The organism is Pseudomonas sp. NFACC51 (assembly GCF_900103575.1).
Classification (GTDB): domain Bacteria; phylum Pseudomonadota; class Gammaproteobacteria; order Pseudomonadales; family Pseudomonadaceae; genus Aquipseudomonas; species Aquipseudomonas fluorescens_Q.
Window position 1 is genome coordinate 176,233 of record NZ_FMXH01000001.1, and the last position, 56,861, is coordinate 233,093.

Genomic DNA, 56,861 nt, shown 5'->3' on the forward strand with positions numbered 1-56,861 from the left:
TCGTCGCGGGGTTGAGCATCATCTGCGCCGCCTTCTCGGCAATCATCAACGTTGGCGAGCAAGTGTTGCCCGAGGTGATGCGCGGCATGATCGAGGCGTCGGCAATGCGCAGGCCCTTGATGCCGTGGACACGCAGTTGTGCATCCACCACCGCGTCACGATCCTGGCCCATGCGGCACGTGCCGACCGGGTGGAAAATCGTCGTGCCGATCCGGGCGGCGGCCTGGTGCAGCTCTTCTTCGGTTTGCAGGCTGGGGCCCGGCAGGTATTCCACCGGTTTGAACGTGCTCAGGGCCGGGGCCGCGACGATGCGGCGGGTCAGGCGGATGGCGTCGGCGGCGACTCGCAGGTCTTCGGGATGGCTCAGGTAGTTGGGCTGGATCAGCGGCGCTTCGTGCGGGTCGGCGGAGCGGATGTCCACCCGGCCACGGCTTTGCGGGCGCAGGTCGCAGACCGACGCGGTGAACGCCGGGAAGCTGTGCAACGGTTCGCCGAAGCGTTCCAGGGACAGCGGCTGCACGTGGTATTCGAGGTTGGCCGAGGTCTGTTCCGGCCCCGAGCGGGCAAACGCGCCGAGTTGGCTGGGGGCCATGGACAGCGGGCCGCTGCGGTCGTACAGGTAGCGCAGGCCCATGCCCATCTTGCCCCACAGGGTGCCGGCGATCTGGTTCAGGGTGCGGGCATTTTCCAACTGGTAGATCAGCCGCAGTTGCAGGTGGTCCTGCAAGTTGCCGCCGACACCGGGCAGTTCATGGGTCACGCCGATGCCCAGGCGTTGCAGCAGGCTGCGCGGGCCGATCCCGGAACGTTGCAGGATCCCCGGCGATCCCACGGCCCCGGCGCACAGGACGATTTCCTTGCGGGCCTTGAAGGTCATGCCCTTGCCTTGCCAGCGCGCGCTGAGGGCGTGGGCGCGGTCGTCACGCAGCAACACACGATCGACTTCAACATCGGTCAGCACGGTGAGGTTAGGGCGCTGGCGAACCGGCTTGAGAAACGCCTTGGCCGCGTTCCAGCGTACCCCGGCTTTCTGGTTGACTTGGAAGTAGCCGCAGCCTTCATTGTCGCCGCTGTTGAAATCGTCGACGTTGGGGATGCCGCTCTGTTCGGCGGCGGTGCGGAACGCATCGAGAATCGGCCATGACAGGCGCTGGCGTTCGACCCGCCATTCCCCTGCGGCGCCGTGAAATTCGGACGCGCCGGCAAAATGGTTTTCGCTCTGGCGGAACAGTGGCAGCACGTCGTTCCAGGCCCAGCCAGAATTGCCCTCGGCGGCCCAGCCGTCGTAGTCCGCCGCCTGGCCGCGCATGTAGATCATGCCGTTGATGGAGGAGCAACCGCCCAGGACCTTGCCGCGCGGATAACTTAGGGCACGCCCTTGCAGACCGGGTTGTGCTTCGGTCTTGAAGCACCAGTCGGTGCGTGGGTTGCCGATGCAGAACAGGTAGCCGACCGGGATGTGAATCCACGGATAGTTGTCGCGCCCGCCGGCTTCGAGCAGCAGCACCCGGTGTTGCGGATGGGCCGACAGCCGATTGGCCAACAGGCATCCGGCAGGGCCGGCGCCCACGATCACGTAATCGTATTCATCGACGACAGGTTGCATTCGCGACCTCATTCTTGTTGTTGTGGGACCCATCCTAGTTGTTAGTTTTCGTCAAAAGAATGTTAGTTTTTGCGCAGCGGCTGTGCGTTTATAAACAGTCATGCCTTCAGGCGCGTTCAAGGATCGCCTCATGTTCGACTGGAATGACCTGCGTTATTTCCTGGAGTTGCAACGCAGCGGGCGTCTGCTGACGGCTGCACGGCGCTTGAACACCACCCACGCCACCGTGGCACGGCACATCGAGGCCATCGAGAAAAGCCTCGGCACCGCGCTGTTTGTCCAGCATGCCCAGGGCTATGAACTGACCCCGGCCGGCGAGACGCTGCTCAAGCACGCCGAAGCCATGGAGAACGTGGCGTTGCTGGCCCAGGAGGACATCACCCAGTCCAGTGCGCCCCTGGGCAAGATCCGCCTGGGGGTGACCGAAGGGCTGGGCATCATGTTTCTCGCCAGTCGCATGGAGGGGCTGTTCCAGCGCTATCCGGGGCTGGAAGTGGAACTGGTGGCGGTGCCGCGCTTTGTCAGCATCCTCAACCGTGAGGCGGAAATCAGCATTCACCTCGAACGCCCGGCGGCCGACCTGCTGGTCACCCGCAAACTCACCGACTACAGCTTGGCGCTGTACGCCAGCCAGGCCTACCTGGACCGCTCGCCAGCGCTGCGCAGCCGCGAGGACCTGGCCCGCCATGCCTGGATCGGGTATGTCGATGATCTTTTGTTCAGCCAGGAACTGATGTTCCTCAACAGCTTTTGCCGCAACCCTCGGGTGGTGTTCCACAGCACCAGCGTCATCGCCCAGCAGCAGGCCGCGCGCTCCGGCCTGGGGATTGCCGTGCTGCCTTGCTACATGGCCAGCGGCGACCCGACGCTGGTGCCGTTGCTGCCGGACGAAACCATCCGCCGCAGCTACTGGATCAGCACCCGTCGCGAGCTGCACAAATCCGTACGCCTGCGGGTGTTGTGGGATTACGTGGTGCAGTTGTGCGAGCGCGAGCAGGCGCTGCTGCTGCCCTGACCACGTAGTACCCCTGTGGCGAGGGAGCTTGCTCCCGCTGGGCTGCGCAGCAGCCCCAAACCTCAGTTCGCAATGCCCCTGACCCACCGCAATGAATGGTTCAGGGCTGCTTCGCACCCCAGCGGGAGCAAGCTCCCTCGCCACAGAGGGCTGTGCAAGTGCTGGCCGCCCAAGCCCCCTTTTATGGCCCCCAATGACCTCAAGCCAACGCGGTGGCGTGCCTTAGTGTGGGAACTGCCAGACCCACAACAAGAAAGGCGCAACCCTTGCGCCGCCAAGAGGGGCCTTATGTCGGCAATCACGCCTTCCTTCCTGCTTCGAACCGCTGCCGTCGTATCGTTCGGCGCGTTGCTTGCCGCGTGTGGCGATGAGGCCAAGCCGCCCGCGCCCACGGTATTCACGGCGATGCCCAGCGATGCGGCGTTGGCTCAGGTCTACGACAGTAGCTGCAAGCTCTGCCACGCCAACCCCGGTGCCGGGGCGCCGTTGACCGGCGATACGAACGCCTGGGCGCCACGGGTGGCCCAGGGCGCCGACACCCTGCTGGATCACGCGATCAACGGCTACAACGGCATGCCTCCGATGGGTTTGTGCATGCACTGTTCCGAAGAACAGTTCCTGGCCCTGATCGCCTTCATGTCCGGTCATCACTTCCAATAATAACTACGGGTACTACGGCATGACGATGGATTACTCACGGCGTCGGTTGCTGCAACAAGCCGGCGTTGTCGCGGCCTTTACGGCCCTGGGCAGCCAGGGCGCCCTGGCCGAGTTGATGCGCGCGCCGCGGCTGATCCCCTGGCGCAATTGGTCCGGTGCGCAGAGCTGCTTGCCGGCGGCGCGCCTGGCCCCCAAGGACCTCGATGAACTGGTGAACGTGGTGAGGCGCGCCGAAGGGCGGATTCGTCCGGTGGGTTCCGGCCATTCCTTCAGCGCCCTGGTACCCACTGACGGCACCTTGTTGTCGCTGAGTTTTTTCAGCGGCCTGTTGGCTCATGATGCCGCCAGCCTGCAAGCCGAGTTCGGCGGTGGCACGCTCATGTCCCGCATGGGGCCGGCGCTCAAGGCCATCGGCCAGGCACTGCCGAACATGGCCGACGTGGATTACCAGACCCTGGCCGGTGCCATCGCCACCTCGACCCACGGCACTGGCAAGGCCTTCGGCTCGTACGCGTCCCAAGTGGTCGGCCTGCAACTGGTGACGGCCAGCGGCGCGGTCCTCGATTGCGATGCCCAGCGTCATCCAGAAGTGTTCAAGGCCGGCCGGGTGTCCCTTGGCGCGCTGGGGCTGGTGACTCGCGTGCGCCTGCAGAACCGCGCCGCCTATCGCTTGCGCGAGCACCAGTGGGTGGCGAAAACCGAGGAGTTGCTCGAGGACGTGGGCACCAACACCCGGGACAACCAGCACTGGGAAATGCAGGTCGTCACCCATTCCGACTATGCGTTGTCGATCACCCTGAACGAAACCACGGATCCGGCCACGCCGCCGATCAGCCCCGAGGAGGAGGGCGGCAACGATTTCGTCAGCCTGATCGAAAACCTCGACAAGTACGGCAGCGACTTTCCAACGATCCGGCGAGCGCTGCTCAACAGCCTGCGGCTGGTGGCCGATTTCGACGACCGGGTCGGTGACTCCCATGACATCTACGCCAACGCGCGCACTGTGCGCTTCAACGAGATGGAGTACTCGGTGCCGGCCGAATACGGTCCGGCGTGCCTGCGGGAGATTCTGGCGCTGATCCGCGACAAGGACCTGCGCACCTGGTTTCCCATTGAGTACCGCTACGTGAAGGCCGACGACATTGCCCTGAGCATGTTCGAAGGCCGGGACAGTTGCTCGATCTCGGTGCACCAGCATTATCAGATGGACCATCACAATTTCTTTGCCGCCATCGAGCCGATCTTCTGGAAATACCAGGGCCGTCCGCATTGGGGGAAATTGCATTCCCTGAACGCCAAGGCACTCCAGGCGCTGTACCCGCGCTGGACGGAATTCACCGAGGTGCGCCAGGCGCTGGACCCCAGCGGCAAGTTCCTCAATGGGCATCTTTCATCGATTCTGGGTTTGAGCTGAAGGAAGAACCTGTGGGCGCGAGCTTGCTCGCGATGGCGGTGCATCAGTCATTCCTGTCAGGCACAAAACCTGTGGCGAGGGAGCTTGCTCCCGCTGGGCAGCGCAGCGGCCCCAATCGGATAACACTGCTTTCCAGACAGATCGCGTCAGCCGGTTTACGACGGCTACGCCGCCGAGCGGGAGCAAGCTCCCTCGCCACAGGTGCTGTGAAACACTCTAGAACGCAAACGGAATACTGACCTTGGCCCAGAGCATTTCGCCCTCGGTGCGGTTCTCCACTGCAAACTCCTTGGCCCAGCGGATTTCGGCGCTGGCGTACTTGAGGAAGGTCAGGTGCAGCGCAGGGCCGATGGCAAAGACCTGGCCGCGTACGCCGTCGTCGACGTCCTGCCCGGCAAATTGCACGGTGCGGCCGTACTGTTTGTCGTCGGTGGTCTGTTTGAGGTAGTAGCCGTTGAGCCCCAGCATCACGTTGTCGGTCACGCGGTAGCTGGCGGAATAATCGAAGTGGAAGATCTGCCCCGAGCGGTAGTCGGTGTCCTTGTTCTTGCGGTTGAAGCTGTAGGTGGTTTTCATCGACACCTCGGTGTTTTCCGTGGGTAGCCAGGTGAAGGAAAACAGCGGCTTGTAGGTGTAGAAATTGTTGCTGGTATTGGCCAGTCGATCGGTGCTGTATTCGCCGGTCGGCACGGTGATTTCCACCGCCGCGGCCAGGGTCAGGTTCTTGCCCATGTCCCAGAGCACGATGGGCGAAATCGTGGTGTCGCCCATGCCTTCGCGGGTGTCGTGCAGGCCGAATACCGAGACTTCCTGCTTGATCCAGGGTTGGGCGATGTAGATCCCCGCGCGCCCACCGGCCACCCGCAACGGGCTCAGGTAATCGATGCGCGGGACCACTGCCGTGGATTCGATTTCGACATCCGGCAGTTCGCCGCCCAATGAACTGATGTTGAATTTCCGGGCCTTGTAATGGTTGTAGTAGAGGTTGAACGCGACCATGTGGTCCGGAAGGCTGTCGACCTCCAGCGGCAACACAAAAAAGCCGTCGGTGCCCGGGCCGATGTTGTCCACCCCCGATTCGGTAGCCAGGGCGGGCAGGGCACCGCCGCAGGCCAGGCCGAGGGTCAATTGCAAGGCGAATGTCGTGCGGATCGGGTTCATGTGGGGGCTCATTATTATTGTTGGAGATGCACCGAAAGTCCGAGCCATACAAATAAGCCGTTCGCCGCCAACAGGGCAGGGTATTGGCGGCCATACAGGGGACTTGGGCGGCCAGATTTTTGTGCCCCACGATCCGCCGGGGCATGCTAACTTTGTGAAATAACCGGTTACAAAAACGCGACCTAACGTCCTCCGGAACCCGCCCATGCAGATGAAAGTCATCGACCCGACCTATGAATTGGCGTTGGTATCGCCATTCCTGCTACAGACCCTGGCCGAGGTTGTGGCGGACAAGGGCTTCGATGCCGCCAGCCTGTGTCGCGGTCTGGGGGTCGGCCTTGATGATCTGCAAGATCCCGCCCAGCGCATTTCCCACCGCCAGGCCGTGGTCATGATTCAACGGGCGCTCAAGCTGTTGCCCGAGCAGGGGCTGGGGTTGTGGGTGGGGGACCGCAACGTGCTTGGCACCCTCGGCCTGCTGGGCCACGTCCTATCATTGTGCGAAACCCTGCGCGATGCCTTTGCCCTGGGGGTTCGTTACCAGCACACCACCGGTGGCATCGCGGTGACCAGCGTCGAAGAAGCCACTGGCCGGATCATGGTCGAGGCGACCTGCCGGCTGCCTTTCGCCGAGATCCAGGTGTTTGCCGTGGAAGAGTTCTTCGCCAGCCTGATGGTCTATGGCCGGGCCCTGGCGGGGCCCGATTTCAAGCCCCTGGCCGTGGAGTTCATGCACGCCGCGCCGTCCTATGCCCAGGAATATCAGCGGATCCTGGGACCGGATGTGCACTTCGGTTGCCGACACAATCGCATGCTGATCGACGTGCGCTGGCTGGATATGCGTTTGCCCAATCACCACTCGTTGGCCCTGCGCCAGGCATTGGCCTTGCTGGAACAGGAAGCCATCGAAGTTCACCAGAAGATTGACCTGATCCAGACCGTGGAACGGGCAATTGCCCGAGACCTGACCCGTGGCAGCCACATCGAGAAAATCGCCGGTGATCTCAACATGAGCAGCCGCACCCTGCGTCGGCGCCTGAGCGAGCACAACCTGACCTTCGAGACCTTGCTCGAACAGGTGCGTCGCAGCCGCACCCTGAACCTGTTGGCCAATCCCGAGCTGTCCATCGAGCGCATCACCGAAGAAGTCGGCTACAGCGATGTGCGCAGCTTCCGCCGGGCGTTCCGGCGCTGGACAGGCATGAGCCCGAGCGCGTTTCGCAACGAAGGGCAAACGTTGTAGCCAAGACATTCAGCCTGGGGCTGATTAAACTCCTGCCTTTTTTGAGGGGCTTCATTGCGCAGCCGGTGGCCTTGATTCCATGAGTCAAACGATGAAAACGGTACGCTGGGGCATGATCGGGTGTGGCAGCGTGACGGAACGCAAAAGTGGGCCGGCCTTCTACAAGGCGCCCGGTTCAGCGCTGGTTGCGGTGATGGGGCGACGTCTGGAGGCCGTGTCCGATTATGCTGAACGCCACGGCATCGCCAGGTTCTACACCGACGCGCAGGCACTGATCGATGATCCCGAAGTCGATGCGGTTTACATTGCGACGCCGCCCGACAGTCATTTCAGCTATAGCCTGCTGGTGGCTGCTGCCGGCAAGCATTGCTGTGTCGAGAAACCCATGTCCCTCAATGTCGCGCAGAGCCGGGAAATGCAGCGCGTATTCAACAGCGCCGGGGTGCAGCTGTTTGTGTCGTACTACCGGCGCTCGCTGCCGCGCTTTTGCAAAGTGCGGCAATGGATCGAGCAAGGATGCATCGGTGACATCCGGCATTTGACCTGGACGCTGACTAAGCCCGCGTCATTGGCGGATATCAACGGCGCGACCAACTGGCGTACCGATCCGGCGATTGCAGGCGGAGGTTATTTCACGGACCTGGCCTGCCATGGCCTTGATCTGTTCCAGTTCCTGTTGGGGGACATCGTCGAAGTGGCAGGTCTCGCCGCTCGCCAGAACGGCTTGTATCAGGCAGAAGATGCGGTCGTGGCCAATTGGCGTTTTGCCTGCGGAGCCACAGGCATGGGCTGTTGGAACTTCGTCGCTGACCGACGTGAGGACCGCGTGGAGGTGATTGGCAGCCAGGGGCGGATCAGCTTCTCGGTGTTCGATGAGGCGCCGCTGCAACTGTGCACGGATACCTCCGTCAGCCTCGACATTCCTCATCATCCTGAGCATATCCAGTGGCACCATGTACTCGGCATGAATGCCCATATCCGTGGTGAGTCGAAGCATCCCGCCGTGGCCGAAGAGGCCTTGAAGACCGACTGGGTGATGGACCGCATTCTCCAACGCCGTTGAGGCGAGCCCGCGCGGGCATAACTCATGTCGAACGGCGTCCCTTCACCGGCGCGCTGTTCCCACGGTCGCTGCACAGCCGAGCGGGAGCAGGCTCCCTCGCCACAATGATGGGTACAGGCAAACTGTGAACTGACTGGCGGCGCTTGTCAGAAAAATCCTTAAAGAGTACAAATGTACTCCATGACGACTCTCACTCCTCGCCGCACCGCCATCCTGACCTTCATCCGCGAACGCATCGCCGATCAGGGCCAGCCTCCCAGCCTCGCTGAAATCAGCGAGGCGTTCGGTTTTGCCTCCCGCAGTGTGGCGCGCAAGCATGTGCTGGCGCTGACCGAAGCCGGTTTCATCGAGGTCAATCCGCACCAGGCCCGGGGCATTCGCTTGCTGAACCAGCCACCACGACCCGAGCTGCTGGACGTGCCGGTGCTGGGGCGAGTGGCTGCCGGGCTGCCGATCGGCGCCGATGCCGAGGTCCACAGTCGCCTGATGCTGGACCCGGCGATTTTTACCAAGGCGCCGGATTACCTGCTGCGGGTCCAGGGCGATTCGATGATCGAGGACGGCATTCTCGACGGTGACCTGGTGGGTGTGCAGCGCACGCCGCAGGCCGCCAACGGCCAGATTGTCGTGGCGCGCCTGGATGGCGAAGTCACCATCAAGCGCTTCGAGCGCATTGGCGAGCGGGTGCGTTTGTTGCCGCGCAACCCGGCCTACCAGCCGATCATCGTCGAGGCCGACCAGGACCTGGCGATAGAAGGGGTGTTCTGTGGCTTGGTGAGGCAAGGCTGATGGGCGCTGTCGTTGCGCTGGACACGCTGTTCAACGGCGGCCAGGTCTGGAAGGGCCGGCCTGCGCCGCCAGCCGCCAGCCCGCAACCCACCGGCCATGCGGCACTGGACGCGGCGTTGCCCAGTGGTGGCTGGCCGGAGGCGGCCTTGACGGAACTGCTCATCGCCGCGCCGGGCGTGGGTGAGTTGCAACTGGTGTGGCCGACCCTGGCGCGGCTGTCGGCGGCGGGGGAGCGGATCGTGCTGGTGGCGCCACCGTTCGTGCCCTATCCCCAGGCCTGGCAGAACGCTGGCGTCGACCTGCGTCAGTTGTCGGTAATCCGCGCCGATGAGCGCGATGCCCTGTGGGCCACCGAACAATGCTTGCGTTCTGGCAGTTGTGGCGCGGTGCTGTGTTGGCCCCGCCAGGCGGATGACCGGGCCTTGCGTCGTTTGCAAGTGGCGGCGGAAACCGGCCAGACCCTGGCGTTCGCCTGGCGCTCGATCCAGGAGGCCATCAATCCGTCGCCAGCGGCGCTGCGCATCGCCATCGATACCCGGCCTGCGCAATTGCGCGTGCTCAAATGCCGCGGCGGGTTGGCTCGTTCGGCGCCGATTGCCTTTGCCACGCTCGCCACACAAACCGGGCATTGAGGTTGCGATGCGCTGGGTCTGTATTCTCTTCCCGCAATTGGCGCTGGACGCTGCGCTGCGTCAGCGCCCCGATCCCGATCAGCCCCTGGCATTGCTGACCGGTCCGGCCCAGCGTCGGGTGCTGCAAGCGGTGAATGCGCCGGCACGAGCCCTGGGCTTGCGTCCAGGCCAGACCATGACCGCCGCCCAGGCCTTGAGCAAAGGCTTTGCCACCGTCGAATACGACGCGGCGCAAATCGAACACTGGCAACAGTTCCTGGCGGCTTGGGCCTACCGTTTCAGCGCCCAGGTCAGCGTGCATTATCCGCGTACGCTGCTGTTCGAGATCGAGTCGAGCCTTGGCCTGTTTGGCCCCTGGCCGGTGTTCGAGGCGCGCTTGCGGGCCGAGCTGACCGAGCTGGGCTTTCGTCATCGCATCGTCGCCGCTCCCAATCCGGTGGCGGCACGGGTGTTGGCCAATGCCTATGACGCCCTGGTGGTGCCCGACGCCGAGACCTTGCAACAGTGCCTGGGAGACATGCCTGTGGAGCGTATCGGCCTGGAACCCGACGTCGCCACGGCGCTGTCGCGCATGGGCCTGCGCCGCTTGAGCCAGGTCCAGGCCTTGCCCCGGCAGACCCTGGCGCGGCGCTTCGAGGCCCAAGTGCTCAAGCACCTCGACGCGTTGATGGGCCATCGCACCCTGGCGCTGTCGTTCTACCTGCCGCCGGACCGTTTTGATGTGCGCATCGAGCTCAACTATGACGTGCAATCCCATCAGGCGCTGTTGTTCCCGTTGCGCCGGCTGACCGGTGACTTGTCGGCCTTCCTCTGCGGGCGCGACAGCGGCGTGCAGCGCTTTGACCTGCACCTGGAGCATGCCGGGTTGCCGGATACAGTGATCAAGGTCGGCCTGCTCAGCGCCGAGCGGGCCCCGGCGATGCTCTTCGAACTGGCCCGCGGTCGCTTGGAACAGGTGCAGGTCGAGGCCCCGGTGCGGGGCTTTCGCTTGTGTGCCGAGGACCTGCCGAGTTTCGTGCCCCAGCGCCTGGAGCTGTTCGACGAACGTCCCCAGCAATCATTGCCCTGGGAGCAACTGCGCGAACGCTTGCGGGCCCGGCTGGGGGATGAGGCCGTGCAGGGCCTGGGGTTTCGCGACGACCATCGGCCTGAGTGCGCCTGGCAGATGACCTCCCAGCCCCGCTCCCAGGCTTGTCCGGTGCGCGACGGCGTGCAGCGTCCCGGCTGGCTGCTGGAGGAGCCCCAGGCATTGGCGCAAGGTCAGGCGCACATCCTCATGGGCCCCGAGCGCATCGAGACCGGTTGGTGGGACGGCGCGGATGTGCGTCGTGACTATTACCTGATCGAAACCCGCCGCGGACAACGTGGCTGGGCCTATCGAACGGTGGGCGAGGGCGGGCCGCTGTGGCTGCAGGGCTGGTTCGCATGAACGTTGAGTATGCCGAGCTGCATTGCCTGTCGAACTTCAGCTTCCAGCGCGGCGCCTCCAGTGCCCTGGAGTTGTGCCGTCGCGCCAAGCAGCAGGGCTACCAGGCCCTGGCGATCACCGACGAATGCACCTTGGCCGGAATCGTCCGGGCCTGGCAGGCGGCCAAGGAGCTGGAGCTGCAACTGATCGTCGGCAGCGAAATCCAGGTCGAGAACGGCCCGAAACTGGTGTTGCTGGTGGAAGACCTGGAAGGCTATCAAGCCTTGTGCCGGCTGATCACCCGCGCCCGGCGGCGCAGCGAGAAAGGCCACTATCGCATCGTGCGAGAGGACTTCGACCAGCCCTTGTCGGGGCTGCTGGCGTTATGGATAGCCGAGGGCAAGGACGCCGAGGAACACGGCCGTTGGCTCCAGTCGATCTTTGCCGGGCGCCTGTGGCTGACGGTCCAGTTGCATTGCGCACAGGACGACCGCCGCCGATTGGCAGACTCGTTGGCGCTGGCCGAACGCTTGGGTCTTCCAGTTGTGGCCAGTGGTGATGTGCACATGCACGTGCGCGGCCGTCGTGCCCTGCAGGACACCATGACCGCCATTCGCCACCACGTCACGGTGGCCGAGGCTGGCCAGCGCTTGCACCCCAACGGCGAGCGTCACTTGCGCAGCCGCAAGGATCTGGCCGATCTCTATCCGCGGGCCTTGCTCGACGAAACCCTGAACATCGCCCGGCGTTGCACCTTCGACCTCGGCCAACTGCGTTACCAATACCCCCGTGAGCTGGTGCCCGCGGGGCATGATCCGGCGTCCTGGCTGCGGGAGCTGACCGAGCGCGGCATGCGCGAGCGGTGGAAGGATGGCGTGACAGACAAAGTGCGGGCACAGATCGACAAGGAGCTGAGCCTGATCGCCGAGCTGGGTTATGACAGCTATTTCCTCACCGTACAGGACATCGTCAGCTTCGCCCGCAGCCGTCATATTCTTTGCCAAGGGCGTGGTTCGGCGGCCAACTCGGCGGTGTGCTACGCCTTGGGCATCACCGAAATCGATCCCAGCCTTACCAGCCTGTTGTTCGAACGCTTCCTGTCCCGGGAGCGCAACGAGCCGCCGGACATCGACGTCGACTTCGAACACGATCGTCGCGAGGAAGTGCTGCAGTACGTGTTCCAGCGCTACGGTCGTCATCGTGCGGCATTGACGGCGGTGGTCAGCAGTTACCACGGCGCCGGGGCGGTGCGCGATGTGGCCAAGGCCCTGGGCTTGCCGCCGGACCAGGTCAACGCCCTGGCCGATTGCTGTGGCCGCTGGAGCGACGAGGCGCCGCCAGTGGAGCGTTTGCGTGAAGGTGGCTTCGACCCGGACAGCCCAGTGTTGCGCCGGGTCCTGAGCCTGACCCGGCAATTGATCGGTTTTCCCCGGCATTTGTCCCAGCACCCTGGTGGCTTCGTGATTTCCGAGCAACCCCTGGACACCCTGGTGCCGGTGGAAAACGCCGCCATGGCCGAACGCACCATCATCCAGTGGGACAAGGACGACCTGGACGCGGTCGGGTTACTCAAGGTGGACATCCTGGCCCTGGGCATGCTCAGTGCGATTCGTCGCTGTTTCGACTTGATCGAGCGCTATCGGGGCCAGCGCTACGCCCTGGCGTCGCTGCCCAAGGATGATCGGGCGACCTACGAAATGATCAGTCGCGCCGACACCATCGGTGTGTTCCAGATCGAGTCCCGGGCGCAGATGTCGATGTTGCCTCGGCTGAGGCCCAAGACGTTCTACGATTTGGTCATCGAAGTGGCCATCGTACGCCCCGGGCCGATCCAGGGTGGGATGGTGCATCCGTACCTGCGCCGCAGAAACAAAGAAGAGGCGGTGACTTATCCCTCTGAAGCGTTGAAGCAAGTGCTCAACCGCACCCTGGGTGTTCCCTTGTTCCAGGAGCAGGTCATGCAGATCGCCATCGTCGCGGCCGATTACACCCCGGGTGAGGCAGACCAATTGCGTCGCTCCATGGCGGCCTGGAAACGTCACGGTGGGTTGGAGCCCCATCGGGAACGCCTGGCGCAGGGGATGAAAAAAAACGGCTACACCGCTGAGTTCGCCGCGCAAATCTTCGAACAGATCAAAGGCTTCGGCAATTACGGCTTCCCGGAATCCCACGCCGCCAGTTTCGCCTTGCTGACCTACGCCAGCAGTTGGCTCAAATGCCACGAACCGGCGGCGTTCGCCTGTGCCCTGATCAACAGTTGGCCCATGGGGTTCTACAGCCCGGACCAGATCCTCCAGGATGCCCGCCGGCATCAACTGTCGATCCGCCCGGTGGACGTGCGCGCCAGCGATTGGGATTGCAGCCTCGAGCCCATGGACGGTCGACAACCGGCGATCCGCATGGGGCTGTGCATGATCAAGGGCTTTCGCGAAGAGGATGCCCGCCGTATCGAAGCGGCCCGCCGGCATCGGCCCTTCAGCGACGTGGCTGACTTGGGCGAGCGCGCGCAGCTCGATGCCCGGGCCCAGGCGCAATTGGCCGATGCGGGGGCTTTGCAGGGCCTGGCTGGTGATCGCCATCGTGCCCGCTGGGAAGTGGCCGGGGTGCAGAAACAACTGGGCTTGTTCGCCGGTTTGCCCTGCCAGGAGGAACCGCCCGTGGCCCTGCCAAAACCTACGCTGGGGGAAAACCTGTTTGCCGATTACACCACGCTCGGCACGACACTGGGCCCTCATCCATTGGCCCTGCTGCGCCCCGAACTGCGCGCACGGCGCTGCCGCAGCTCACGGGAGCTGCAAGAGGTGGAGCATGGCCGCAACGTCAGCGTCGCCGGGCTGGTTACCGGTCGCCAACGCCCGGGCACGGCTAGCGGTGTGACCTTTGTCACCCTGGAAGATGAATTCGGCAACCTCAATGTGGTGGTCTGGCGCGACTTGGCCGAACGCCAGCGCAAGACCTTGGTGGGCTCGCAACTGCTCAAGGTCGACGGGCGCTGGGAAAGCGTCGGCGAGGTCCGCCACCTGATCGCCGGGCGCTTGAGCGACCTGACCGAGTTGTTGGCGGGTATCCAGGTGCAAAGCCGTGACTTTCGCTGAGCCTCAGCAACACCGCCGTTTTGGTGGCGAGGGAGCTTGCTCCCGCTGGGCTGCGTAGCAGCCCCCCAAAAAAATGGTTTACGCAATCCATCAGGCACACCGCATCAGCCGGTTTACGACGGCTGCGCCGCCGAGCGGGAGCAAGCTCCCTCGCCACAGGATCGGGCCTGGATCGACCAGCATGAAACCAAACGCCAACCCAGCGCTCGAAGCTCTGATCCCAAGGGGTTTGTGGATGCCGACTCCCTGCAGGCATTTTGAGGTTCAAAATCGATCATGCAGTTTCTATCCCAAAATCACGGGTGCCCTGGATGGGGCGGTGAAATGGCCGGGCGTATCCGGGCGTTCGATTGGAGCCGGACCGAGTTGGGCGCCATCGAGCACTGGTCCGCCAGCCTGCGCAGTGCCGTCCAGTTGTTGCTGGCTTCGCCCCTGCCGATGGTGATGTTGTGGGGCCGCCAGGGCTTCATGATCTACAACGATGCCTATGCCGAGTTCGCCGGTGGCCGCCATCCTTACCTGCTGGGGTGTGCAGTGGAGTTGGGTTGGCCGGAGGTCGCCGAATTCAATCGGCATGTGCTGGACGTCTGCCTGGCCGGCGGCACCTTGTCCTACCGCAGCAAAGAGCTGGTCCTGCTACGCGATGGCAAGCCTGAAGATGTGTGGATGGACCTCTATTACAGCCCGGTGCCCGATGACGACCAGTCCCCGGCGGGCGTGTTGGCGATTGTGGTGGAAACCACCGAGCTCGTGTTGACCGAGCGCGCCCGGCAAGAGGCCGAACGCAGTTACCGAGCCGTCAACGAGCGCATCCAACTGGCCCTCTCGGCCGGACCATTGCTGGGGTCGTTCGTCTGGGACATCCAGGCCGACACACTGTCGGGCGATGAGCGTTTCGCCCGTACCTTCAACTACCCGCCAGACTGTTCGCTGGATGCACTGCCCATCGAAATTGCCCGCCAGCGCATCCACGCCGATGACCTCGAAGAGGTCAACCAGCGGATCGAACTGACCTTGCGCACGGGCATCCCCTACAGCGCTGAATATCGGGTGCGCCGCGTGGGCGGTGATTACCGGTGGGTGCTGGCCAGCGGTCGCTGCGAATTCGATGCCACGGGCAAGCCCTTGCGTTTTCCAGGTGTGCTGATTGACATCAATGAACGCAAGACAGCCGAAGCTTCGCTGCTCAAATTCACCCGCGACCTGGAACAGCGGGTCGCCGACGAGGTGCAGGCGCGGCTGGCGGCAGAAGAGCAGTTGCGTCAGTCTCAAAAGCTCGAGGCCATTGGCGGTCTCACTGGCGGCGTGGCCCATGACTTCAACAACCTGCTGCAAGTGATTGCCGGCAACCTGCACTTGCTGGCCCGCCACGAACGGGACAACGTCAACGTGCAACGGCGGGTCAGTGCCTCCATCGAAGCCGTGGAGCGGGGGGCCAAGTTGTCATCGCAGCTGCTGGCTTTTGCCCGGCGCCAGCCATTGTCACCGGCGGTCTACAACCCACGACGCATCTATGATGGCATGGGTGAACTGTTGCAACGGGCCTTGGGCGAAACCATCCAGATTGACGTGAGCTTGCCCCAGGAGCCCTGGTGCATTCACGTCGATCGCAATCAATTGGAAAACGCCCTGTTGAACCTGGCGATCAATGCTCGCGATGCCATGGGCGGCGAGGGCACCATCCGCCTGATTGGGGAGAACATCGTGCTCGATCAAGCGTTCTGTGCCGGCAAGGGGATCTCGGCCGGCGACTATGTCCGGCTGTCGGTGATCGACTGCGGTGCCGGCATGCCGCCCGAGATCCTGAAGCAGGTGTTCGAACCCTTTTTCACCACCAAGACCGATGGCCAGGGCACGGGGCTTGGACTGAGCATGGTGTTCGGGTTCGTCAAGCAGAGTGGCGGCCATATCGAGATCTCCAGCGACCTGGGCGAGGGCACGCGAGTACGGATGTATTTCCCTCGAAGCCTTGCGCCCGAAGCGGGCGAAGCCGAGCAACACGACGTGCTTCAGTCCGGCAGGCAAGAGACGATCCTGGTGGTGGAGGACAACAACGAGGTGCGCAGCGCGTCGGTGGAACTGCTGGAACAGTCCGGCTATCGGACCCTCACGGCTGCCAACGGTGATGAGGCGATGAAGCTGCTGCTGGAAGGCATCTCGGTCGACCTGATCTTCACCGACGTCGTCATGCCCGGCCTGATCAAGAGTTCCGACCTGGCCGCCTGGGCCAAGGTGCAGAAACCGCCGGTCCCGGTGCTGTTCACCTCGGGGCACACCCGGGACATCATCTCCCGGAATCATCAACTGAGCCCCGATACCCATTTGTTGAGCAAACCCTACGGCCCGGACGCGCTGACCCGGATGGTGAGGCGTGTGCTGGGCGGCTGATCGCGGCGCTGCAAACAAATGGAACCGAAGCCGTCGCGTCACCTTCGAATGTTCAAGACCGGTCATCCATCCGGCCCTGTCATGAACGAGGTGCCTATGAACGACGATCCCGCAAACACCCAGCAACAAGGCCAGACGCAAACCCCGTCCCCGCGCAATGACCCGGCGATCGATCCCAAGCTTGCGGCGGACTCATCGGACACCCAGCCCGTCAGCCCCGCCGGGACTGACCAGGCCCAGAGCGCGGCCCCGGAGGTCGATCAGAAGAATCTTCATCGGGACAACGACAATACCTTCAGCCCTGGCTTCGAGCCGGATCCAGATCGGCCGAAGTCCGGCGAAAGCACGGATGCGGATATCGACACCGACGGTGGTTAACCGCTAACCCGATTTGTCGGAACAGTGGTGCTGATGAGTCGTTTGGCGCTTGGGCTGCCTCAGTGCCTGCCTTTCCAGCGGTCCAAGGCAATCAGCACCAGAGACACCACGACGAATCCCAGCAGTACCATCACCGCATTAAGGAACACCCGGGGGTAACCCAGTGTGTCCACTTCGATAAAGGGATAGGGGTAGGCGCCGACAAAGTAACCACGCACCAAGGCGTAGATGAAATAGACCAGCGGATAGATCAGCCACGGCCAGACATCTTGCCATTGCAAAGTGCCCTTGGGCACGCAGAACCACCAATAGACCACAAACAGCACCGGCATCACGTCATGCAGCAATTCATCGGCCACCCACTGCAAGCCCTGGGGGTTCCAGACATTGCGCAGCAGCAGGTTGTACGCCACCCCCACGAGTATGATGGCAGCGGCTACGCCGCTTTGGACCGTGGGCTTGAGAAAGAATCGCCGCAGCGCCGAATCCCCTGAGGTGGCCGCATAGGTCAGCACCACTGCCACCAGGATATTGGTCAGCACCGTAAAATAACTGAAGAAGATGTCAACTGCGCCCCACAGGCTCTTGCCGCCCTGCCAGCGCGAAGTCAGGATCAGGTAGAGCTGGAGGATCAATGCGAACCATCCCAGCAGTGCGGCGATTTTCACCGCGATACCGCCAGCGCTTTGCGTTAACACCGGTTCATCGCTCATGACTTGGCTCCTGCTTCGCGGCACCTGCGACTGCAAAGCCCCAAGAGGTTGGATGCTTGTATCAGCAGGATGGTCTTGAGCAAGACCCTAGGAGCGTGGGTTGCAATATTCTACTGTCAGAAATGACAGTGCTGACCAGCGGTAGCCATGAACACCGATGGACTTGGGTTGAATAAGGCCATCTTCATGAAGACGGCCCTTATTCTGTGCCTCAGGATTACTTGCTCGGATGGGCAGCCTGCAGTTTCTTGGCTTCTTCCAGGTGATGTTGCAGGTCTGGCAGCATCTTCTGGGCGAACGCCTTGAGTTCGGTATTGCCAGCCTTCTTATCGTCGGTAACGGTTTCGGCTTCTTTCTTGAACAGGACGATGGTTTCTTCGTGGGCCTTGACCTGGTTGTTGGCATAGGCCGCATCAAAAGACTCATCGCGCACGTCGAGAATCTTCGCCTTGGCTTTTTTCATCAACGTGGTGTCGTCGGGTACCTTGATGTCATGTTTTTGCGCCAGGGCTTTCAGCTCTTCGTTGGCCTTGGTGTGGTCAGTGATCATTTTGTTGGCGAATGCCTTGATGTCCGCCGATTGGCTTTTTTCCAAGGCCAGTTTGCTGGTCTCGATTTCTGCAATTCCACCGGCCGCCGCGTTATCGACAAAGTCGTTGGAAGTCGCGGCCCATGCCATGCCCATGCTGGTACTCAGGGCAATTGCCAGGCCGAGTTGACGCAGGGTGAATCTGTCCATAGGTAAGTCTCCACACAGGTTGAAAGAGCGATTCTTTTCGTCTCTGATCAATGGAGAGCGGGGGCCAGACAAAGGTTTGATTGGAGCGCATTGCGTTACGACGAACGGTCACCGCTGGTCGGATTGGCGGTCGACAGAACCCCGTCGACGAGGCCATCCTGATCATCGATGAGCGCTGTAAAGGCGTCTTCCACCGACCCACTGAAGGAGGTGTTCCATGCCGGTGTCCCACGATTTGTGCCAGGACCTGAACTGCACAAAAGACCACATCCAGCAAAAACGCAGCGAGGATCCGAGGCTCGACTCGTTACTTCAGAAATATTCCCAACTTGATGCCGAGGTCGTTGACGCTGAAAAACCATCATCGCCGGGGCTGTCCGACGATGTCCTGGAGACGCTCAAGAAGAAACGCTTGCTGCTCAAGGATAAGATTGCAGACAAATTGAAGGAGCCGTGAGGCTGGCCTGCCTGAGGGGCCCTTTTTGAAGGGCCCTGAACGTGTAGGGCGAAACTCAATGAACCCGTGGCGAGGGAGCTTGCTCCCGCTGGGCTGCGCAGCAGCCCCAAAACCATTCGACACGGGGCAGCAGGAAAAACGCTTTGGCAGGTTTTACACTTTTGTGGCAAGGGGATTTATCAGGTCAGTGGATCCCAACGCTGCGACCAGTCGCTGCCGGTCTTGACGATCTCTCGCAATACCTCGAATGCCTGCTGCAACGCCGCTGAATCCCGATCGCGGGAGTAGACCAGGTAGGTGGGGTAGTTGAATTCCGGTGCCTTGGGCACCCGTTCCAGGATGCCGCTGTCCAGGTAGCTCTGCACGACTCGGGTGCGGAAGTAGCCGCTGCCGCCGTTTTCCAGGATGTACTGCAGGGCCAGGGGGCCGAGGTTGAAGGTCACGGCGGCCTTGGCCTTGTCCGGTAGCGCGGTGTCGTGTTGGCGCCGGAAGTCAGCACTCCAGTCGATGTACACGTAGGGCTCGGGACGGGCGGCCAGGCGTACCAGGATGAGTTTCTCTTCCAACAGCTGTTCTACCTGCAGGCGCGGCCAGTATTCGGGCTGATAGACCACTGCCGCGTCCAGCAGACCCAGCTCCAGCTGTTGGAGCAGTTTCTCGCCGTCGCGGATGTCCATGCGCAGGGCATGGCCGGGAATTTTCTGGCGCAGCTCGCCGGCCCAGGCGAGCATCAAGGGATTGCACAGGCTGACCTCGCCCCCCAGGTGCAAGACGTTGCGATAGCCCTCGGGCAGTGGCAGGTCCCGACGGGCCGCTTCCCAGGTCTGCACGAGCTGGTTGGCATAGACCACAAACGCCTCGCCGTCGCTGGTCAAGCGCGCGCCGGCACGATTGCGTACGAACAGCGCGCAGCCAAGCTGGCTTTCGAGCTTCTGGACCCGGGCGGTGATCGCCGTCTGGGTCACGTGCAGCTTTTCGGCCGCTGCAGCGAGGCTGCCGTGGCGGACGATTTCCAGGAAGGTGCGGGCGAGATCGATGTCCATGTTCAGGCCGATACGGGGGAAGCGGGCATTGTAAGAGCTGCCGCGCCTCGCCGATACCGGACATTATTGGACGGCTTGGACCTGTGCCGTTCGTGCCCAAGGGGCGACCAGGCGTTCTGGCGTGCGGCAGGCCTTGTGCTTGAAGACGAAACCACGGCACTTGTCGGCGAAGCCGTGGCGATTGTCCACCATGTCATGTCGCATCTGCGCGAGCTCACCCTCGCGGCACGCCTGGATCGCTGACAGGCTCCGCTCGGCTTTGCGAACCCGGATGCTTTCATAGTTCGGATCGAGCAGCGCACTGTTGGCTCGTTGCAGCAGCCACAGGCCGAACTCGTCGGGGCAGCGTGGTCCGATCTCCTGGACCATGCCGTAGCGCAACGCCTGGAGGGCGCTGATCGGCAGGCAGTCCCGGGTGAGTTTCCAGGCCATGTCCGGCCCGACCGCGCGGGGTAGGCTGTAGGTCCAGTATTCAGAGCCGTACAGGCCCATGGTCGCGTAGTGCGGGTTGAGCACGATGTCACGGCGCGCCAGCACGATATCGGCCGCCAGAGCCAACATCACACCGCCAGCCCCGGCGTTACCCGTCAGACCGCTGACCACCAGTTGCCGTGCGCTGAACAACTCAAGGCAAACGTCATCGATGGCCTGTATGTTGGCCCAGGCCTCCAGGCCGGGTTCGGAGGCGGCCTGGATAACGTTCAGGTGCACGCCGTTGGAAAAGCTGCCGCGCCCGCCGCGGATCAACAGCACCTGGGTGTCCCGGGACTTGGCCCAGCGCAATGCCGCCACCAGCCGTTGGCATTGCTCAGTGCTCATCGCTCCGTTATAGAACTCGAACGTCAGCTCTCCCACATGGCCGCATTCCCGGTAGCGAATGGGCTGATAAGACTCATCGCTGAACGGCTGGCGGGCCAGGGAACCGTCGAGCACCGGGACGCCTTCGAGGAGGTTCGACAAAACATGGCGCGCCGGACGCTTGAAGGTCCGGTCGCCGGGCTGCGGCTTGCGGCGCAGGGCGCCGATCCACAGGCTTGTATCCCCTGTCGCCACCAACACCGCATCGTCACGCACGGCCAGCAGTTCGCCGGGCAGGCCGTGGCGAACGTCCGGATGGGCGTCGTACAGGTAAAACTGTTCGCCGGCCAGGCTCGCGAGTACGCCGGGTTGACCGTCGGCCGCGTCGATGCAGCGCTTGATGAAAGCGCTGCTGTCGTGCCAGCTGAAGGTGCGATGGGCCTGGGTCATGTTCGGTTGCAGGCGTCCGACCACGTCATGACGGCCATAGTCCAGTGGCACCGGGATGAAACCGTCAAGGTACTTCTCCACGACCTCGCGGATGCAACGAATGGCGGCGTCGCTGACCGGGCCGTTATACAGCTCGGATTTGCGCAGGCCTTGGGGCAGGTCGAATTCGCACGTGGCCCAGACTGGCCCGGCGTCCATTTCCTCTACCGCCTGCAATGCCGTGACGCCCCAGCGCTCGGGCTGCCGAGTGATCGCCCAGTCCAGGGCGCTGGCGCCGCGGTCGCCGACAATTCCGGGATGAATGATCACCACCGGGCGCCGCGGATTGCGCCATAACTGCTCGGGTACACGGTCCTTGAGAAACGGGCAGATCACCAGGTGGGCGCGGCTTTCTTCGATTTGCCGGCAGACCGAGGCCGGATCGGTGAACAGCACGACGCTGGGGTGATAGCCGGCCTCGCGCAGGTCCAGCCAGGCGCGTTGGGTCAAGCCGTTGAAGGCACTCGACAGCAAAATGATCTTCAGTGTGGGCATGAGTCTCTCTTCCGTGAGATGAGCAGGCGCCGGCTCCCGATGAGCCGTCCCTGGCTTGATGGAAGCGCTACATTAGCGGCTGGGGGAGGAGCGACAACTGACAGGGATCAAGGTTGTGAGTGCAAGGCAGAATCAGCGCAGGGCAGAAACACGAATCCCGCCACGGGGGCGGGATTCGTTTGCAATCAGAGGCCCGCGAAGAACGCGAGCGCAGTCTCAGCCAGGGAACAGCTCGGACAGTTTCATGGCCAGCATCATGTCGCCTTCGGTACGCAGCTTGCCGCTCATGAACGCTTGCATGCCGTCGGTGCTGCCGTCGACGATGCCTTGCAGGGTTTCGCCGTCCATCACCAGGGTCACCTGGGCGTCCGGGTTTTCGCCTTCCTGCAGTTCGCAGGTGTTGTCCTTGACGACCAGCGAGAAATTCTTGGTATCGTCGATGCGGAAACCGAATACCAGATCCAGGCCGGCAGCGGCGGCTGGGTTGAACTTGGCTTTCATGGCTTGTACGGCGTCGGCTACGGAGGTCATGGTTTCGATCCTTATTTGGGTGGTACAGCAAGGGTCTACAGTAATCCGGACTCAGCGAAAGGTGATGAGGTCCGGGGCCTTCAGCAGTTGCAGGTGGGCATGGCTGTTGAAGGAAGCCAGGGCCACCTCGCGGCCCCTGAATTTCAGGTGGTTGAGCGAGGTGTTGACGATTTGCCAGTTCAGTTCGAAGGCCTGTCGGGCCGGTATCTGGGTGATCAGGTGGAGCAGGGCGGTGATGGTGCCGCCGGAGGTGAACACGGCTATTTTGTGGGTGTTGTCGGCTTGCTCCAGGATGCGCTGCAGGCCCGCGTGGACCCGCTCGACAAAACCCAGCCAGCTTTCCAGGCCCGGCGGGTCATACTGGCCGCTGAGCCAGCGTTCGACGATCAGCGCGAAGATGCGCTGGAATTCGGCGCGGTTCTGCGCAGCGTTGCGCAGGATATGCAGCGCCTCGGGCTCCTGGGGAAGCATGTCCGGCAGCAGGGCGCGAATGACCGCGTCGGCATCGAACTCGTTGAACGCGGTGTCGGTTTCCAGCCCGGGAACCGGTAACCCGGCGGCGGACATCTGTTCCAGCGCGCCGATGGCGGTATCCTGTTGGCGACGCAGGTCACCCGAGAGGCAGCGATCGAACACGACACCGAGCTCCGCCAGGTGGCCGCCGAGCACTTGCGCCTGGCGCACGCCATTGGGTGAAAGGACATCGTAGTCGTCCGCACCAAAGGAGGCCTGGCCATGTCGAATCAGATAGATACTGCCCACGTCCGCGTCATCCCGGTACGTTGAAGGTTTGGCGAGGTTATGGGGATGGCGGTGAGCTGTCAATGAAAAAACATACGCTTGTTTGAAATGCCCGTTGCAGCCTTGTCCTGCCTCGCTCGCGTTAACGTAACCACCGGTTTCATGACTGGTCGCGACGCAGCCGCATGGGTATGCTGGGACCGTTACGCGCCTGTGTTCAGTGGCACATTGCATTTAAGGAGTTGCTGTGGAGTTTTTCATCGAGTACGCCGGTTTCCTGGCCAAGACCGTGACGCTGGTGATCGCCATTCTGGTGGTGCTGGTCAGTTTTGCTGCGTTGCGCAGCAAGGGGCGGCGCAAGTCGACCGGTCAGTTGCAGGTGAGCAAACTCAACGATTTCTACAAGGAGCTACGTGAGCGCCTGGAACAGACGCTGCTGGACAAGGATCAGCTCAAGGCGCTGCGCAAGGCCGAAGGCAAGGCTGAAAAGGCCGGGAAGAAAAACAAGGACAAACCGGCGGCCAAGCCCCGGGTGTTCGTGCTGGATTTCGACGGTGACATCAAGGCCTCGGCCACCGAGAGCCTGCGTCATGAAATCACTGCGCTGCTGACCCTGGCGACGCCGAAGGATGAAGTAGTGCTGCGCCTGGAAAGTGGCGGCGGCATGGTCCACAGCTATGGCCTGGCCTCGTCGCAACTGGCGCGGATCCGTCAGGCCGGCGTGCCGTTGACGGTCTGCATCGACAAGGTCGCGGCCAGCGGTGGCTACATGATGGCGTGCATCGGCGAGAAGATCATCAGCGCTCCTTTCGCGATCCTGGGTTCCATCGGCGTCGTCGCGCAATTGCCCAACGTCAACCGGCTGCTGAAGAAACACGACATCGATTTCGAAGTGTTGACGGCCGGGGAATACAAACGCACGTTGACGGTGTTCGGCGAAAATACCGAGAAGGGCCGGGAGAAATTCCAGGAAGACCTGGACATTACCCATGAGCTGTTCAAGAACTTCGTGTCCAACTACCGCCCGCAACTGGCCATCGATGAAGTGGCGACCGGTGAGGTCTGGTTGGGTGTCGCGGCGCAGGGCAAGGGCTTGGTGGACGAGCTGAAAACCAGCGATGAATACCTGGCCGAACGCGCCAAGGGTGCCGAGCTGTACCACCTGCACTACGCCGAACGCAAAAGCCTGCAGGAACGCATCGGCATGGCGGCCAGCGGTTCGGTGGATCGTGTGCTGCTCAGTTGGTGGAGCCGCCTGACCCAGCAGCGGTTCTGGTAATCCGCGTAGCCCGCCCTCGCACTGCCCCTGTGGGAGCGGGCTGGGCCGCCACGGTGGTAGGACCATCAAATGAAAAAGCCCTGAACCGGTACACCCGGCTCAGGGCTTTTTCATAGGGCTGTCTCAGCGACGACGGAACAGCGGCAGCGGTTCGTCAGTGGCAGCCTGGTAGGTCACCGAGAAGTCCTTGAGGCTTTCGAGGGCCTCAAAGGGGTCTTTGTCGGCACGCAAGGCAAAGGCGTCGAAGCCGCAGCGGCGCATGTAGAACAACTGGTCGCGCAGTACGTCGCCAATCGCCCGCAATTCACCCTTGAAACCATAGCGTTCACGTAGCAGGCGGGCGTTGGAGTAGCTGCGCCCGTCGGTGAAGGCCGGGAAGTTCAGGGCGATGACCTGCAACTGGTTGGCGTCCTCGCCGATTTCCTCGGCTTCCTCGTCGGCGTCCAGCCACACGCCCAGGCCGCCGTCGCGGGCCTTGAGGGCGTGGGCATGATCGCGCCACAAGGCCAGGGGCACGATCAGGTCGTCACAGTTGGAGATGCCATCGAGGGTCGCGTCCTTGGGCAGCAGGTGCCAGGTTTCGTCGATGACCTCGTTGTTCTTAATGATTCGCTGCATAGACGCGTTCCTTGAAGAGGTCGATGCCAATACGTTGGTAAGTGTCGATGAAACGCTCGTCTTCGGTACGTTGTTCGATGTACACGTCGATCAGCTTCTCGATCACGTCAGGCATGTCGTCCTGGGCAAACGACGGGCCGAGGATCTTGCCCAGGCTGGCGTCGCGGCTACCGCTGCCGCCCAGGGAGACCTGGTAGAACTCTTCGCCTTTCTTGTCCACGCCCAGGATGCCGATGTGGCCGACGTGGTGGTGACCACAGGCGTTCATGCAGCCGGAAATGTTCAGGTCCAGCTCGCCGATGTCGAACAGGTAGTCCAGGTCGTCGAAGCGACGCTGGATCGATTCGGCGATAGGGATCGACTTGGCGTTGGCCAGGGAGCAGAAGTCGCCGCCCGGGCAGCAGATCATGTCGGTCAGCAGGCCGATGTTCGGGGTGGCGAAACCTTGCTCGCGCAACTCGCCCCAGAGGGTGAACAACTGGCTCTGTTCAACGTCCGCCAGGATGATGTTCTGCTCATGGGAGGTGCGCAGTTGGCCGAAGCTGTAGCGCTCGGCCAGGTCGGCCACGGCGTCCAGTTGCTTGTCGGTGATGTCGCCCGGCGCGACGCCGGTTGGCTTCAGGGACAGGGTCACCGCGACATAACCCGGCTTCTTGTGGGCCAGGGTATTGCGGGTGCGCCAGCGGGCGAAGCCAGGGTGTTCCTTGTCGAGGGCAGCCAGCTCGGCGTTCTGGTTGCTCAGGACTTTGTAGTCTGGATCGACGAAATGCTTGGCCACACGGTGGACTTCTGCTTCGGTCAGGGTGGTCTGGCCGCCACGCAGGTGAGCCATCTCGGCTTCGACCTTCTCGGCGAACACTTCAGGCGTGAGGGCCTTGACCAGGATCTTGATCCGCGCCTTGTATTTGTTGTCGCGACGGCCGTAGCGGTTGTATACCCGCAGGATGGCGTCGAGATAGCTCAGCAGGTCCTGCCACGGCAGGAACTCGTTGATGAACGCGCCGACCACCGGCGTACGCCCCAGGCCACCGCCCACCAGTACACGGAAGCCCAACTCGCCGGCCGCGTTGTAGACCGTCTCCAGGCCAATGTCGTGGACTTCGATGGCCGCACGGTCAGAGGTCGAGCCGTTGATGGCGATCTTGAACTTGCGTGGCAGGTAGGCGAATTCCGGGTGGAACGTCGTCCACTGGCGGACAATCTCGCACCACGGGCGCGGGTCGATCAACTCGTCGGCTGCGACACCGGCGAACTGGTCGGTGGTGACGTTGCGCAGGCAGTTGCCGCTGGTCTGGATCGCGTGCATCTGCACGGTGGCCAGTTCGGCGAGGATCTCGGGCACATCTTCCAGGGCTGGCCAGTTGTACTGGACGTTCTGCCGGGTACTGATGTGGGCGTAGCCCTTGTCGTAGTCGCGGGCGATTTGCGCCAGCTTGCGCACCTGGCGCGAAGTCAGCTGGCCATAAGGCACAGCCACCCGCAGCATCGGGGCGAAGCGCTGGATATACAGGCCATTCTGCAAGCGCAGAGGGCGGAATTCTTCTTCGCTCAGCTCGCCTGCCAGATAGCGTCGGGTCTGATCACGGAACTGCTTGACGCGGTCCTCGATGATCCGCTGATCGTACTCGTCATATACGTACATATAAGTCTCGGTCTCAGGCTTGGGCCGATCAGAAACAGCTGCATGTTGGCTCGCTGGAATCGGGTTCTGCCTCGGCAATTCTGCGCGCACGGCCGCGCACTCCTAGAGGAGCCGGTGCAAGATACCTGTTTTGAGTTATGCGCAAAAGTGATGTTTGAGTATATGTAAAGAACCAAATCGACTAATGAGATTGATTATTGCCTAACCCACATTTGTCGTGCGGGCAATCATCGTCTTAACTGTGGTCGAGTCCCTATGCAATCACCTACAAAACCGACAAGAGGCGATGCAATGAGCAATCCGACCAAAGCAAGGAAAAGCGACAGTACCGTTGATGCCTGGGCCATTTTGTTCCTGATTATCCTGGTGGTGGGCACCGCAGTGTTCTGGGTCAGTCATCAATAGGTTCGAGCCGTTGCCAGCTACATGAAGGTCTCGCGTTCATGTGCCCGTTCGCCACCCGGGTCGTTATACTGGGTGGCGTATTATTCAGGGCGGGCGGGATGTTTAAGTTTATCTGCAGGCTGGTAGCGTTGTTATGCCTGTCATTCTGGTTACCGGTGCACGCCGCCGGCGCTGTTTCTCCTTCAGCCCAGGTGAGGGCTGCGACTTCGGTGGTGTTCCTCAATCCGGGGCGTTCGACCGAGACGTTCTGGGTCAGCTATAGCGAGTTCATGCAGGCCGCGGCTAATGGCTTGGGGTTGCGCCTGCGCGTGGAGTACGCCGAGCGCGATCCCGAGCGCATGATCCGCCAGGCTCAAGACGTCATCACGTCGGTTGACCGTCCGGACTACCTTGTGCTGGTGAACGAACAGTATGTTGCCCCGCGCATCCTGCAATTGGCCCAGGGTAGCGGGATCAAGCTGTTCCTGGTGAACAACACGCTGACCAGCGACCAGACCCGCCTGCTGGCACAGCAAGGCGCGCCGCCTCCCGAACTGCTTGGCAGCCTGGTGCCCGACGACGAGCGCAGTGGCTACCTGATGCTCACCGAGCTGTTGCGCCAGCATGGGCCGCTGGCGCCTGGGCAAACCCTCGACCTGTTGGCATTTTCCGGAAAGAAGTCCACGCCTTCGGCGCAACTGCGTGAGAAAGGTCTGTACCGGGCGCTGGCCGAGCATCCACAGGTACACCTGCGCCAGTTGGTCTATGGCGAGTGGAATCGCGAGCGCTCCTACGAGCAGGCCAGCCAACTGGCCAAGCGGTATCCGCAGACCGCGCTGGTGTGGTCCGCCAACGATGAGATGGCCCTGGGCGCCATGCAGGCGTTCGAGGAGGCGGGGCGCCAGCCAGGCAAGGATGTGTTGTTCAGCGCCATGAACAGTTCCAGGGCGGCGCTCCAGGCCCGCATCGACGGGCGCTTGAGCGTGCTGTTCACCGGACACTTCAGCTTGGGAGGGTGGGCCATGGTGCTACTCCATGATCACGCCCGGGGCACTGACCTCGCGCGTCATGGCGGCTACAACCAGCAGATCGACCTGATGCAATCGCTCGATCCGGCCCGCGCTCGAGCGTGGCTGAACATGGATCCTGCCAAGGACTATCGCCTGGATTTCAAGCGCTTCAGCCTGGTGTCTCGCCCGGATGGCGAGCGCTATGCCTTTTCGCTCGATGGGCTGGGGCGTCGCTAGCCTCGGCCCGGATTGCAGGCAAGCTGTCCATAATGATCTGTGGATACTAAGTGTTCACACACCCGCAAAGTACAACACCAAATTAACGATCCCATACAACGTCAACCCGAAAATGACCGTAAACAGGATGCCGAGGATCACGAAGTGACTCGGCTTTCCATGGGTAAAGTCCCGGGCGCGGTTTTTCCCGCTTTGCACGCCAAAGGCCGCCGCCCCCACGCTGTGCAGCATTTGCAACAGAGTGGGTGGCTTATTATCGGTTGGATCGTCCATAAATCCCTCGTCTGTCATGTGTGTGGGACAAGCATAGACAAAAGATCTCGATCCGCGGTGGCCTCAGTCATGGATCTCTGGCGCCCGGTTTTCCCCCAACGCCTTGGCAGACAGAAAATCAGTCAACCTAAGCCTTCCTGACCCGTGTCGCTACTGGTACTTCTGTCAGTATCCGTCCCGGTGGGATTGGATCACGCTGATGACTCCTGTCACCCACGGAGATATTAGCCATGAACGTCCGAAGCTCGTTCACGGCCACGGTTTTTTACCGTTGTGCTACGGCTACGCTGGTTTTCCTCTTGGGGTTGCCGGTAAGCAATGCGGCAACCGAAAGCCAAGAGAACACACCTCAACCGACGTCGGCGAGTGTTTATGCCAATGCGATTGGCGATGCCCGCTTTGAACGTTCGGCGATACACGTTGAGCAGGGCTATACGATTGAAAGTGGCAATTTGTATGCCCGTGATGGGAAGGCAGGCTCGCTGGTGGTGGTTCGGTCTCCGGAGGGGGCGGTCGTTGGGATTGTCAACGAGCCCGATAAGCATGGCTTGTTAAAAGTTGACCCCCAGGGGCGCCTTACATTCATTGCCGAGCCAGCTGAAGACTTGTTGGAAAACGATATGGTCGAACCACAGGAAGATATTGGTCGCCCGGAGACGGCCAGTGACGGGCACTCTTATATTGATATGCTCTTCGCTTATTCTGCCAATGCGCTGAATCAGCTGGAGGTCGATCCCATTGCTCACGCGCTTGCACAGGTTGAAATGGTCAATCTCAGCTTACGAAACTCGCGCGTCGGGGAAGTTTCATTGCGACTCGGTGCCGTCAGCGTTTTTGATGTGCCTTACAATACCAGCAACGAGGGATTGACCAACTGGCAAGATCTTCTCAGCCCCTATCGGGACCGGTACAAAACCGATGTGAACGCAGCCATTGCGACGGGTACCAACCAAGAGCAGGGAAGAGCCTATTTTCGTGGATATTCAAGCGTCAGCGCCTGGTATGCACCCACCACTTTTACCCATGAGATAGGGCATAACGTCGGAGGGGACCATTGCGAAGAGGCAAACGGTTCGGACTACAACTATGGCTACAATAACGGCAAAACCAAAACCAATATGTGTACCGGCAGTCGATCCCTCTACTATTCGACACCTGCCGTCAATGATACTTACGGCTTGCCGATAGGGAATGCAAGGACGGCCGACATGGCACGCGTCTGGCGTGAGAGTGCGGCGCGATTGACGGGTTACAAGCCGGAACTGCCAGGTCTGCGTATGCTGGTCGTCAGCGGTCTCCATAATCAGGCGTCTACTTACATCCGGATTCCTGGAATAGAGCGACTTTACATGGGCGGGATCGTTGCTCTGTCAGCCGATGTGGGTCCTACAGAGCTGGAGCCAGGAACAGATGAAAAGTTCACGATGCTGAGGGTGAAGTTGTTCAATGCGGCAGGTAATGAAGTGGTCGTTAAGTTACGGGGGATTCGCGTTCAAGAGGAAAATGGTTGGCGGGAACATATGAACAGTAAGCGTTTTCTCGGAGCACTCGGCCCCATGGTTGGGCTTGAAATACAATACGATGTTCGGGATAACGTAGCGCTTCCGGCGGGATACTATAATGGATTGTTGCAGTTGGAGGCTCGAAGGGCTAATTCCGATTGGAAGGAACCGATAAATATAATTGTCTCGGTGAAGAAGTAAATAAAGCGGTGGCGTCAGTATTTTATCGCGGTGTTTTGCGTTGGAAGCGCTGCTGGGCTTTCGAAAGACGACAGTTGAGTCCTGAAAATCGCAGCCTTCGGCAACGACAGGATTATGTATCCATGCAGTTGACGAAGGCTGCGGTCTGTTTGGGCCAAGATCTTATATCAGCTGTCATACCCCAAATTAGGCGATAACCAACGCTCCGTCACACTCAACTCCTGACCCTTGCGCGCGGTATAACTCTGCACCTGATCCTTATCGATCTTGCCCACCGCAAAGTACTGCGCCTGGGGATGGGCGAAGTACCAGCCGCTGACCGCCGCTGCCGGGAACATGGCGTAGTGTTCGGTGAGGAACACGCCGCTGCGTCCGGCCTTCAGTTCGCTGGCCTCGGGATCGAGCAGGCGGAACAGGGTGGCTTTCTCGGTGTGGTCCGGGCAGGCCGGGTAACCGGGGGCAGGGCGGATGCCGGTGTATTGCTCCTTGATCAGGGCGTCGTTGTCCAGGCTCTCGTCCTGGGCGTAGCCCCAATAATTTTTGCGCACTTGCTGGTGCAACCATTCGGCGCAGGCCTCGGCCAGACGGTCGGCGAGGGCCTTGACCATGATCGAGTTGTAGTCGTCGCCGGCCTCCTGATAGGCCTTGGCGACTTCTTCGGCGCCGATGCCGGCGGTGGTGATGAAACCGCCGACGTAATCGGTCACGCCGCTGTCCTTGGGCGCGACGAAGTCGGCCAGGGAGAAGTTGGGCTTGCCGTCGGTCTTGATGATCTGTTGGCGCAGGTGGTGCAGGCGCGCCAAGGGCTTGCCGTCGTCACCGTAGACTTCCAGGTCGTCGTCATGCACCTGGTTGGCCGGCCAGAAGCCGAACACCGCGCGAGCGCTGATGAGTTTCTCGTCGATCAGCTTGCGCAGCATGGCCCGGGCATCGGCGTACAGTGCGGTGGCGGCTTCGCCGACCACTTCGTCGGTGAGGATGCGTGGGTACTTGCCGGCCAGGTCCCAGGAAATGAAGAACGGCGTCCAGTCGATGTATTCGGCCAGGACGTTCAGGTCGATGTTATCCAGCACCTTGGCGCCGGTGAAGGTCGGCTTGACCGGCTGGTAGCTGCTCCAGTCGAACTGCGGCTTCTTGGCGATGGCCGCTGCATAGCTCAGGCGTTCGGTCCGAGCGCTGCGGTTGGATGTGCGCTCGCGCACGTCCATGTAGTCCAGGCGGGTTTTCTCGACGAAAGCCGGCTTGAGTTCCTTGGACAGCAACTGGGTCGCCACGCCCACGGCACGGGAGGCATCGGTGACGTAGATCACCGCGTCGTTGCTGTACTTGGGCTCGATCTTTACCGCCGTGTGGGCCTTGGAGGTGGTGGCCCCGCCAATCATCAGCGGCAGGTGGAAATCCTGGCGTTGCATCTCCCGCGCCACATGCACCATTTCATCCAGGGACGGGGTGATCAGGCCGGACAGGCCGATGATGTCGCACTTCTGTTCCTTGGCTACCTGCAGGATCTTCTCCGCCGGCACCATCACGCCCAGGTCGACGATGTCATAGCCGTTGCAACCGAGCACCACGCCGACGATGTTCTTGCCGATGTCATGCACGTCGCCCTTGACCGTGGCCATCAGGATCTTGCCCTTGGCTTCCGGCTTGTCGCCTTTTTCCGCCTCGATGAACGGAATCAGGTGGGCCACCGCCTGCTTCATCACCCGGGCGGATTTCACCACCTGGGGCAGGAACATCTTACCGGCGCCAAACAGGTCGCCGACGATGTTCATGCCGGCCATCAGTGGGCCTTCAATGACCTCGATCGGTCGGGCGAACGACAGTCGCGATTCTTCGGTGTCTTCGACGATGTGGGTGGTGATGCCCTTGACCAGGGCATGTTCCAGGCGCTTGTTCACTTCCCAGCCGCGCCATTCCTCGGTTTCCGCTTCCTTGACGCTGCCGTCGCCCTTGTACTTGTCGGCGATGGCGAGGAGGGCGTCGGTGCCTTCGGGGGTACGGTTGAGGATCACGTCTTCCACGGCGTCGCGCAGTTCCACCGGGATCTGGTCGTAGATCTCCAGTTGGCCGGCGTTGACGATGCCCATGGTCAGGCCCGCGCGGATCGCATACAGCAGGAACACCGAGTGGATCGCCTCGCGCACCGGGTTGTTGCCTCGGAACGAGAAGGACACGTTGGACACGCCGCCGGAGGTCAGCGCGTAGGGCAGTTCGTCGCGGATGTAGGCGCAGGCGTTGATGAAATCCACGGCATAGTTGTTGTGCTCTTCGATACCGGTGGCGACGGCGAAGATGTTCGGGTCGAAAATGATGTCTTCCGGCGGGAAGCCGACTTCATTGACCAGGATGTCATAGGAGCGCTTGCAGATTTCCTTCTTGCGCGCCTCGGTGTCGGCCTGGCCGGCTTCGTCGAACGCCATCACCACCACGGCGGCGCCGTAGCGCTTGCACAGCTTGGCGTGATGGATGAACTGCTCGACGCCTTCCTTCATGCTGATGGAGTTGACGATGCCCTTGCCCTGGATGCACTTGAGGCCGGCCTCGATCACTTCCCACTTGGAGGAGTCGATCATGATCGGCACGCGGGAGATGTCCGGTTCGCCGGCAATCAGATTGAGGAAGGTCACCATGGCCTTCTTCGAATCGAGCATGCCCTCGTCCATGTTGATGTCGATCACCTGGGCGCCGGCCTCGACCTGCTGCAGTGCCACTTCCAGCGCTTCGGTGTAGTTGTCCTCGCGGATCAACCGGGCGAACTTGGCGGAACCGGTAATGTTGGTCCGCTCGCCGACGTTGACGAACAGCGAGCTGCGATCGATGGTGAACGGTTCCAGGCCCGACAGGCGGCAGGCCCGGGGAATCTCTGGAATCGGTCGCGGGGCATAGCCGGCCACGGCCTTGGCGATGGCTTCGATGTGCGCCGGGGTGGTGCCGCAGCAACCGCCGACGATGTTCAGGAAGCCGCTCTGGGCGAATTCCTCGATGACTTTGGCGGTCTCGGCCGGCAATTCGTCGTATTCACCGAATTCGTTGGGCAGGCCGGCGTTCGGGTGCGCCGAGACATGGGTGTTGGCCTTGTTCGACAGCTCTTCCAGGTACGGGCGCAGCTCGCTAGCGCCGAGGGCGCAGTTCAAGCCCACGGAAATCGGCTTGGCGTGGGCCACGGAGTTCCAGAAGGCTTCGGTGGTCTGGCCGGACAGGGTACGACCGGACGCATCGGTGATGGTGCCGGAGATCATGATCGGCAGTTCGACGCCCAACGCTTCATAAACACCCTGCACGGCGAAAATCGCTGCCTTGGCATTGAGCGTGTCGAAAATGGTTTCGATCAGGATCAGGTCGGCACCGCCTTCGATCAGGCCCTTGGTGGCCTCGGTGTAGTTCTCCACCAGTTCGTCGAAGGTCACGTTGCGGTAGCCGGGGTTGTTCACGTCCGGCGACAGCGAGCAGGTGCGGCTGGTCGGGCCGAGTACGCCGGCAACGAAACGTGGCTTGTCCGGGGTTTCCAGGGTCTTGGCGTCAGCCACTTTACGGGCCAGGCGCGCGCCTTCCAGGTTCAGCTCGTAGGCCAGGCCTTGCATGCCGTAGTCGGCCTGGGACACCTGGGTGGCGTTGAAGGTGTTGGTTTCCAGGATGTCGGCGCCAGCATCCAGGTAGGCTTTTTCGATGGCGCCGATCACGTCCGGGCGGCTCAGCACCAGCAGGTCGTTGTTGCCCTTGACGTCGCTCGGCCAGTCGGCGAAACGCTTGCCACGGTAGTCCTGCTCTTCGAGCTTGTAGCTCTGGATCATCGTGCCCATGCCGCCGTCGAGGATCAGGATGCGCTCCTTGAGGGCTTGCTGGAGAAGATAAAGGCGAGCGCTGCGATCGGACATAGGACTACCTGGAAAAAAAGACCATTACGAAGGCCAGGATGATAGCAAACCTGTGCAGGATTTGATCATGATGGGCTTTTGCATGAATATCGCTCATGTTTGCAAGGCGATGCTGGCCCGGTAGAATCGCCGGACTATCTCTTAGGGACCCGAGACATGCCGTACCGCGTCTTATTCGGCAGTCTGTTGCTGCTGTTGTGTTTTACCGCAGCCGCCGGGAGCCGCGCTCCAGCGATCTCCTACACCCGCGACATCCAGCCGATCTTCACGGAAAAATGCGTGGCCTGCCATGCCTGCTACGACTCCGCTTGCCAGTTGAACCTGGGCAGCGGCGAAGGCGCGGCGCGGGGCGCGAGCAAGCTGTCGGTGTACGACGGCGAGCGGCGCCAGGCGGCCGAGCCGACCCGCTTGTTCTATGACGCCTCCGGCCAGCGCGCCTGGCAGCGCAAGGGCTTCTATTCGGTGCTCGATGCCCAAGGCAGCCAGGCTGCCCTGATGGCGCGCATGCTGGAGTTGGGCCATCGCACGCCGTTGCAGCCCAACGCCAAGCTGCCGGAAGAGATCGTGCTGGGCCTCAATCGCGAAAACAGCTGCGCGATGCCGGATCAATTCAACGAATACGCCGGCGCCCATCCCAAGGAAGGCATGCCCCTGGCCGTCACCGGCCTGACCGACCAGCAATACCAGACCCTGCAACGCTGGCTGGCCGCAGGCGCCCCCATCGATCAGCAGGCCCTGGCCCCGAGTGCCGCCGAAGCCTTGCAGGTGGTGCAATGGGAAAACCTGCTCAACGCCCCTGGCGCCCGGGAAAGCCTGGTGGGCCGCTGGTTGTTCGAGCACTGGTTCCTGGCGCACATCTATTTCAAGGACGGCGAGCCGGGGCATTTCTTCCAGTGGGTCCGTTCGCGCACGCCCACCGGGCAGCCGATCGACCTGATCAATACCCGCCGTCCGAATGATGACCCTGGCACCCGCGTCTATTACCGGCTCTGGCCGGTGCAAGGGGTGATCGTGCACAAGACCCACATCACCTACGGCTTGAGCGCGGCGAAGATGGGGCGCATCAAGAGCCTGTTCTACAGCGGCAAATGGCAGGTGACCGCGTTGCCGGGCTACGGTCCGGAGCGCCGGGCCAATCCATTTTCCACCTTCGAAGCGATCCCGGCCCAGGCTCGCTACCAGTTCATGCTCGATAACGCCGAGTATTTTGTGCGCACCTTCATTCGCGGGCCGGTGTGCCGGGGCCAGATTGCCACGGACGTGATCCGCGACAATTTCTGGGCGCTGTTCCAGGCCCCCGAACATGACCTGTATATTACAGATCCGAACTACCGCGGCCAGGCCACGCCGCTGCTGGCAATGCCGGGGCAGAACGACGACGTGGGCAGCGTCCTCAGCCTGTGGCTCGACTACCGGGACAAGCGCAACGAGTACGAAGCCTTGCGCCGCGACGTCTATGCCGATGCGCCGGCGCCGAGTTGGTCGACGCTGTGGGCCGGGAATGACAATGCATTGCTGAGCATTTTCCGGCACTTCGACAGTGCCTCGGTCAACAAGGGCTTGATCGGCGAAGTGCCGCAGACGATGTGGCTGTTCGACTTCCCGTTGCTGGAGCGCACCTATTACCAATTGGCGGTGAACTTCGATGTATTCGGCAACGTGTCCCACCAGGCCCAGACCCGGCTGTATTTCGATCTGATCCGCAACGGTGCGGAGCAGAACTTCCTGCGCCTGATGCCGGCCGACTCCCGGGAAGGCTATCTTGACGACTGGTACCAGGCCGGCGGCAAATTCAAGATGTGGCTCGATTACGAGGCCATCGACGATGACAAACCGACCGCCCTCAAGCTTGATGAGCGCGACCCCAAGGGCGATTTCACCCAGCAACTGCTGGCCCGGTACGGCGAGCTGAATGCCCGCCCCGATCCGATCAACCGCTGCGACGGCGCCTACTGCTCGCGCCCGAACATCGACCCGGCGCTGCAAAACGCCGAACAGGCCCTCAGTCGGCTGGTGTCGCGCCCTGCGGCGGGGCTCAAGGTGATCGACCAACTGCCGGAAGCGACTCTGCTGCGCGTCGAAACCGCCAGTGGTCATCGTGAAATCTACAGCCTGCTGCGCAACCGAGCCCACAGCAACGTGGCGTTCCTGCTGGGCGAGGAGGCGCGATACCAGCCGGGGCTGGACACACTCACGGTCTACCCGGGCGTGCTCAGCAGCTATCCGAACTTCATGTTCAACATTCCGGCCGGGCAAGTGCCGGCATTCGTCGAGGCCATGCAAGGCGCCCAGGATGCACCGGCGTTCGAGCGGATTGTCGAGCGCTGGGGCATTCGTCGCAGCCACCCGCAGTTCTGGTACTACTTCCACGACCTGAGCCAGTACATCCAGGAGACGGAGCCCCTGGAAAGCGGCGTGTTGGACATGAATCGCTACCAGAACCTCTGATCGACAGCTCCGGCGGCAAACTCCGTGCCGCCGGACGCTTTCCTGACAAAAATACTGGGACTTTGTCCGGCGCGATGATTGGCGTAAACTGCCGGCAAGCCTGCGAGGAGTTTCCATGACCGCCATTACCATTACCGATGCCGCCCACGATTACCTGGCCGACCTGCTGTCCAAGCAGAACACCCCAGGTATCGGGATCCGCATCTTTATCACCCAGCCCGGCACCCAGTACGCTGAGACGTGCATTGCCTACTGCAAGCCGGGGGAAGAAAAACCCGAAGACACCGCGCTGGGGCTCAAGAGCTTCACCGCGTACATCGACTCGTTCAGCGAAGCCTTCCTGGACGATGCGGTGGTCGACTACGCCACTGACCGCATGGGTGGCCAACTGACCATCAAGGCGCCAAACGCCAAGGTGCCGATGGTCAATGCCGACAGCCCGGTCAACGAGCGCATCAATTACTATCTGCAAACCGAAATCAACCCGGGGCTGGCCAGCCACGGCGGCCAGGTTTCGCTGATCGACGTGGTGGAAGACGGCATCGCCGTGCTCCAGTTCGGCGGCGGCTGCCAGGGCTGCGGCCAGGCTGACGTCACCTTGAAGGAAGGCATCGAGCGCACCTTGCTCGAGCGCATTCCGGAGCTCAAGGGCGTACGCGACGTGACCGACCATACCCAGAAAGAAAACGCCTACTACTGATAGGTGTTCGCTGTGGCGAGGGAGCTTGCTCCCGCTCGATTGCGAAGCAATCGCAAGGCAACCGATGTGCTCTTCGTGATGGGCATATGAGTTGCAGGGGGACCGCTTCGCGGTCCAGCGGGAGCAAGCTCCCTCGCCACAATAGTTTCAGTCGTCAGCCTGGACCCACAGGGGACTCGGGTTGGCTCCAGCCGGTTGCGTCAAGGGCGGTAGAGATGCGCATGCCCGGCACGGTACAGCGATGATTCGCTGAACACGTCATTGCCCAGCACACGCCCCACCAGGATCAGCGCCGTTCGGCGGAAACCCTTGGCCTGCACCTTCTCGGCGATATCTGCCAGTGTACCCAGCACCCAATCCTGATCCGGCCATGTTGCCCGGTGGATCACCGCAATCGGGCAGTCGGCGCCGTAGTGGGGCCGCAGTTCGTCGATGATCTTTTCCAGGTGATTGACCCCCAGGTGAATCGCCATGGTCGCCCCGTGCTGTGCCAGGTTGCCCAGTTCTTCCCCTGCTGGCATCGGGGATTTATCGGCGTAACGGGTGAGGATCAGGCTCTGGGAGATGTCCGGCAAGGTCAGTTCTGCACCCAGCAAAGCAGCACAGGCTGAGGTCGCGGTCACGCCCGGGATGATTTCGAAAGGGATGCCCAGTTCCCGCAGGCAACGAATCTGCTCGCCAATGGCGCCGTACAGGCTTGGGTCGCCGGAATGCACCCGGGCCACGTCCTGCCCCTTGAGATGGGCGCTCTTGATCAATTCGATGATCTGTTCCAGATGCAGCTCGGCGCTGTTGATCACCTGTTCGGCACAATGGCCTTCAAGGACGGCGGTTGGTACCAAGGAACCGGCGTAGATGATCACCGCGCAGTGGCGGATCAGTCGCTGGCCTTTGACGGTAATGAGATCCGGGTCGCCGGGGCCGGCGCCGATGAAGTAAACGGTCATGACCGGCTCCTGTGAAAGGTGGGTGAGCGTCGCCCAGATGAAGATCGCTCATGATCCTGAGGGCGAATTATCGGGATTTACGACACGAGCGCCAATGCCAACGTGACGCTGGGGGCCTTTTGGCGGGAAATCAGCAGGGTTGCGGGCTTCGTGCCTAGCTGGTCGGCCAGGGCCAGGGCCGCGCTTTCGGCGACGCCGTAGCAGCCGGTGCGTTCGAAGGCAATTTCGGAGCGGTGACTGAGTCGATCCTGATAACCGGCCAACTGCTGGGCACTGAAGCAGGTCAGCGGCAGCGCCAGTTGCCTGGCCAATTCCAGCAAGCCCGACTCGTCACGCTTGAGATCGATGCTGGCCAGGGCCCGCACGTGATCAAGCGCAATGCCGTGGGCCAACAGCGTCTGGTCGAGCAATGCCCGTAACGTGCTGGCCGGGCAACCGCGTTGGCAGCCAAGGCCGACCACCAGTATCGGCCCGTTGCTCATGCGTCGTGGCGGGCTTGGCCGTCACGGCGAAACAGCCATGTGCTGATCAGGCCCAGGGCCAGCCAGAACGCGACGTTGGTCACTTGCGAGGCGATCTTGAATTGCGTTTCAAGCGCTTCGGGCGCCAGCATCGAGTGGACTTCAGGCTGCGGTGCACCGATGACATGGGGCACCAGCAACGTCGCCACGCCCAGCAACTTGAGCAGCCAATGCTTGCCGAAGGCGATCAGGGCGATGCCCACCGCCGTGGACGCCGCGGTGCCGATCCACCACATCTGCCGTTGGGCCAGGTCGGCCGCTGCGGTACCAGGCAGTTCCGGCGGCAGGCCAAGCGTCGGCGCCAAGACGAAAGTGGCATAACCGGCCAGGCCCCAGAGCAGGCCTTGGGACGTGCGAGTCGGTGCGCGCAAGGTGTACAGGCCCGCCAGCATCAGGGCAAAACCCACGGCGACCACCAGGTTGCCGCCAGTGGTGGACAGTACGCGCTGCCAACCGTCTTCCGGCTCCCAGGCCTCGGCATCATGGGTATGAGCCGCCCCGTCGGCGTGTTCATGGGCCTCGGTCGCCGGGGCCTTCTCGAAGGTTTCCGCCTGGAGAATCAGCGGCGATACCCAGAAACTTTGCAGCAGGGTCAGCAGCAGGGCGGCCAGCAAGCCGCTGAAACCAGCGGTCTGCGCGATACGCTTGATCATGGCGTCAGGTCTCAATGGCAAGGGAATGCGGCGCTGTGACGGGTATCGTGGGCGGCGTTGTGGACCGCTTCGATGTGAGAGAACCCGGCAAAATAGACCAGGCTCGCACCCAGGATCGAAGCGAAGATCGCGGCGCTCAGGCGTTGGCTCAGGGTGGTGGTGCTACTGGCGGTGCGGGCGGTGCTGCTGATGGTCGACATGGCGCTTCCCTCTGTTCTTGTTCAGTGGGTGATTCGAGCGCAATGAAACCCCAGGCGAAGGCCCGCCAGGATTCGAACAGCGCCCGCCCACCGCGGGTTGTTGGTGCATGAGTCATGGGCCGGTCTCCGGGCTCGCGAGGGGCGGGGCTTGCGCCTGGCCTGCAAGCGTCACCTTCCCATGTCCTGGGACACAGTGGTTCAGACGCTTCGCTCGCTTACCGTTGCGGGGGCAGCACCGGACTGACGTGGCCTTGGAGTAAAGCGCACGATTCACCGGTTTCCCGTTTCACCCTGTGAAGGGCACCCGTAACTAGGCGCACAGGAGAGCATGGGGAGGGGCGGGGCGTCAATGTACAAGGGCCGACGAGCGGGCTGTTGTGGCGAGGGAGCTTGCTCCCGCTGGGCAGCGCAGCGGCCCCCGGCTCTTTACGGTCGCTGCGCAACCGAGCGGGAGCAAGCTCCCTCGCCACAACAGCATCCTGCATCTTACTTGCGGAGATTGACCCGCCCCCACACCCTGCGTAGCCTTGCGCCTTCGAGGTTCTTCGGCACGTGCCGGAGCTAAGAAGGGAACGCGGTCCAAGCCGCGGCTGCCCCCGCAACTGTGAACGGTGCTGTTTCTGCAAGGCCACTGTGCATGCCCTTATTTAAACGGGCGCACGGGAAGGCGCAGCAATTGCCAGTCGAAAGATTGGCCCGCCGTCAGCCAGGAGACCTGCCTCGACACAGATTCTCACTACAACCGGGCGGGGTGATCCGGTGGCGAAATCTTCCGCGCGCGCCTGTGCCAGCGGTTGTCGTCCCGTTTGCCCGCCACCTTGCCAAAGGGCATCCGATGAAAACACTGGCCAAACTCCCCGTCACCATCGTCACCGGCTTCCTCGGCTCGGGTAAGACCACCTTGCTGCGGCACATGCTCGACAACGCCCAGGGCCGGCGTATCGCCGTGATCGTCAACGAGTTCGGCGAACTGGGCATCGACGGTGAGATCCTCAAGCAGTGCTCCATCGGTTGCACCGAAGAAGAAGCCAACGGCCGCGTCTACGAACTGGCCAACGGCTGCCTGTGCTGCACGGTGCAGGAAGAATTCTTCCCGGTGATGCGCGAACTGGTGGCCCGGCGTGGCGACCTCGACCATATCCTCATCGAAACCTCCGGCCTGGCCCTGCCCAAGCCGCTGGTCCAGGCCTTCCAATGGCCGGAAATCCGCAGTGCCTGCACCGTCGACGCAGTGATCACCGTGGTCGACAGTCCGGCCGTGGCCGCGGGCACCTTTGCCGCGTTCCCCGACCAGGTCGATGCCATGCGCAAACTCGATCCGAACCTGGACCACGAATCGCCGCTGCACGAACTGTTCGCCGACCAGTTGGCGAGCGCCGACCTGGTGATCCTCAACAAGGCTGACCTGATCAGCCCTGAAGACCTGGCCAAGGTTCGCCTGGAAGTCGCCGAAGAGCTACCGCCGGCGGTCAAGGTCATCGAGGCCAGCAGCGGTCGCCTGCCGCTGGACGTACTGATTGGCCTGGGCGCCGGTTCCGAAGAACACATCGACGGCCGCCACAGCCATCACGATCACCACCATGACGGCGACGATGACGACCACGATCATGACGCCTTCGATTCTATCTCCATCGAGCTGCCCCAGGCCGACGAAAGCCTGTTGCTCGACGCGCTGACGCAACTGGTGGTCCAGCACGGCGTACTGCGGGTCAAGGGTTTCGCGGCGATTCCGAACAAGCCGATGCGCCTTTTGATCCAGGGCGTCGGGACGCGTTTCGACAAGCATTTCGACCGCCAATGGGGCGCTGAGGAAGCGCGGGTCACCCGCCTGGTGCTGATCGGCCAAGCGCTCGACGCCGCGCTGCTCGAAGCGCAGTTGCGCGCCGCCCTCGGCGCCTAAGCCATGCACCTGCTCAGGACCCAGCCCGGCGGTTTCGTGTCGGATGACAACATTGCCGACCTGGGGCAAACCCCCGCCGAGCTGGTGATCCTGTGCAGCGGCGATTCCAGCCTGGCGCTGCTGGCCGAAGCGGCAAAGCAGTTGCCGGGCGATTATCCGCAGTTTCGCCTCGCCAACCCGATGCAGGTGCAGAACCATGCCTCGGTGGATCTGTATTTCGAAGACGTGCTGCGCCACGCCAAGGTCATCCTGTTGTCGCTGCACGGCGGCATCGGCTATTGGCGCTACGGCATCGAGCGCCTGATGGAACTGGCCGGGCGCGGGGTGAAGCTGATCCTGGTGCCGGGGGATGATCGTCCGGACCCGGAACTCAGCGACCTGAGCAACGTGCCCTTCGAGGACCGCGATCGGCTCTGGCAGTTCTTGCGCCAGGGCGGGCTGGGCAATGCCCTGGACCTGTTTCACAACCTGGGTAGCCAATGGTTCGGCCGCGATTATCCGTGGGCCGAACCGCAAGTCCTGCCACGCACGGCCATCTATCACCCGGGAAAGACCAACGCCAGCCTCGACGATTGGCAAGCCGACTGGCAGGCCGGACAACCGGTGGCGGCGGTGCTGTTTTATCGCTCTCACTTGCAAGCGGCGAACACCGCGTTCATCGACGTGTTTTGTCAGCGCCTGCAAGCGGCGGGGCTCAATCCGTTGCCGATTGCCGTGGCGAGCCTCAAGGAGCCCGGTTGCCTGGCGCTGGTCGAAGACTGGCTGGACGCGGTGGAGGCCGGGGTGATCCTCAATACCACCGGCTTCGCCCAATCCAGCCCGGAAGCGCCGCACCTGCGACCGTTCCGTCGCAACATTGCGGTGATCCAGGCGATCTGCGCCCAGGACAACGAACCGGGCTGGCGTGCAAGCGAGCAGGGCCTGGGCCCGCGAGACCTGGCGATGCACATTGCCTTGCCGGAGCTGGACGGGCGGATCATCAGCCGCCCGATCAGCTTCAAGGACCTGGCCTGGCGCAGCGAGCGCAGCCAGAGCGACGTGGTCTGTTATCGGGCTGTGCCTGAACGCATGGATTTTGTCGCCGAGCTGGCGCGGCGCTGGACAACATTGGCGCGTTTGCCCAACGCAGAAAAACGTGTGGCGTTGATCCTCGCCAACTACCCGACCCGGGATGGGCGCATCGGCAATGGCGTCGGCCTGGACACCCCGGCAGCGGCGTTGAATATCCTGCGGGCCATGCAGGCCGAGGGGTATCCGCTGCCGCCTGATTTGCCTGGGAGCGGTACCGCGTTGATCCAGCAGTTGCTCGGTGGTGTCAGCAACGACCTGGACAGCCTCGACCTGCGGCCATGTCACCAGAGCCTGGCCCTCGATGCCTATCAGGCCATGTTCGACGCGCTGCCCGAGGCCAATCGCCAAGCGGTGCTGGAGAGCTGGGGCGCGCCCGAGAACGATCCGATGTTCCGTGACGGCCGCCTGATGGTCGCCGGCCTGCGCCTGGGCCTGACGTTCGTCGGTATCCAGCCGGCCCGGGGTTATCAGGTCGATCCGAGTGCGGTGTACCACGACCCGGACCTGGTGCCGCCCCACGGTTACCTGGCGTTTTATTTCTGGTTGCGCAACACCTACGGCGTGCACGGGGTGATTCACGTTGGCAAGCACGGCAACCTTGAGTGGCTGCCGGGCAAGGGCGTCGGGCTCTCGGAGAGCTGCTGGCCGGACGCGCTGCTGGGGCCGCTACCGAACATCTATCCGTTCATCGTCAACGACCCGGGTGAGGGCGCCCAGGCCAAGCGTCGCACCCAGGCGGTAATCATCGACCACTTGATGCCGCCCCTGACCCGGGCCGAAACCTACGGACCGCTGCGCAACCTCGAGTTGTTGGCCGACGAATACTACGAGGCGCAATTGCTCGATCCGCGCCGTGCCCGGGAGCTGCAACGGGACATCCTCAACCTGGTGCGCGAGACGCATATCGACCGCGAACTGCAACTCGATGCCGGGCTCGACAGCGACGCCGATGCGGCGATCTGGCTGCCGCGCCTGGACACTTACCTGTGCGACTTGAAGGAGTCGCAGATCCGCGACGGCCTGCATATTTTTGGCGAGTCGCCCAGCGGACGGCTGCGCATCGACACCTTGCTGGCGTTGCTGCGCATTCCCCGGGGCGACGGCAAGGGCGCGCAGTCGAGTCTGTTGCGGGCGCTGGCCACGGCGTTCGGGCTGGGTTTCGATCCGCTGGATTGTGCCTTGGCCGAGCCCTGGACCGGCGAGTGTCCCGAGGCGTTGCGCCGGGTCAGCGCCGAGCCTTGGCGCACCGCCGGCGATACGCGCGAGCGCCTGGAATTGTTCGCCGCGCAGTTGATCGAGCAAGCACTGGACGGTGGGGTCGAGCAGCTCAATGCGCCGGGCTGGGAGACGGTGGCCGGCATCATCGAAAACCTGCGCTCCGTCGTGGCCCCGCGCCTGGACGCCTGCGGTCCGGCGGAAATCCGCGGCCTGCTCGATGCCTTGAACGGGCGCTTCGTGCCGGCCGGCCCCAGCGGCGCGCCGAGTCGCGGACGCCTGGATGTGTTGCCCACCGGACGCAATTTCTTCTCGGTGGACGTGCGCAACCTGCCGACCACCACGGCGTGGCGCATCGGTTTCCAATCAGCGAACCTGATCCTTGAACGGCACCTGCAGGACCACGGCGATCACCTGCGCCAGCTCGGCCTGTCGGTGTGGGGCACCGCCACCATGCGCACCGGTGGCGATGATATTGCCCAGGCCATGGCGCTGATGGGCGTGCGTCCGGTGTGGGCCACGGGCAGCCAGCGGGTCGATGATTTCGAGATCCTGCCGTTGAGCTTGCTGGACCGGCCTCGGGTCGATGTCACGCTGCGGGTGTCCGGGTTCTTCCGGGACGCCTTTGCCAACCTGATCCGCTTGTTCGATGCCGCCGTGCAGGCCGTCGCCGCCCTTGATGAGCCGGACGACCTGAACCCCTTGGCGGCCAAGGTCCGCGGCGAATGCGAGGCCTTGTTGGCGTCGGGCCTGGAGCCGGAAGCGGCGGCGCGCCAGGCCGGCTGGCGGATCTTCGGCGCCAAGCCCGGGGCCTATGGCGCGGGCGTGCAGGGCGCGATTGATGGGCGCTTGTGGCAGAGCCGCGAGGATCTGGCCGAGGTATACCTGAACTGGGGCGGTTACGCCTACGGCGCCAGCGATGAAGGCACTGCCGCCCGGGGGCAGTTCTCCCGACGTCTGAGCCAGGTGCAAGCGGTGCTGCAGAACCAGGACAACCGCGAGCATGACCTGCTCGATTCCAATGATTACTACCAGTTCCAGGGCGGCATGCTGGCGGCGGTCGAGACTCTCGGTGGAGTCGCGGCGGCCAGTTACCATGGCGACCACAGCCAGCCAGACTTGCCCAAGATCCGCACCCTGAAAGAAGAGCTCAACCGCGTCATCCGTTCCCGCGCAGCGAATCCGAAGTGGATCGACGGCGTGAAGCGTCACGGCTATAAAGGCGCGTTCGAACTGGCGGCGACGGTGGACAACCTGTTCGCCTTCGACGCCACCACCCGGTTGATCGACGATCACCAGTACGCCTTGCTGGCCGATGCCTACCTGCTCGACCCGGACACCCGGGATTTCGTCCGCCAGCACAACCCCGACGCCCTGCGGGACATGACCGAGCGCATGCTCGAAGCGCAGCAGCGGGGGATGTGGCAGGCGCCGGGGGAGTACCGCGAGGCGTTGGAGAATTTGTTGTTGGACATTGAAGAGGATGGTTGAAATGAGGACAACAGGCGCGCACTTGTGGCGAGGGAGCTTGCTCCCGCTCGGCTGCGCAGCAGTCGTCGTTCTGGAAGGGCACTGGGACCCCAGGTTCTGGGGGCCGCTTCGCGCCCCAGCGGGAGCAAGCTCCCTCGCCACAGGGGAACCTCGCACATTCATGAGACCTTCAGCATGACTCACACTCCCCATTTCCCGCTCTCCGCCGTGGTCGGCGCCGATGACCTGAAACTGGCCCTGTGCCTGGCCGCGATCGATCCGAAAATCGGCGGTGTGCTGATTGAAGGCCCGCGGGGCATGGCCAAGTCCACCTTGGCCCGGGGCCTGGCGGACTTGCTGGCCAGCGGTCAGTTCGTCACCTTGCCCCTCGGTGCTACCGAAGAGCGGCTGGTGGGCACCCTGGACCTGGACGCAGCGCTGGGGGAGGGTCGCGCGCAGTTTTCTCCCGGCGTGTTGGCCAAGGCCGACGGTGGCGTGTTGTACGTCGATGAAGTGAACCTGCTGCCCGATCATCTGGTGGACCTGCTGTTGGACGTGGCCGCCAGCGGCACCAACCTGATCGAGCGTGACGGCATTTCCCATCGGCATCCGGCGCGCTTTGTGCTGATCGGCACCATGAATCCGGAAGAAGGCGAACTGCGCCCGCAGTTGCTCGATCGGTTCGGTTTGAACGTGGCCCTCGACGGTCACACCGCGCCGACTGAGCGTGGGCAGATCATTCGCCGGCGGTTGGATTTCGACAGTGATCCGGCGGCGTTCTGTGCGCAGTGGGAGAGCGCTCAACAGCAGTTGCGTGACCGTTGCCAACAGGCGCGCAACCGGTTGGCCGGGATTGCCCTGGATGATGCCGCGCTGGCGCAGATCACCGAGCGCTGCTTTGCCGCCGGTGTCGATGGCTTGCGCGCCGACCTGGTCTGGCTGCGGGCGGCCCGGGCCCATGCCGCGTGGCGCGGGGCCGATGCCATCGCGGATGAAGACATCGATGCGGTCGCCGAGTTTGCCTTGCGGCACCGGCGGCGCGGGCATTCGGCACCGGCACCGTCCCAGGCGCCGACCGGCGCGGAAAAAACTGCTGAACCCAACGAAGGCCAAGGCCAGTGGGGTGATCTGCCGGCCCGGGCATTGCCGACCGGTGCCCGGCGTGACGTGCCGAGCTGGCCAAAAAAGCCCTAGGCATTCGCCCTCGTTCAACGGCGGGGGCGAATGCCAGACCCCGTGCAGGACAGTTGGAGCAAGGACGCCAGGGCCGCAGCAAAGCCGCGGCCAGCGGTGCGGTGAACTGGCCCGGGACGTTGCTCCATGGCCGACCGCGCCTGCGTGAGGACCTGCGCTGGCACGGTCGTCATCGGTCGCCCCATGAGCTGTGGCTGGTCATCGTCGATGCGTCGGCTTCGACCCGGCGTCATCGCGCCTTGAGTGACGGCAAGGGCCTGCTGGCGCAGTTGTTCGACGACGCCTACCGACAACGCGCGCGCTTGGCGCTGTTGACGGCCAGCGGCACGCTCCCCAATTGGCAGGTGCAAGGGCTCAAGGCCTCGGCGGGCCTGCGCGCCTGGCTCGATGGGTTGGGTGCCGGTGGCGGAACGCCGTTGCTGGCGGCGCTGAACGAGGCCGGGCGCTGGCTGGTGGCGCGCCGCAAGCGCTACCCGGCGGAGCAGCAACGGGTGTTGGTGATGACCGACGGACGAGTCAAGGAGGGGCTTTCACCGCCGCTTCTCGATTGCCCATGCCTGTTGATCGACATCGAGAGAGGCCCGATCCGCCTGGGCCGGGCCCGGCAGTTGGCGGGGCAGTTGCAGGCTGAGTATTGGCATATTGACGAAGAGTCACCTGGCTGAGGTAAGCATTGATTGCTGCACTATGCTCAGGCAGCCCCTCACAGGAGTGAACCATGCGCGTACTCGTCACCAACGCCCAGGACGATTTTCGGGTCAAGGCCTATGCCGGCACCAACGGCGTACTGCTCGCCATGGATCTGGCCGAACCCCGGCGCAAGGGCTTGCTGGGCTTTGCCATCGAGAAGCAGCAGGGCGACAAACCCTGGCTGTTCCTGTTCAACAGCCTGACCTTCCCCGACAAGGCCCACACGTTTCCCCAGTTCCACGCCACCCCCAGCGACAAGGCGCCGTTGCAGAAATTTCGCTGGGCCGACTACGCCGTCAACCCCGGTGTGACGATCCACTACCGCGTGCACCTGGCTTATGGCAGTCCCGACGCGCCACAGCTGGGGGAATCCCTGGCCGTCACGGTCACCAGCGACGACGGTCAGCCAATCAACCAGCGAGTGATCTTCAATCGGGCCGTGGCCGCCAGCCAGGCGTTCCAGCGCAAGTTTCCCGACGTGGACGCTTTGATTAGCGCCAACAAAAACCTGTCCATCGATGACTGGCCCGATGCCCCGCGCCGTTGGTTGGAAAATGGCTTGCTGGGGCGCTTGACCGGTTTCATCGACCGGGCGCTGGATGCCCACTGGGCCCTGGACGTCGCCATCTATGAATACGAATTGCCGGTGATCGTCGACGCGGTCAACGCCGCTCACGTGCGCGGCGCACAAGTTCGCGTGCTTTACCACGCCGAGCCAGGCGACGACACCACGCTGCGCAACGAAGCCAACCTGGAAAAATTGCCGGCGGCCAACAAGCGTGGGCGGGTCACCCATAACATTTTCCACGACAAGTTCATTGTGTTGAGCAAGGTCGATGGCGGCGGTGCGTTACAACCGGAGGCGGTGTTGTGCGGCAGTACCAACTTCACCGCCAACGGCGTCTACCGCCAGGCCAATGTGGTCCATGTGCTGGACGATCCGCGGGTGAGCGACAGCTATCGCCAGGTGTTCGAGCAGATCTGGGCCGTACCGCAGGACGTCGGGACCACCCGTGAGTGGATCAATCAGAACAATCCCATGGTCCCGGAGGAACAGTTGTTCATCGGTTTTTCGCCACGCACAGGAGAGGGCGACCTGGACCGCTTCGTCGACATCATCAACGCGGCCCGAAAGGACCTGTTGTTCGTCACCGCATTCGTCTTGCCCGACCGGATTCTTGACGCCGTGCTCGGCCAACCCAATGACGACGTGCTGCGCTACGGCCTGCAAAACACCAAGAGCCGCATCACCGGCTTCCATGCCGACCGCACCGCTGAATTCGCCGCCACCGCACTGCTCAACACCGGCCTGGAAGGCTGGCTCAAGGAAAACATGAAAGGCCAGAAGGGCAACCTGCTGGTGCACACCAAGGCCATCGTCACCGACTTCACCAGCGACACGCCGACCATCATCAGCGGCAGCCACAACCTCAGCGCTGCCGCCAGCAGCGGCAACGACGAGAACTACCTGATCATCCAGGGCGACACCGACCTGGCCGACCGCTACGGATTGGAATTGCTGCGTTTCTATGAGCATTACCGCTTTCGCTACTTTGCGAAAAAACTCGCCCTCAAGCAGGTCAAGCCACTGGCGGTGGATGACAGCTGGAGTGATGACTATTACCGCGAGGGGGATTTGCGGATGTTGTCCAGGGTGAGGTTTTGCGGGCGCTGAGCAGTGGCAAGGGGTGTTTTAGAGTGCTATTTTTAGCGCTATTAAGAGTACTCAAGGACTCGTTTCATGACACATATCGTGCTTTCCCAAGTAGTCGCCAGCATTTCTGAACTCAAGAAAAACCCAATGGGCACCGTTGCTGCCGGTGGAGGATTATCTGTAGCGATCCTCAATCGTAATGAGCCCGCGTTCTATTGCGTCCCTGCCAGGGAATATGAAGCCATGATGGACCGGCTTGAGGACATGGAGTTGGCTGCTCTTTGCCGCGAGCGTGAAAACGATCCAACGATCAAGGTTTCTCTCGATGACCTATGAGTTGGAATTTTCCGATAAGGCATGGAAGGAATGGCAGAAATTGGGGGCAACACTCAGGGAGCAATTCAAAAAAAAGCTTGAAGAGCGACTGGTGAATCCACATGTCCAAGCGGACCGTCTCACCGGGTTGGGCAACGCTTATAAAATAAAGCTGCGCAGTGCGGGTTATCGATTGGTTTACCGCGTGGTAGATGATGTGTTGGTCGTCACGGTGATTGCAGTGGGTAAGCGTGAGCGCGGCCAGGTTTATGACGAGGCAGCCAGGCGGTGATGGCCAAATTTTCCCGATAGCGTTTGTGGAATTCTTTCCAGTGCTAGCATAGAGCCATCTATCAGCCAGGAAGCTGCCATGAACTGCTGTCACGGAACGTCCGCTTTACTTCGCACCTGTGTCGCGATCCTGTTGTTGGTCCTGGGCACTTCGGCCCTTGCCGCCAATCAACCTTGTTCCGGGCGCAAGGGCGGGATCGCCGGGTGTGATGGCGATACCTTCCTCTGCAACGACGGCTCGATCAGTGCTTCGAAGAAGTCCTGTTCCGCTGTGCTGGGGCTTCGCAACGAGGCCCGGCCGCAGTCGTTGCTCAAGTCCGCCGACGGTTGCCAGTGCGGCAGTGGCAATTACTGTGTCGGCCCCCGGGGCGGGGTCTATTGCCTCACACCTGGCGGCAGCAAGAGCTACAAGCGCAAATAGCCCAGGTACACCGCCGAACAATGGTGGGAGCAAGCTCGCTCCCACAGGGTATCCATTTACAACTCCAGCGTGGCTCCGTTTCGGTGCGCCGGGTACCCGGTTTGGGGCCTTGTTACCCGTGCCTCGTAGCCAACGGTAGCAACACCCTTCGAATGCGGACGCTGCTGCCCGCAGGTCTGTTTTTCCCATCTCCCTGATTTCCCTGACTTTCCATTTTTCTCACCCATGCGCTCCAAGCCTGTGGCACACTTTCTGCTGTCTATTCCGTTGTTACATACCATATTCCGGTATAGCGGAATAAACTCAATCTGGAGTGCTTGCCATGCAACGCCGACCTTCCTTGTTCAAAGCGTGTGTTTTTCTCTTCGCGGCCACGACGGCTGCACTGGGTGTCGCCCAGGCGGCCGACAGCAAGCTGGATAGCGTGCTGCAGCGGGGGAAATTGATCGTGGGCACGGGCAGTACCAATGCGCCGTGGCACTTCCAGGGAGCGGATGGCAAGTTGCAGGGCTTTGATATCGATATCGCGCGGATGGTCGCCAAAGGCCTGTTCAACGACCCGGAGAAGGTCGAGTTCGTGGTGCAGTCTTCCGATGCGCGCATCCCCAACCTGTTGACCGACAAAGTCGACATGAGCTGCCAGTTCATCACCGTCACCGCCAGCCGCGCCCAGCAAGTGGCGTTCACCTTGCCGTACTACCGCGAAGGCGTGGGCCTGCTGCTGCCGGCCAACAGCAAGTACAAGGAAATCGAAGACCTCAAGGCAGCGGGCGATGACGTCACCGTGGCGGTGCTGCAGAACGTCTACGCCGAGGAGCTGGTGCATCAGGCATTGCCCAAGGCCAAGGTCGACCAGTACGACAGCGTTGACCTGATGTACCAAGCGGTGAACTCCGGCCGCGCCGATGCCGCCGCCACCGACCAGTCCTCGGTCAAATACCTGATGGTGCAGAACCCCGGCCGTTATCGCAGCCCGGCCTACGCCTGGAGCCCACAAACCTACGCCTGTGCGGTCAAGCGCGGCGACCAGGACTGGCTGAACTTCGTCAACACGACCTTGCATGAAGCCATGACCGGCGTGGAATTCCCCACCTACGCCGCATCGTTCAAGCAGTGGTTCGGTGTGGACCTGCCGTCGCCAGCGATTGGTTTCCCTGTTGAATTCAAATGACCCTGTGAGCCCGGGGCGCCCCTTGCGGGCGCTTCGTCGAAGGTACTGCCGACCATGAATTATCAGTTGAACTTTGCCGCCGTCTGGCGCGATTTCGACACGCTGCTGGCGGGGCTTGGCCTGGGGCTTTCCCTGGCGCTGGTGTCGATCGCCATCGGTTGCGTGATCGGCCTGGCGATGGCGTTTGCGCTGCTGAGCAAGCATCGGGTCCTGCGGGTGCTGGCGTCGGTGTATGTCACGGTGATCCGCAATACACCGATCCTGGTGTTGATCCTGCTGATCTACTTTGCCTTGCCGAGCCTGGGCATCCGCCTGGACAAGCTGCCGTCGTTCGTCATCACCCTCTCGCTGTACGCCGGGGCCTACCTGACCGAAGTGTTTCGCGGCGGACTGTTGAGCATTCACAAGGGACAGCGTGAAGCGGGGCTGGCCATCGGTCTTGGCGAGTGGCAGGTGAAGGCCTACGTCACCGTGCCGGTGATGCTGCGCAACGTGTTGCCGGCCTTGTCGAACAACTTCATTTCGCTGTTCAAGGACACCTCCCTGGCGGCGGCGATTGCCGTGCCGGAGCTGACCTATTACGCCCGCAAGATCAACGTGGAGAGCTACCGGGTGATCGAAACCTGGCTGGTGACCACGGCCCTGTATGTCGCGGCCTGTTACCTCATTGCCATGGTGCTGCGGTATTTCGAGCAACGCCTGGCGATTCGCCGTTAGGAGTCTCCCATGTACGAATCACCCAGTTGGTTGCATGAGTTATGGGTCGCCCGGGACACCCTGTGGGCCGGTTTCCTGACCAGTGTGCAGTGTTCGCTGTTGGCGATTGTGTTGGGCACGCTGATCGGTCTGGTGGCCGGCCTGGTGCTGACCTATGGCCGGACCTGGATGCGCGCGCCGTTTCGCTTCTACGTCGACCTGATCCGCGGCACGCCGGTGTTCGTGCTGGTGCTGGCCTGCTTCTACATGGCCCCGGCCCTGGGCTGGCAGATCGGCGCGTTCCAGGCCGGCGTGCTGGGCTTGACGCTGTTCTGCGGCTCCCACGTGGCCGAGATCGTGCGCGGGGCCTTGCAGGCCTTGCCCCGTGGGCAGATGGAGGCGAGCCAGGCCATCGGCCTGACGTTTTACCAGTCGCTGGGCTATGTGCTGTTGCCCCAGGCCTTGCGGCAAATCTTGCCGACCTGGGTCAATTCCTCCACCGAGATCGTCAAGGCCTCGACCCTGCTGTCGGTGATCGGCGTCGCCGAATTGCTGCTCAGCACCCAGCAGATCATCGCCCGGACCTTCATGACCCTGGAGTTTTACCTGTTCGCCGGGTTTCTCTTTTTCATCATCAATTACGCCATCGAATTGCTCGGACGGCACATTGAAAAGCGGGTGGCCTTGCCATGACTGATATTTCGACTCCTTCCAACACCCAACCGCTGTTGGACATTCGCGGCCTGCGCAAACAATACGGCCCGCTGGAAGTGCTCAAGGGCGTGGACCTGAGCATGCAGCGCGGCAACGTGGTCACGCTGATCGGCTCCAGCGGTTCGGGCAAGACCACGCTGCTGCGCTGCGTGAACATGCTCGAGGAATTCCAGGGCGGGCAGATCATGCTCGACGGCGAGTCCATCGGTTACGACGACATCGACGGCAAGCGTGTGCGCCACGCCGAAAAAGTCATCGCCCGGCACCGTGCGATGACCGGCATGGCCTTCCAGCAATTCAACCTGTTCCCGCATTTGACCGCGTTGCAGAACGTCACCCTGGGCCTGCTCAAGGTGAAAAAACTGCCCAAGGATGAAGCGGTGGCCCTGGCCGAGAAATGGCTGGAGCGGGTGGGCTTGTTGGAGCGGCGCGATCACTTTCCCGGCCAGTTGTCTGGCGGTCAGCAGCAGCGCGTGGCGATTGCCCGGGCGATTGCGATGAACCCCAGCCTGATGCTGTTCGACGAAGTGACTTCGGCCCTGGACCCGGAGCTGGTCGGCGAGGTGCTGAACGTGATCAAGGGCCTGGCCGAAGACGGCATGACCATGCTGCTGGTGACCCACGAAATGCGCTTTGCCTTCGAGGTCTCCGACAAGATCGTGTTCATGAATCAGGGCCGCATCGAAGAGCAAGGGCCACCGAAGGAATTGTTCGAACGGCCACAGTCGCCACGCCTGGCGGAATTCCTCAAGAACACCCGTTTTTAATTTTATTCAGTAAGGAGAAACACCCATGAGCATTACGCGCTACGGCACCGGCAGCTCCGCAGGCGGCGGTCAGCCACGGCCATTCGCCCGCGCCGTGGAAGCCGATGGCTGGCTGCACGTGTCCGGCCAGGTGCCGGCGGTGAACGGCGAGATCATTGTCGGCGGGATCGTCGAGCAGACCCACCAGACCATGAAGAACCTGATCGCGATTCTCCAAGAGGCCGGTTACGACCTCAAGGACGTGGTGCGCTGCGGCGTGTGGTTGGATGACCCGCGGGATTTCTGGAGTTTCAACAAAGTATTCAGCGAGTACTTCAGCCCGGAACACGCCCCGGCCCGGGCCTGTGTGCAGGCGAGCATGATGGTCGATTGCAAGGTCGAGATCGATTGTGTGGCCTACAAGAAAAAAGGGTGAACAGGATATTCTGGCGAATTCGCTTTTGTGGCGAGGGAGCTTGCTCCCGCTCGGCTGCGCAGCAGTCGCAAGAAATTGGGCCTGCTGCGCAGGCCAGCGGGAGCAAGCTCCCTCGCCACAATAAAGATACATGCGACTATGAGTGAAACTTCAGGAACCGAAGACATGACCGAAGACACCATCAAACGCCGGGCCCGAGGATTGGATAGGGCGTTCGATATCCTCGACTTCCTCAAGGAAATCGGCCAGCCGCTGCGCCCGAACGATATTGCCAGCGGCATCGGCAGCCCCAAGTCCACGGTCTATGAACTGGTGGCGTCGCTGCTGGAGCGGCACATCCTCGAGCCGGTGGGCAAGGACGGTCACGTCTACCTGGGCCGCCAGCTGTATTTTCTCGGGCAGGCACACCTGCGGCATTTCGACCTGAGCCGCGAGGCTGACCAGGCCTTGCAGGAGATCGTGCGCCAGACCCGGGAAACGGCGCAGATGTGCCTGCTCAACGGGCGCAAATACACCGTCGCGCTGATGAAGGAAGGCGAGCGGCATTTTCGCATTTCATCGGACATCGGGGAAAATGCGCCAATCCCGTGGACGGCGTCCGGGCGTCTGCTGCTGGCGCATTTGAGTGACCAGCAGATCGTCGACCTGATCGACCCTGACGACTTCATTTTGCCGGACGGCGATCGCCTGCCCCTGGAGCAATTCCTCAAGGAAATCCGCCAGGCCGGCATCGATGGTTTTTTCTCCTTCGACAGTGTCGCCGACACCTTCACCCACTGCTTTGCCGCACCGGTCAAAAACCCCGACGGCGTGGCCATCGCCACCCTGTGCATCGTCGCCCCACGGGCCGACGCCAAGAACAATTACGCCGACTACCGCCGGGTGCTGATCGAAAGCGCCAACAACCTGGCCCGGCGCATCAATGAATAGATAACCGCGGCTGCGAGCGGTCGCGTGCGAGGAGTACCAACATGTCTTCTGTCATTCCCAATGCTGGCGTAGAGAAGGGTGCGGCCACCGTCGGCGCTCATTTGCTCAAGGACGTCAGCCTGCCGGCACTGGTGTTGCACCGCGCGGCGCTGGAGCACAACATTCGCTGGATGCAAGCGTTCGTCACCGACAGCGGCGCCGAACTGGCCCCCCACGGCAAGACCAGCATGACCCCGGCGCTGTTTCGACGCCAGCTCGATGCCGGTGCCTGGGGCCTGACCCTCGCCAGCGCCGTGCAGACCCGTGCCGCTTATGCCCATGGTGTGCGCCGAGTGTTGATGGCCAACCAATTGGTGGGCACGCCAAACATGGCGCTGATCGCCGATCTGCTGGCTGACCCGGCGTTCGAATTCCATTGCATGGTTGATCATCCGGACAACGTCGCGGACCTGGGGGCGTTCTTCGCCTCGCGCGGTATGAAGCTGAACGTGATGATCGAGTACGGCGTGGTCGGCGGTCGTTGTGGCTGCCGGACCGAAGCCGAGGTGTTGGCCCTGGCCGAGGCGATCCAGGCGCAACCGGCGTTGGCGTTGACCGGTATCGAAGGCTACGAAGGGGTGATCCACGGTGACCACGCCATCAGTGGCATTCGTGCGTTCGCAGCGTCCCTGGTGCGGTTGGCGGTGCAGTTGCAGGACAACGGCGCGTTCGCCATCGACAAACCGATCATCACCGCCTCGGGGTCGGCCTGGTATGACCTGATCGCCGAATCCTTCGAAGCCCAGAATGCCCATGGGCGTTTCCTCAGCGTGCTGCGTCCCGGCAGTTACGTGGCCCATGACCACGGCATCTACAAAGAAGCCCAGTGCTGCGTGCTGGAGCGGCGCAGCGATTTGCACGAAGGCCTGCGCCCGGCGCTGGAAGTCTGGGCCCATGTGCAATCGCTGCCGGAGCCGGGCTTCGCGGTGATCGCCCTGGGCAAGCGCGACGTGGCCTACGACGCCGGATTGCCGGTCCCCCTCAAGCGCTACCAGCCCGGATCGGACACGGTAGCGGCTGACGATGTGAGTGGCTGCAAGGTGACGGCGGTGATGGACCAGCATGCGTTCATGAATGTGGCGGCAGGGGTTGAGCTGCGTGTGGGCGACATCATTTCGTTTGGCACTTCACACCCGTGCCTGACGTTCGACAAGTGGCGGGTGGGATGCCTGGTGGATGAGCAATTGCGGGTGGTCGAGAGCATGGAGACTTGTTTCTAAGGCTTGAGATCGAGTCGCGGCTATCGCGAGCAAGCCCGCTCCCACACTGGATTGTTGTGAATACAGAATCTGTGATCTCCCTGTGGGGGGGTGCTTGCTCGCGATAGCGGCCTGCCAGACACCGCTGAATTATCAGGATCATCCATGAGCAACCCCAAACCCCGCATCGCCCTGATCGGCGAATGCATGATCGAACTGCAACAACGCGCCGATGGCAGCCTGCTGCAAAGCTTCGGCGGCGATACCCTGAACACCGCGGTGTACCTGGCCCGCGCCTTGGGCGACAGGGGCACGGTGGATTACGTCACGGCCCTGGGCGATGACAGTTTCAGCGATGCCATGTGTGAAAACTGGGCCGCCGAGAACATCGGGCTGCAACGGGTCCAGCGCTTGCCTGGACGCCTGCCGGGTTTGTATTGCATCCAGACTGACGCGGCGGGGGAGCGGCGATTCCTGTACTGGCGCAACGAGGCGGCGGTGCGCGATTGTTTTACCACCCCGGCCGCCGCACCGATCCTGGCCGCATTGCCGGATTACGAGGTGCTGTACTTCAGCGGCGTCACCCTGGCGGTGCTCGGCGAGCAGGGGCGTGGCAAACTCATCGAAACCCTGGTCGAAGCACGTCGGCGCGGGGCGCTGGTGGTGTTCGACAATAACTTCCGGCCCCGGCTCTGGGCCTCGATCGAAGCGGCGCGGGTGGCGTATCGCAGCGTCTTGCCCTATGTGGAACTGGCGCTGCTGACCGTAGAGGACGAGCAGGCATTGTTCGGTCATGCCGACAGCGAAGCGGTGTTCGCCGCCTATGCGCAGCTTGGCACCCCCGAGGTGGTACTCAAGCGCGGTGCCGAGGCCTGCCTGATTCGTTGCGACGGCCAGTCCTATGAAGTCCCTGCCTTGCGGGTCGAGCGCGTTGTGGACACCACGGCGGCGGGAGACTCCTTCAGTGCTGCGTACCTGGCGAGTCGTTTGCTGGGCGGCAGCCCGGCGGAGGCGGCCGAGGCAGGGCACCTGTTGGCGAGCCGGGTGATCCAGGTACCGGGGGCGTTGATGCCCAAGGACTGACGGCACAAAAGTTGCTTTCCCTGTGGCGAGGGAGCTTGCTCCCGCTGGCCTGCGAAGCAGGCCCAATAAGCGATTGGCGGCTACTGCGCAGCCGAGCGGGAGCAAGCTCCCTCACCACAGGGACGGTGTTCGCAACACACCATCGTTTCAATCCCGGTAGAACACCTGCACCAGGTGATACCCGAACTTGCTCTTGATCGGCCCGTGCACCACCCGCAGCGGTTTCTTGAAAATCACCGCATCGATCACGCCGACCATCTGCCCCGGCCTTACCT

At 62.4% G+C, this 56,861-nt stretch carries 50 protein-coding genes and 2 riboswitches (2 of these 52 only partly in view); of the genes, 33 read left to right on the forward strand and 17 right to left on the reverse strand.

Features of this window, described 5'->3' with window-relative positions:
* Positions 1–1,606, reverse strand: the 5' portion of a protein-coding gene (locus tag BLT00_RS00855) for a GMC family oxidoreductase (protein ID WP_092145561.1). It extends 38 nt beyond the left edge of the window; only the first 1,606 of its 1,644 coding nucleotides appear in the window; it begins with the start codon at positions 1,604–1,606; the stop codon falls past the left edge of the window.
* A gap of 130 nt (positions 1,607–1,736) precedes the next feature.
* Between BLT00_RS00855 and BLT00_RS00860 the strand changes: the two genes are divergently transcribed.
* The 3 genes from BLT00_RS00860 to BLT00_RS00870 all read left to right on the forward strand — a co-directional run bounded on the left by BLT00_RS00860 (position 1,737) and on the right by BLT00_RS00870 (position 4,695).
* A complete protein-coding gene (locus BLT00_RS00860) occupies positions 1,737–2,621 on the forward strand; it encodes a LysR family transcriptional regulator (RefSeq protein ID WP_092145563.1) in 885 nt (294 codons plus the stop codon).
* A gap of 288 nt (positions 2,622–2,909) precedes the next feature.
* Positions 2,910–3,281, forward strand: coding sequence for a c-type cytochrome (locus BLT00_RS00865; RefSeq protein ID WP_072347652.1), 372 nt, complete (start codon positions 2,910–2,912; stop codon positions 3,279–3,281).
* A gap of 115 nt (positions 3,282–3,396) precedes the next feature.
* On the forward strand, positions 3,397–4,695 hold the full coding sequence (locus BLT00_RS00870; RefSeq protein ID WP_175456228.1) for a D-arabinono-1,4-lactone oxidase: 1,299 nt from the start codon (positions 3,397–3,399) through the stop codon (positions 4,693–4,695).
* Between the two features lie 216 nt (positions 4,696–4,911).
* On the opposite strand, the gene BLT00_RS00875 is transcribed toward BLT00_RS00870, so the two are convergent.
* Positions 4,912–5,856, reverse strand: coding sequence for a SphA family protein (locus tag BLT00_RS00875; protein WP_072347648.1), 945 nt, complete (start codon positions 5,854–5,856; stop codon positions 4,912–4,914).
* A gap of 205 nt (positions 5,857–6,061) precedes the next feature.
* Here BLT00_RS00875 and BLT00_RS00880 point away from each other — a divergent pair, with 205 nt between their 5' ends.
* The 8 genes from BLT00_RS00880 (at position 6,062) to BLT00_RS00915 (ending at position 16,852) form a co-directional block, all read left to right on the forward strand.
* The gene (locus BLT00_RS00880; RefSeq protein ID WP_092145567.1) at positions 6,062–7,099 is read left to right on the forward strand and encodes an AraC family transcriptional regulator; all 1,038 of its coding nucleotides are present in this window, start codon (positions 6,062–6,064) and stop codon (positions 7,097–7,099) included.
* A gap of 91 nt (positions 7,100–7,190) precedes the next feature.
* Positions 7,191–8,162 (forward strand): Gfo/Idh/MocA family protein, encoded by a 972-nt coding sequence (locus tag BLT00_RS00885; protein ID WP_092145569.1) that lies wholly within the window; start codon positions 7,191–7,193, stop codon positions 8,160–8,162.
* Between the two features lie 171 nt (positions 8,163–8,333).
* A complete protein-coding gene (lexA, locus tag BLT00_RS00890; protein ID WP_013692700.1) occupies positions 8,334–8,951 on the forward strand; it encodes a transcriptional repressor LexA in 618 nt (205 codons plus the stop codon).
* Positions 8,951–9,583: a translesion DNA synthesis-associated protein ImuA gene (gene imuA, locus BLT00_RS00895; protein WP_063322020.1), complete on the forward strand. Its 633-nt coding sequence runs from the start codon at positions 8,951–8,953 to the stop codon at positions 9,581–9,583. The genes lexA and imuA overlap by 1 nt, the downstream gene beginning before the upstream one ends.
* Positions 9,584–9,590: 7 nt before the next feature.
* A complete protein-coding gene (locus BLT00_RS00900; RefSeq protein WP_092145571.1) occupies positions 9,591–11,012 on the forward strand; it encodes a Y-family DNA polymerase in 1,422 nt (473 codons plus the stop codon).
* Positions 10,988–14,086 (forward strand): error-prone DNA polymerase, encoded by a 3,099-nt coding sequence (locus tag BLT00_RS00905; RefSeq protein ID WP_218189600.1) that lies wholly within the window; start codon positions 10,988–10,990, stop codon positions 14,084–14,086. The genes BLT00_RS00900 and BLT00_RS00905 overlap by 25 nt, the downstream gene beginning before the upstream one ends.
* A 276-nt stretch (positions 14,087–14,362) precedes the next feature.
* Positions 14,363–16,474 (forward strand): PAS domain-containing hybrid sensor histidine kinase/response regulator, encoded by a 2,112-nt coding sequence (locus BLT00_RS00910; protein WP_092145575.1) that lies wholly within the window; start codon positions 14,363–14,365, stop codon positions 16,472–16,474.
* A 96-nt stretch (positions 16,475–16,570) separates the two neighbouring features.
* Positions 16,571–16,852, forward strand: coding sequence for a hypothetical protein (locus BLT00_RS00915; protein WP_063322016.1), 282 nt, complete (start codon positions 16,571–16,573; stop codon positions 16,850–16,852).
* A 59-nt stretch (positions 16,853–16,911) separates the two neighbouring features.
* Here the strand turns inward: BLT00_RS00915 and BLT00_RS00920 are convergent, their stop codons facing one another.
* Positions 16,912–17,565: a Pr6Pr family membrane protein gene (locus tag BLT00_RS00920; RefSeq protein WP_092145579.1), complete on the reverse strand. Its 654-nt coding sequence runs from the start codon at positions 17,563–17,565 to the stop codon at positions 16,912–16,914.
* Positions 17,566–17,782: 217 nt separating this feature from the next.
* Entirely contained in the window at positions 17,783–18,304 is a 522-nt protein-coding gene (locus tag BLT00_RS00925; protein ID WP_092145581.1) for a DUF4142 domain-containing protein, read from the reverse strand.
* 217 nt (positions 18,305–18,521) lie between these two features.
* Between BLT00_RS00925 and BLT00_RS00930 the strand changes: the two genes are divergently transcribed.
* Entirely contained in the window at positions 18,522–18,761 is a 240-nt protein-coding gene (locus BLT00_RS00930; protein ID WP_072347631.1) for a DUF465 domain-containing protein, read from the forward strand.
* A 179-nt stretch (positions 18,762–18,940) separates the two neighbouring features.
* On the opposite strand, the gene BLT00_RS00935 is transcribed toward BLT00_RS00930, so the two are convergent.
* The 4 genes from BLT00_RS00935 to BLT00_RS00950 form a co-directional block, all read right to left on the reverse strand.
* Positions 18,941–19,804 (reverse strand): LysR family transcriptional regulator, encoded by an 864-nt coding sequence (locus BLT00_RS00935; protein WP_003200177.1) that lies wholly within the window; start codon positions 19,802–19,804, stop codon positions 18,941–18,943.
* A 63-nt stretch (positions 19,805–19,867) separates the two neighbouring features.
* A complete protein-coding gene (locus BLT00_RS00940; RefSeq protein ID WP_092145583.1) occupies positions 19,868–21,586 on the reverse strand; it encodes a hydrogenase maturation protein in 1,719 nt (572 codons plus the stop codon).
* A gap of 216 nt (positions 21,587–21,802) precedes the next feature.
* Positions 21,803–22,117 (reverse strand): SCP2 sterol-binding domain-containing protein, encoded by a 315-nt coding sequence (locus BLT00_RS00945; RefSeq protein ID WP_063322011.1) that lies wholly within the window; start codon positions 22,115–22,117, stop codon positions 21,803–21,805.
* Between the two features lie 51 nt (positions 22,118–22,168).
* Positions 22,169–22,879, reverse strand: coding sequence for a histidine phosphatase family protein (locus BLT00_RS00950; protein ID WP_092145585.1), 711 nt, complete (start codon positions 22,877–22,879; stop codon positions 22,169–22,171).
* 226 nt (positions 22,880–23,105) lie between these two features.
* Between BLT00_RS00950 and sohB the strand changes: the two genes are divergently transcribed.
* Positions 23,106–24,137, forward strand: a complete 1,032-nt coding sequence (gene sohB / locus BLT00_RS00955) for a protease SohB (protein ID WP_092145587.1) — start codon at positions 23,106–23,108, stop codon at positions 24,135–24,137.
* 123 nt (positions 24,138–24,260) lie between these two features.
* On the opposite strand, the gene BLT00_RS00960 is transcribed toward sohB, so the two are convergent.
* Positions 24,261–24,755 (reverse strand): DUF934 domain-containing protein, encoded by a 495-nt coding sequence (locus BLT00_RS00960; protein ID WP_092145589.1) that lies wholly within the window; start codon positions 24,753–24,755, stop codon positions 24,261–24,263.
* The gene (locus BLT00_RS00965) at positions 24,739–26,397 is read right to left on the reverse strand and encodes a nitrite/sulfite reductase (protein WP_092145591.1); all 1,659 of its coding nucleotides are present in this window, start codon (positions 26,395–26,397) and stop codon (positions 24,739–24,741) included. The genes BLT00_RS00960 and BLT00_RS00965 overlap by 17 nt, the downstream gene beginning before the upstream one ends.
* 503 nt (positions 26,398–26,900) lie before the next feature.
* On the opposite strand from BLT00_RS00965, the gene BLT00_RS00970 reads away from it, so the two are divergent.
* Entirely contained in the window at positions 26,901–28,028 is a 1,128-nt protein-coding gene (locus tag BLT00_RS00970; RefSeq protein ID WP_072347617.1) for an ABC transporter substrate-binding protein, read from the forward strand.
* A gap of 54 nt (positions 28,029–28,082) precedes the next feature.
* On the opposite strand, the gene BLT00_RS00975 is transcribed toward BLT00_RS00970, so the two are convergent.
* Entirely contained in the window at positions 28,083–28,301 is a 219-nt protein-coding gene (locus tag BLT00_RS00975; RefSeq protein ID WP_072347696.1) for a DUF2970 domain-containing protein, read from the reverse strand.
* Between the two features lie 230 nt (positions 28,302–28,531).
* On the opposite strand from BLT00_RS00975, the gene BLT00_RS00980 reads away from it, so the two are divergent.
* Entirely contained in the window at positions 28,532–30,004 is a 1,473-nt protein-coding gene (locus BLT00_RS00980) for a reprolysin-like metallopeptidase (RefSeq protein WP_092145593.1), read from the forward strand.
* A gap of 167 nt (positions 30,005–30,171) precedes the next feature.
* Here the strand turns inward: BLT00_RS00980 and metH are convergent, their stop codons facing one another.
* Positions 30,172–33,882: a methionine synthase gene (gene metH / locus BLT00_RS00985; RefSeq protein ID WP_092145595.1), complete on the reverse strand. Its 3,711-nt coding sequence runs from the start codon at positions 33,880–33,882 to the stop codon at positions 30,172–30,174.
* 156 nt (positions 33,883–34,038) lie between these two features.
* Between metH and BLT00_RS00990 the strand changes: the two genes are divergently transcribed.
* Complete coding sequence (locus BLT00_RS00990; RefSeq protein ID WP_092145597.1) at positions 34,039–36,330, forward strand: fatty acid cis/trans isomerase; 2,292 nt, start codon at positions 34,039–34,041, stop codon at positions 36,328–36,330.
* A gap of 115 nt (positions 36,331–36,445) precedes the next feature.
* Positions 36,446–37,030: a Fe-S biogenesis protein NfuA gene (gene nfuA, locus BLT00_RS00995; RefSeq protein ID WP_003182850.1), complete on the forward strand. Its 585-nt coding sequence runs from the start codon at positions 36,446–36,448 to the stop codon at positions 37,028–37,030.
* A 200-nt stretch (positions 37,031–37,230) separates the two neighbouring features.
* On the opposite strand, the gene cobM is transcribed toward nfuA, so the two are convergent.
* The 4 genes from cobM to BLT00_RS01015 form a co-directional block, all read right to left on the reverse strand.
* Positions 37,231–37,977, reverse strand: a complete 747-nt coding sequence (gene cobM / locus BLT00_RS01000; protein WP_092145599.1) for a precorrin-4 C(11)-methyltransferase — start codon at positions 37,975–37,977, stop codon at positions 37,231–37,233.
* 77 nt (positions 37,978–38,054) lie between these two features.
* Positions 38,055–38,459 carry a cobalamin biosynthesis protein gene (locus BLT00_RS01005; protein ID WP_092145601.1) on the reverse strand — a complete coding sequence of 135 codons (405 nt, stop codon included), beginning with the start codon at positions 38,457–38,459 and terminating at the stop codon, positions 38,055–38,057.
* Complete coding sequence (locus BLT00_RS01010; RefSeq protein ID WP_092145603.1) at positions 38,456–39,151, reverse strand: CbtA family protein; 696 nt, start codon at positions 39,149–39,151, stop codon at positions 38,456–38,458. The genes BLT00_RS01005 and BLT00_RS01010 overlap by 4 nt, the downstream gene beginning before the upstream one ends.
* Positions 39,152–39,162: 11 nt before the next feature.
* On the reverse strand, positions 39,163–39,351 hold the full coding sequence (locus tag BLT00_RS01015) for a CbtB domain-containing protein (RefSeq protein WP_092145605.1): 189 nt from the start codon (positions 39,349–39,351) through the stop codon (positions 39,163–39,165).
* A gap of 99 nt (positions 39,352–39,450) precedes the next feature.
* Positions 39,451–39,674, reverse strand: a riboswitch (cobalamin riboswitch).
* A 198-nt stretch (positions 39,675–39,872) separates the two neighbouring features.
* A riboswitch (cobalamin riboswitch) is annotated at positions 39,873–40,089 on the forward strand.
* A 97-nt stretch (positions 40,090–40,186) separates the two neighbouring features.
* Here BLT00_RS01015 and cobW point away from each other — a divergent pair.
* The 16 genes from cobW to BLT00_RS01095 all read left to right on the forward strand — a co-directional run bounded on the left by cobW (position 40,187) and on the right by BLT00_RS01095 (position 56,586).
* Complete coding sequence (gene cobW, locus BLT00_RS01020; protein ID WP_092145606.1) at positions 40,187–41,251, forward strand: cobalamin biosynthesis protein CobW; 1,065 nt, start codon at positions 40,187–40,189, stop codon at positions 41,249–41,251.
* A 3-nt stretch (positions 41,252–41,254) separates the two neighbouring features.
* A complete protein-coding gene (gene cobN, locus BLT00_RS01025) occupies positions 41,255–45,028 on the forward strand; it encodes a cobaltochelatase subunit CobN (protein WP_092145608.1) in 3,774 nt (1,257 codons plus the stop codon).
* A gap of 174 nt (positions 45,029–45,202) precedes the next feature.
* Entirely contained in the window at positions 45,203–46,201 is a 999-nt protein-coding gene (locus BLT00_RS01030) for a magnesium chelatase ATPase subunit I (RefSeq protein ID WP_092145610.1), read from the forward strand.
* A gap of 53 nt (positions 46,202–46,254) precedes the next feature.
* Positions 46,255–46,866: a vWA domain-containing protein gene (locus tag BLT00_RS01035; protein WP_256571518.1), complete on the forward strand. Its 612-nt coding sequence runs from the start codon at positions 46,255–46,257 to the stop codon at positions 46,864–46,866.
* Between the two features lie 53 nt (positions 46,867–46,919).
* Positions 46,920–48,566, forward strand: a complete 1,647-nt coding sequence (locus tag BLT00_RS01040) for a phospholipase D-like domain-containing protein (RefSeq protein WP_092145612.1) — start codon at positions 46,920–46,922, stop codon at positions 48,564–48,566.
* A gap of 66 nt (positions 48,567–48,632) precedes the next feature.
* Positions 48,633–48,881, forward strand: a complete 249-nt coding sequence (locus tag BLT00_RS01045) for a type II toxin-antitoxin system Phd/YefM family antitoxin (RefSeq protein WP_063321995.1) — start codon at positions 48,633–48,635, stop codon at positions 48,879–48,881.
* Positions 48,871–49,152, forward strand: a complete 282-nt coding sequence (locus BLT00_RS01050; RefSeq protein ID WP_092145614.1) for a type II toxin-antitoxin system RelE family toxin — start codon at positions 48,871–48,873, stop codon at positions 49,150–49,152. Before BLT00_RS01045 ends, BLT00_RS01050 begins: the two co-directional genes overlap by 11 nt.
* A gap of 78 nt (positions 49,153–49,230) precedes the next feature.
* Positions 49,231–49,572, forward strand: coding sequence for a YdcA family protein (locus BLT00_RS01055; protein ID WP_092145616.1), 342 nt, complete (start codon positions 49,231–49,233; stop codon positions 49,570–49,572).
* 322 nt (positions 49,573–49,894) lie between these two features.
* On the forward strand, positions 49,895–50,743 hold the full coding sequence (locus BLT00_RS01060; RefSeq protein WP_092145618.1) for a transporter substrate-binding domain-containing protein: 849 nt from the start codon (positions 49,895–49,897) through the stop codon (positions 50,741–50,743).
* Positions 50,744–50,797: 54 nt separating this feature from the next.
* Positions 50,798–51,460 carry an amino acid ABC transporter permease gene (locus BLT00_RS01065; RefSeq protein ID WP_018608019.1) on the forward strand — a complete coding sequence of 221 codons (663 nt, stop codon included), beginning with the start codon at positions 50,798–50,800 and terminating at the stop codon, positions 51,458–51,460.
* 9 nt (positions 51,461–51,469) lie between these two features.
* Positions 51,470–52,132: an amino acid ABC transporter permease gene (locus tag BLT00_RS01070; RefSeq protein ID WP_028236639.1), complete on the forward strand. Its 663-nt coding sequence runs from the start codon at positions 51,470–51,472 to the stop codon at positions 52,130–52,132.
* Positions 52,129–52,920, forward strand: a complete 792-nt coding sequence (locus BLT00_RS01075; RefSeq protein ID WP_092145620.1) for an amino acid ABC transporter ATP-binding protein — start codon at positions 52,129–52,131, stop codon at positions 52,918–52,920. The genes BLT00_RS01070 and BLT00_RS01075 overlap by 4 nt, the downstream gene beginning before the upstream one ends.
* 25 nt (positions 52,921–52,945) lie before the next feature.
* Complete coding sequence (locus BLT00_RS01080) at positions 52,946–53,335, forward strand: RidA family protein (protein ID WP_092145622.1); 390 nt, start codon at positions 52,946–52,948, stop codon at positions 53,333–53,335.
* Between the two features lie 165 nt (positions 53,336–53,500).
* On the forward strand, positions 53,501–54,265 hold the full coding sequence (locus tag BLT00_RS01085; RefSeq protein WP_092145624.1) for an IclR family transcriptional regulator: 765 nt from the start codon (positions 53,501–53,503) through the stop codon (positions 54,263–54,265).
* A 41-nt stretch (positions 54,266–54,306) separates the two neighbouring features.
* Positions 54,307–55,524 carry an amino acid deaminase gene (locus BLT00_RS01090; protein WP_092145626.1) on the forward strand — a complete coding sequence of 406 codons (1,218 nt, stop codon included), beginning with the start codon at positions 54,307–54,309 and terminating at the stop codon, positions 55,522–55,524.
* A 144-nt stretch (positions 55,525–55,668) separates the two neighbouring features.
* Entirely contained in the window at positions 55,669–56,586 is a 918-nt protein-coding gene (locus tag BLT00_RS01095; protein WP_092145628.1) for a sugar kinase, read from the forward strand.
* 147 nt (positions 56,587–56,733) lie between these two features.
* On the opposite strand, the gene BLT00_RS01100 is transcribed toward BLT00_RS01095, so the two are convergent.
* Positions 56,734–56,861: the end of a peptidylprolyl isomerase gene (locus BLT00_RS01100; RefSeq protein WP_003182808.1), read on the reverse strand. It continues 148 nt past the right edge of the window; only the last 128 of its 276 coding nucleotides appear in the window; the start codon falls outside the window, past its right edge; its stop codon occupies positions 56,734–56,736.

Bases quoted from the DNA above. Each gene is read 5' to 3' on its own strand.
- BLT00_RS00965 (WP_092145591.1), bottom strand. From the start codon at position 26,397: ATGTACGTATATGACGAGTACGATCAGCGGATCATCGAGGACCGCGTC.
- BLT00_RS00885 (WP_092145569.1), top strand. From the start codon at position 7,191: ATGAAAACGGTACGCTGGGGCATGATCGGGTGTGGCAGCGTGACGGAA.
- BLT00_RS00875 (WP_072347648.1), bottom strand. From the start codon at position 5,856: ATGAACCCGATCCGCACGACATTCGCCTTGCAATTGACCCTCGGCCTG.
- imuA (WP_063322020.1), top strand. From the start codon at position 8,951: ATGGGCGCTGTCGTTGCGCTGGACACGCTGTTCAACGGCGGCCAGGTC.
- cobN (WP_092145608.1), top strand. From the start codon at position 41,255: ATGCACCTGCTCAGGACCCAGCCCGGCGGTTTCGTGTCGGATGACAAC.
- BLT00_RS01055 (WP_092145616.1), top strand. From the start codon at position 49,231: ATGAACTGCTGTCACGGAACGTCCGCTTTACTTCGCACCTGTGTCGCG.
- BLT00_RS00880 (WP_092145567.1), top strand. From the start codon at position 6,062: ATGCAGATGAAAGTCATCGACCCGACCTATGAATTGGCGTTGGTATCG.
- BLT00_RS00925 (WP_092145581.1), bottom strand. From the start codon at position 18,304: ATGGACAGATTCACCCTGCGTCAACTCGGCCTGGCAATTGCCCTGAGT.
- BLT00_RS01010 (WP_092145603.1), bottom strand. From the start codon at position 39,151: ATGATCAAGCGTATCGCGCAGACCGCTGGTTTCAGCGGCTTGCTGGCC.
- BLT00_RS00910 (WP_092145575.1), top strand. From the start codon at position 14,363: ATGCAGTTTCTATCCCAAAATCACGGGTGCCCTGGATGGGGCGGTGAA.
- BLT00_RS00870 (WP_175456228.1), top strand. From the start codon at position 3,397: ATGCGCGCGCCGCGGCTGATCCCCTGGCGCAATTGGTCCGGTGCGCAG.
- lexA (WP_013692700.1), top strand. From the start codon at position 8,334: ATGTACTCCATGACGACTCTCACTCCTCGCCGCACCGCCATCCTGACC.
- BLT00_RS01085 (WP_092145624.1), top strand. From the start codon at position 53,501: ATGACCGAAGACACCATCAAACGCCGGGCCCGAGGATTGGATAGGGCG.
- BLT00_RS01090 (WP_092145626.1), top strand. From the start codon at position 54,307: ATGTCTTCTGTCATTCCCAATGCTGGCGTAGAGAAGGGTGCGGCCACC.
- BLT00_RS00980 (WP_092145593.1), top strand. From the start codon at position 28,532: ATGAACGTCCGAAGCTCGTTCACGGCCACGGTTTTTTACCGTTGTGCT.
- BLT00_RS01060 (WP_092145618.1), top strand. From the start codon at position 49,895: ATGCAACGCCGACCTTCCTTGTTCAAAGCGTGTGTTTTTCTCTTCGCG.
- BLT00_RS00930 (WP_072347631.1), top strand. From the start codon at position 18,522: ATGCCGGTGTCCCACGATTTGTGCCAGGACCTGAACTGCACAAAAGAC.
- BLT00_RS01050 (WP_092145614.1), top strand. From the start codon at position 48,871: ATGACCTATGAGTTGGAATTTTCCGATAAGGCATGGAAGGAATGGCAG.
- BLT00_RS01005 (WP_092145601.1), bottom strand. From the start codon at position 38,459: ATGAGCAACGGGCCGATACTGGTGGTCGGCCTTGGCTGCCAACGCGGT.
- BLT00_RS01080 (WP_092145622.1), top strand. From the start codon at position 52,946: ATGAGCATTACGCGCTACGGCACCGGCAGCTCCGCAGGCGGCGGTCAG.
- BLT00_RS00935 (WP_003200177.1), bottom strand. From the start codon at position 19,804: ATGGACATCGATCTCGCCCGCACCTTCCTGGAAATCGTCCGCCACGGC.
- BLT00_RS00940 (WP_092145583.1), bottom strand. From the start codon at position 21,586: ATGCCCACACTGAAGATCATTTTGCTGTCGAGTGCCTTCAACGGCTTG.
- BLT00_RS00915 (WP_063322016.1), top strand. From the start codon at position 16,571: ATGAACGACGATCCCGCAAACACCCAGCAACAAGGCCAGACGCAAACC.
- BLT00_RS01070 (WP_028236639.1), top strand. From the start codon at position 51,470: ATGTACGAATCACCCAGTTGGTTGCATGAGTTATGGGTCGCCCGGGAC.
- BLT00_RS00860 (WP_092145563.1), top strand. From the start codon at position 1,737: ATGTTCGACTGGAATGACCTGCGTTATTTCCTGGAGTTGCAACGCAGC.
- BLT00_RS00990 (WP_092145597.1), top strand. From the start codon at position 34,039: ATGCCGTACCGCGTCTTATTCGGCAGTCTGTTGCTGCTGTTGTGTTTT.
- cobM (WP_092145599.1), bottom strand. From the start codon at position 37,977: ATGACCGTTTACTTCATCGGCGCCGGCCCCGGCGACCCGGATCTCATT.
- metH (WP_092145595.1), bottom strand. From the start codon at position 33,882: ATGTCCGATCGCAGCGCTCGCCTTTATCTTCTCCAGCAAGCCCTCAAG.
- BLT00_RS00960 (WP_092145589.1), bottom strand. From the start codon at position 24,755: ATGCAGCGAATCATTAAGAACAACGAGGTCATCGACGAAACCTGGCAC.
- BLT00_RS01040 (WP_092145612.1), top strand. From the start codon at position 46,920: ATGCGCGTACTCGTCACCAACGCCCAGGACGATTTTCGGGTCAAGGCC.
- BLT00_RS01030 (WP_092145610.1), top strand. From the start codon at position 45,203: ATGACTCACACTCCCCATTTCCCGCTCTCCGCCGTGGTCGGCGCCGAT.
- BLT00_RS01075 (WP_092145620.1), top strand. From the start codon at position 52,129: ATGACTGATATTTCGACTCCTTCCAACACCCAACCGCTGTTGGACATT.
- BLT00_RS00975 (WP_072347696.1), bottom strand. From the start codon at position 28,301: ATGGACGATCCAACCGATAATAAGCCACCCACTCTGTTGCAAATGCTG.
- BLT00_RS01065 (WP_018608019.1), top strand. From the start codon at position 50,798: ATGAATTATCAGTTGAACTTTGCCGCCGTCTGGCGCGATTTCGACACG.
- BLT00_RS00900 (WP_092145571.1), top strand. From the start codon at position 9,591: ATGCGCTGGGTCTGTATTCTCTTCCCGCAATTGGCGCTGGACGCTGCG.
- BLT00_RS01095 (WP_092145628.1), top strand. From the start codon at position 55,669: ATGAGCAACCCCAAACCCCGCATCGCCCTGATCGGCGAATGCATGATC.
- BLT00_RS00945 (WP_063322011.1), bottom strand. From the start codon at position 22,117: ATGACCTCCGTAGCCGACGCCGTACAAGCCATGAAAGCCAAGTTCAAC.
- BLT00_RS01045 (WP_063321995.1), top strand. From the start codon at position 48,633: ATGACACATATCGTGCTTTCCCAAGTAGTCGCCAGCATTTCTGAACTC.
- BLT00_RS01015 (WP_092145605.1), bottom strand. From the start codon at position 39,351: ATGTCGACCATCAGCAGCACCGCCCGCACCGCCAGTAGCACCACCACC.
- nfuA (WP_003182850.1), top strand. From the start codon at position 36,446: ATGACCGCCATTACCATTACCGATGCCGCCCACGATTACCTGGCCGAC.
- BLT00_RS00970 (WP_072347617.1), top strand. From the start codon at position 26,901: ATGTTTAAGTTTATCTGCAGGCTGGTAGCGTTGTTATGCCTGTCATTC.
- BLT00_RS00865 (WP_072347652.1), top strand. From the start codon at position 2,910: ATGTCGGCAATCACGCCTTCCTTCCTGCTTCGAACCGCTGCCGTCGTA.
- BLT00_RS00920 (WP_092145579.1), bottom strand. From the start codon at position 17,565: ATGAGCGATGAACCGGTGTTAACGCAAAGCGCTGGCGGTATCGCGGTG.
- cobW (WP_092145606.1), top strand. From the start codon at position 40,187: ATGAAAACACTGGCCAAACTCCCCGTCACCATCGTCACCGGCTTCCTC.